At 39.8% G+C, this 57,671-nt stretch carries 55 protein-coding genes, 1 pseudogene, 1 riboswitch and 1 other annotated feature (1 of these 58 cut by a window edge); of the genes and pseudogenes, 24 read left to right on the top strand and 32 right to left on the bottom strand.

Annotated elements, in window-relative coordinates; translation table 11 throughout:
• On the top strand, window positions 1-1,173 hold the 3' portion of the coding sequence (gene ilvA, locus CBM15_RS03235; RefSeq protein WP_193433743.1) for a threonine ammonia-lyase IlvA. It extends 96 nt beyond the left edge of the window; the window shows 1,173 of its 1,269 coding nt (coding positions 97-1,269); the start codon falls outside the window, past its left edge; its stop codon occupies window positions 1,171-1,173.
• A 293-nt stretch (window positions 1,174-1,466) separates the two neighbouring features.
• Here ilvA and CBM15_RS03240 read toward each other — a convergent pair whose 3' ends face one another.
• From CBM15_RS03240 to CBM15_RS03250, 3 genes are all read right to left on the bottom strand, one after another.
• Window positions 1,467-2,261 (bottom strand): ABC transporter ATP-binding protein, encoded by a 795-nt coding sequence (locus CBM15_RS03240; protein WP_087615707.1) that lies wholly within the window; start codon window positions 2,259-2,261, stop codon window positions 1,467-1,469.
• Window positions 2,254-3,294 carry an ABC transporter permease gene (locus CBM15_RS03245; RefSeq protein ID WP_008404577.1) on the bottom strand — a complete coding sequence of 347 codons (1,041 nt, stop codon included), beginning with the start codon at window positions 3,292-3,294 and terminating at the stop codon, window positions 2,254-2,256. The genes CBM15_RS03240 and CBM15_RS03245 overlap by 8 nt, the downstream gene beginning before the upstream one ends.
• Before the next feature lie 95 nt (window positions 3,295-3,389).
• On the bottom strand, window positions 3,390-4,406 hold the full coding sequence (locus CBM15_RS03250) for an ABC transporter substrate-binding protein (RefSeq protein ID WP_014824764.1): 1,017 nt from the start codon (window positions 4,404-4,406) through the stop codon (window positions 3,390-3,392).
• Window positions 4,407-4,695: 289 nt separating this feature from the next.
• A riboswitch (PreQ1 riboswitch) is annotated at window positions 4,696-4,740 on the top strand.
• A 6-nt stretch (window positions 4,741-4,746) separates the two neighbouring features.
• Between CBM15_RS03250 and CBM15_RS03255 the strand changes: the two genes are divergently transcribed.
• The 8 genes from CBM15_RS03255 (at window position 4,747) to CBM15_RS03290 (ending at window position 11,513) form a co-directional block, all read left to right on the top strand.
• Window positions 4,747-5,232 carry a QueT transporter family protein gene (locus CBM15_RS03255; protein ID WP_008404583.1) on the top strand — a complete coding sequence of 162 codons (486 nt, stop codon included), beginning with the start codon at window positions 4,747-4,749 and terminating at the stop codon, window positions 5,230-5,232.
• Window positions 5,233-5,410: 178 nt separating this feature from the next.
• Window positions 5,411-5,625 (top strand) — a binding site (T-box leader).
• 117 nt (window positions 5,626-5,742) lie between these two features.
• The gene (locus CBM15_RS03260) at window positions 5,743-6,726 is read left to right on the top strand and encodes a metal ABC transporter ATP-binding protein (protein WP_087615708.1); all 984 of its coding nucleotides are present in this window, start codon (window positions 5,743-5,745) and stop codon (window positions 6,724-6,726) included.
• Between the two features lie 5 nt (window positions 6,727-6,731).
• Window positions 6,732-7,769, top strand: coding sequence for an anthranilate phosphoribosyltransferase (gene trpD / locus CBM15_RS03265; RefSeq protein ID WP_087615709.1), 1,038 nt, complete (start codon window positions 6,732-6,734; stop codon window positions 7,767-7,769).
• Window positions 7,766-8,560 carry an indole-3-glycerol phosphate synthase TrpC gene (trpC, locus tag CBM15_RS03270; protein ID WP_087615710.1) on the top strand — a complete coding sequence of 265 codons (795 nt, stop codon included), beginning with the start codon at window positions 7,766-7,768 and terminating at the stop codon, window positions 8,558-8,560. The genes trpD and trpC overlap by 4 nt, the downstream gene beginning before the upstream one ends.
• The gene (locus CBM15_RS03275) at window positions 8,557-9,174 is read left to right on the top strand and encodes a phosphoribosylanthranilate isomerase (RefSeq protein WP_087615711.1); all 618 of its coding nucleotides are present in this window, start codon (window positions 8,557-8,559) and stop codon (window positions 9,172-9,174) included. Before trpC ends, CBM15_RS03275 begins: the two co-directional genes overlap by 4 nt.
• Entirely contained in the window at window positions 9,171-10,358 is a 1,188-nt protein-coding gene (trpB, locus tag CBM15_RS03280; RefSeq protein ID WP_087615712.1) for a tryptophan synthase subunit beta, read from the top strand. Before CBM15_RS03275 ends, trpB begins: the two co-directional genes overlap by 4 nt.
• Window positions 10,355-11,134, top strand: a complete 780-nt coding sequence (gene trpA / locus CBM15_RS03285) for a tryptophan synthase subunit alpha (protein ID WP_087615713.1) — start codon at window positions 10,355-10,357, stop codon at window positions 11,132-11,134. The genes trpB and trpA overlap by 4 nt, the downstream gene beginning before the upstream one ends.
• Before the next feature lie 148 nt (window positions 11,135-11,282).
• The gene (locus CBM15_RS03290) at window positions 11,283-11,513 is read left to right on the top strand and encodes a sulfate permease (RefSeq protein ID WP_087615714.1); all 231 of its coding nucleotides are present in this window, start codon (window positions 11,283-11,285) and stop codon (window positions 11,511-11,513) included.
• Between the two features lie 26 nt (window positions 11,514-11,539).
• Here the strand turns inward: CBM15_RS03290 and CBM15_RS03295 are convergent, their stop codons facing one another.
• The 11 genes from CBM15_RS03295 to CBM15_RS03345 all read right to left on the bottom strand — a co-directional run bounded on the left by CBM15_RS03295 (window position 11,540) and on the right by CBM15_RS03345 (window position 23,547).
• Window positions 11,540-12,403 carry a peptidylprolyl isomerase gene (locus tag CBM15_RS03295; protein WP_087615715.1) on the bottom strand — a complete coding sequence of 288 codons (864 nt, stop codon included), beginning with the start codon at window positions 12,401-12,403 and terminating at the stop codon, window positions 11,540-11,542.
• A 17-nt stretch (window positions 12,404-12,420) separates the two neighbouring features.
• Window positions 12,421-13,125, bottom strand: a complete 705-nt coding sequence (locus tag CBM15_RS03300; protein WP_087615716.1) for a DUF4956 domain-containing protein — start codon at window positions 13,123-13,125, stop codon at window positions 12,421-12,423.
• An 18-nt stretch (window positions 13,126-13,143) separates the two neighbouring features.
• A complete protein-coding gene (locus CBM15_RS03305) occupies window positions 13,144-13,848 on the bottom strand; it encodes a polyphosphate polymerase domain-containing protein (protein ID WP_193433744.1) in 705 nt (234 codons plus the stop codon).
• Between the two features lie 2 nt (window positions 13,849-13,850).
• The gene (locus CBM15_RS03310) at window positions 13,851-15,644 is read right to left on the bottom strand and encodes a CotH kinase family protein (RefSeq protein WP_239835808.1); all 1,794 of its coding nucleotides are present in this window, start codon (window positions 15,642-15,644) and stop codon (window positions 13,851-13,853) included.
• A 173-nt stretch (window positions 15,645-15,817) separates the two neighbouring features.
• Window positions 15,818-17,062: a sensor histidine kinase gene (locus tag CBM15_RS03315; RefSeq protein WP_087615718.1), complete on the bottom strand. Its 1,245-nt coding sequence runs from the start codon at window positions 17,060-17,062 to the stop codon at window positions 15,818-15,820.
• On the bottom strand, window positions 17,055-17,732 hold the full coding sequence (locus CBM15_RS03320; protein WP_087615719.1) for a response regulator transcription factor: 678 nt from the start codon (window positions 17,730-17,732) through the stop codon (window positions 17,055-17,057). The genes CBM15_RS03315 and CBM15_RS03320 overlap by 8 nt, the downstream gene beginning before the upstream one ends.
• A 121-nt stretch (window positions 17,733-17,853) precedes the next feature.
• Window positions 17,854-19,467: a long-chain fatty acid--CoA ligase gene (locus CBM15_RS03325; protein ID WP_193433752.1), complete on the bottom strand. Its 1,614-nt coding sequence runs from the start codon at window positions 19,465-19,467 to the stop codon at window positions 17,854-17,856.
• A gap of 271 nt (window positions 19,468-19,738) precedes the next feature.
• Window positions 19,739-20,689 (bottom strand): L-threonine 3-dehydrogenase, encoded by a 951-nt coding sequence (locus tag CBM15_RS03330; RefSeq protein ID WP_087615721.1) that lies wholly within the window; start codon window positions 20,687-20,689, stop codon window positions 19,739-19,741.
• Between the two features lie 304 nt (window positions 20,690-20,993).
• Window positions 20,994-21,314 carry a YolD-like family protein gene (locus tag CBM15_RS03335; RefSeq protein WP_087615722.1) on the bottom strand — a complete coding sequence of 107 codons (321 nt, stop codon included), beginning with the start codon at window positions 21,312-21,314 and terminating at the stop codon, window positions 20,994-20,996.
• A 12-nt stretch (window positions 21,315-21,326) separates the two neighbouring features.
• Window positions 21,327-22,580, bottom strand: coding sequence for a Y-family DNA polymerase (locus tag CBM15_RS03340; protein ID WP_087615723.1), 1,254 nt, complete (start codon window positions 22,578-22,580; stop codon window positions 21,327-21,329).
• 175 nt (window positions 22,581-22,755) lie between these two features.
• Window positions 22,756-23,547, bottom strand: coding sequence for a carbon-nitrogen family hydrolase (locus tag CBM15_RS03345; RefSeq protein WP_087615724.1), 792 nt, complete (start codon window positions 23,545-23,547; stop codon window positions 22,756-22,758).
• Between the two features lie 151 nt (window positions 23,548-23,698).
• Here CBM15_RS03345 and CBM15_RS03350 point away from each other — a divergent pair, with 151 nt between their 5' ends.
• Complete coding sequence (locus CBM15_RS03350) at window positions 23,699-24,883, top strand: pyridoxal phosphate-dependent aminotransferase (RefSeq protein WP_087615725.1); 1,185 nt, start codon at window positions 23,699-23,701, stop codon at window positions 24,881-24,883.
• 242 nt (window positions 24,884-25,125) lie between these two features.
• Here CBM15_RS03350 and CBM15_RS03355 read toward each other — a convergent pair whose 3' ends face one another.
• The 4 genes from CBM15_RS03355 to CBM15_RS03370 all read right to left on the bottom strand — a co-directional run bounded on the left by CBM15_RS03355 (window position 25,126) and on the right by CBM15_RS03370 (window position 28,236).
• On the bottom strand, window positions 25,126-26,316 hold the full coding sequence (locus CBM15_RS03355; RefSeq protein WP_087615726.1) for a glycine C-acetyltransferase: 1,191 nt from the start codon (window positions 26,314-26,316) through the stop codon (window positions 25,126-25,128).
• Between the two features lie 58 nt (window positions 26,317-26,374).
• A complete protein-coding gene (locus CBM15_RS03360) occupies window positions 26,375-26,992 on the bottom strand; it encodes a YczE/YyaS/YitT family protein (RefSeq protein ID WP_087615727.1) in 618 nt (205 codons plus the stop codon).
• Between the two features lie 17 nt (window positions 26,993-27,009).
• A complete protein-coding gene (gene ybaK, locus CBM15_RS03365; RefSeq protein WP_087615728.1) occupies window positions 27,010-27,495 on the bottom strand; it encodes a Cys-tRNA(Pro) deacylase in 486 nt (161 codons plus the stop codon).
• Window positions 27,496-27,621: 126 nt separating this feature from the next.
• Entirely contained in the window at window positions 27,622-28,236 is a 615-nt protein-coding gene (locus CBM15_RS03370; RefSeq protein ID WP_087615729.1) for a hypothetical protein, read from the bottom strand.
• A 275-nt stretch (window positions 28,237-28,511) separates the two neighbouring features.
• On the opposite strand from CBM15_RS03370, the gene CBM15_RS03375 reads away from it, so the two are divergent.
• Window positions 28,512-29,372: an EAL domain-containing protein gene (locus CBM15_RS03375; protein WP_087615730.1), complete on the top strand. Its 861-nt coding sequence runs from the start codon at window positions 28,512-28,514 to the stop codon at window positions 29,370-29,372.
• A gap of 66 nt (window positions 29,373-29,438) precedes the next feature.
• Here the strand turns inward: CBM15_RS03375 and CBM15_RS03380 are convergent, their stop codons facing one another.
• Window positions 29,439-30,071: a nitroreductase family protein gene (locus CBM15_RS03380; RefSeq protein WP_014824789.1), complete on the bottom strand. Its 633-nt coding sequence runs from the start codon at window positions 30,069-30,071 to the stop codon at window positions 29,439-29,441.
• Between the two features lie 183 nt (window positions 30,072-30,254).
• Between CBM15_RS03380 and CBM15_RS03385 the strand changes: the two genes are divergently transcribed.
• The gene (locus CBM15_RS03385) at window positions 30,255-31,025 is read left to right on the top strand and encodes an SDR family NAD(P)-dependent oxidoreductase (protein WP_087615731.1); all 771 of its coding nucleotides are present in this window, start codon (window positions 30,255-30,257) and stop codon (window positions 31,023-31,025) included.
• 433 nt (window positions 31,026-31,458) lie between these two features.
• The gene (locus tag CBM15_RS03390) at window positions 31,459-32,388 is read left to right on the top strand and encodes an EamA family transporter (protein ID WP_087615732.1); all 930 of its coding nucleotides are present in this window, start codon (window positions 31,459-31,461) and stop codon (window positions 32,386-32,388) included.
• Between the two features lie 123 nt (window positions 32,389-32,511).
• Here the strand turns inward: CBM15_RS03390 and CBM15_RS03395 are convergent, their stop codons facing one another.
• Entirely contained in the window at window positions 32,512-32,883 is a 372-nt protein-coding gene (locus CBM15_RS03395) for a hypothetical protein (protein WP_087615733.1), read from the bottom strand.
• A gap of 170 nt (window positions 32,884-33,053) precedes the next feature.
• Between CBM15_RS03395 and CBM15_RS03400 the strand changes: the two genes are divergently transcribed.
• The 3 genes from CBM15_RS03400 to CBM15_RS03410 all read left to right on the top strand — a co-directional run bounded on the left by CBM15_RS03400 (window position 33,054) and on the right by CBM15_RS03410 (window position 34,892).
• Window positions 33,054-33,515 (top strand): staygreen family protein, encoded by a 462-nt coding sequence (locus CBM15_RS03400; RefSeq protein WP_087615734.1) that lies wholly within the window; start codon window positions 33,054-33,056, stop codon window positions 33,513-33,515.
• A 109-nt stretch (window positions 33,516-33,624) separates the two neighbouring features.
• Entirely contained in the window at window positions 33,625-34,068 is a 444-nt protein-coding gene (locus CBM15_RS03405) for a GNAT family N-acetyltransferase (RefSeq protein WP_008404637.1), read from the top strand.
• Window positions 34,069-34,079: 11 nt separating this feature from the next.
• Entirely contained in the window at window positions 34,080-34,892 is an 813-nt protein-coding gene (locus CBM15_RS03410; protein ID WP_087615735.1) for a murein transglycosylase, read from the top strand.
• Window positions 34,893-34,946: 54 nt separating this feature from the next.
• Here CBM15_RS03410 and CBM15_RS03415 read toward each other — a convergent pair whose 3' ends face one another.
• Window positions 34,947-35,909 carry a helix-turn-helix transcriptional regulator gene (locus tag CBM15_RS03415; protein WP_087615736.1) on the bottom strand — a complete coding sequence of 321 codons (963 nt, stop codon included), beginning with the start codon at window positions 35,907-35,909 and terminating at the stop codon, window positions 34,947-34,949.
• Between the two features lie 109 nt (window positions 35,910-36,018).
• On the opposite strand from CBM15_RS03415, the gene CBM15_RS03420 reads away from it, so the two are divergent.
• Window positions 36,019-36,498 (top strand): GyrI-like domain-containing protein, encoded by a 480-nt coding sequence (locus CBM15_RS03420; RefSeq protein ID WP_087615737.1) that lies wholly within the window; start codon window positions 36,019-36,021, stop codon window positions 36,496-36,498.
• A gap of 100 nt (window positions 36,499-36,598) precedes the next feature.
• Here the strand turns inward: CBM15_RS03420 and helD are convergent, their stop codons facing one another.
• The 4 genes from helD to CBM15_RS03440 form a co-directional block, all read right to left on the bottom strand.
• Window positions 36,599-38,947, bottom strand: coding sequence for an RNA polymerase recycling motor HelD (gene helD, locus CBM15_RS03425; protein WP_087615738.1), 2,349 nt, complete (start codon window positions 38,945-38,947; stop codon window positions 36,599-36,601).
• Window positions 38,948-39,347: 400 nt separating this feature from the next.
• Window positions 39,348-39,893, bottom strand: a complete 546-nt coding sequence (locus tag CBM15_RS03430; RefSeq protein ID WP_087615739.1) for a histidine phosphatase family protein — start codon at window positions 39,891-39,893, stop codon at window positions 39,348-39,350.
• A gap of 332 nt (window positions 39,894-40,225) precedes the next feature.
• Window positions 40,226-41,089 carry a glycine betaine ABC transporter substrate-binding protein gene (locus CBM15_RS03435; RefSeq protein WP_087615740.1) on the bottom strand — a complete coding sequence of 288 codons (864 nt, stop codon included), beginning with the start codon at window positions 41,087-41,089 and terminating at the stop codon, window positions 40,226-40,228.
• Between the two features lie 321 nt (window positions 41,090-41,410).
• A complete protein-coding gene (locus CBM15_RS03440) occupies window positions 41,411-42,259 on the bottom strand; it encodes an MBL fold metallo-hydrolase (protein ID WP_087615741.1) in 849 nt (282 codons plus the stop codon).
• Window positions 42,260-42,570: 311 nt separating this feature from the next.
• Here CBM15_RS03440 and CBM15_RS03445 point away from each other — a divergent pair, with 311 nt between their 5' ends.
• Entirely contained in the window at window positions 42,571-43,551 is a 981-nt protein-coding gene (locus CBM15_RS03445) for an SMP-30/gluconolactonase/LRE family protein (RefSeq protein WP_087615742.1), read from the top strand.
• Window positions 43,552-43,658: 107 nt separating this feature from the next.
• Here CBM15_RS03445 and CBM15_RS03450 read toward each other — a convergent pair whose 3' ends face one another.
• Together CBM15_RS03450 and CBM15_RS03455 are read right to left on the bottom strand one after the other, a co-directional pair.
• Window positions 43,659-45,089 carry an alanine/glycine:cation symporter family protein gene (locus CBM15_RS03450; protein ID WP_087615743.1) on the bottom strand — a complete coding sequence of 477 codons (1,431 nt, stop codon included), beginning with the start codon at window positions 45,087-45,089 and terminating at the stop codon, window positions 43,659-43,661.
• A 222-nt stretch (window positions 45,090-45,311) separates the two neighbouring features.
• Window positions 45,312-47,129: a helix-turn-helix domain-containing protein gene (locus CBM15_RS03455; RefSeq protein ID WP_087615744.1), complete on the bottom strand. Its 1,818-nt coding sequence runs from the start codon at window positions 47,127-47,129 to the stop codon at window positions 45,312-45,314.
• 143 nt (window positions 47,130-47,272) lie between these two features.
• Between CBM15_RS03455 and CBM15_RS03460 the strand changes: the two genes are divergently transcribed.
• The 4 genes from CBM15_RS03460 (at window position 47,273) to CBM15_RS03475 (ending at window position 50,790) form a co-directional block, all read left to right on the top strand.
• On the top strand, window positions 47,273-47,983 hold the full coding sequence (locus CBM15_RS03460) for a DUF5058 family protein (RefSeq protein ID WP_014824803.1): 711 nt from the start codon (window positions 47,273-47,275) through the stop codon (window positions 47,981-47,983).
• A gap of 19 nt (window positions 47,984-48,002) precedes the next feature.
• Complete coding sequence (locus tag CBM15_RS03465; protein WP_008404649.1) at window positions 48,003-48,710, top strand: hypothetical protein; 708 nt, start codon at window positions 48,003-48,005, stop codon at window positions 48,708-48,710.
• Window positions 48,707-49,897: an amidohydrolase gene (locus CBM15_RS03470; RefSeq protein ID WP_087615745.1), complete on the top strand. Its 1,191-nt coding sequence runs from the start codon at window positions 48,707-48,709 to the stop codon at window positions 49,895-49,897. Before CBM15_RS03465 ends, CBM15_RS03470 begins: the two co-directional genes overlap by 4 nt.
• A 314-nt stretch (window positions 49,898-50,211) precedes the next feature.
• Window positions 50,212-50,790: an SET domain-containing protein gene (locus CBM15_RS03475; RefSeq protein ID WP_087615746.1), complete on the top strand. Its 579-nt coding sequence runs from the start codon at window positions 50,212-50,214 to the stop codon at window positions 50,788-50,790.
• 94 nt (window positions 50,791-50,884) lie between these two features.
• Here the strand turns inward: CBM15_RS03475 and CBM15_RS03480 are convergent, their stop codons facing one another.
• The gene (locus CBM15_RS03480) at window positions 50,885-53,074 is read right to left on the bottom strand and encodes a DNA topoisomerase III (protein WP_087615747.1); all 2,190 of its coding nucleotides are present in this window, start codon (window positions 53,072-53,074) and stop codon (window positions 50,885-50,887) included.
• Window positions 53,075-53,638: 564 nt separating this feature from the next.
• Here CBM15_RS03480 and CBM15_RS03485 point away from each other — a divergent pair.
• Both CBM15_RS03485 and CBM15_RS19115 read left to right on the top strand, forming a co-directional pair.
• Window positions 53,639-53,839: a cold-shock protein gene (locus tag CBM15_RS03485; RefSeq protein WP_008404655.1), complete on the top strand. Its 201-nt coding sequence runs from the start codon at window positions 53,639-53,641 to the stop codon at window positions 53,837-53,839.
• Between the two features lie 286 nt (window positions 53,840-54,125).
• Window positions 54,126-54,341, top strand: coding sequence for a hypothetical protein (locus CBM15_RS19115; RefSeq protein WP_140405548.1), 216 nt, complete (start codon window positions 54,126-54,128; stop codon window positions 54,339-54,341).
• Here CBM15_RS19115 and CBM15_RS03490 read toward each other — a convergent pair.
• From CBM15_RS03490 to CBM15_RS03505, 4 genes and pseudogenes are all read right to left on the bottom strand, one after another.
• Window positions 54,266-54,439: pseudogene (locus CBM15_RS03490) on the bottom strand (LytTR family DNA-binding domain-containing protein); the annotation flags it as partial. The gene CBM15_RS19115 and the pseudogene CBM15_RS03490 sit on opposite strands and share 76 nt — an antisense overlap.
• 106 nt (window positions 54,440-54,545) lie before the next feature.
• A complete protein-coding gene (locus CBM15_RS03495; protein WP_087615748.1) occupies window positions 54,546-55,712 on the bottom strand; it encodes an aminotransferase-like domain-containing protein in 1,167 nt (388 codons plus the stop codon).
• 162 nt (window positions 55,713-55,874) lie between these two features.
• Window positions 55,875-57,062 (bottom strand): MFS transporter, encoded by a 1,188-nt coding sequence (locus tag CBM15_RS03500; RefSeq protein ID WP_087615749.1) that lies wholly within the window; start codon window positions 57,060-57,062, stop codon window positions 55,875-55,877.
• The gene (locus CBM15_RS03505) at window positions 57,059-57,475 is read right to left on the bottom strand and encodes a MarR family winged helix-turn-helix transcriptional regulator (RefSeq protein WP_087615750.1); all 417 of its coding nucleotides are present in this window, start codon (window positions 57,473-57,475) and stop codon (window positions 57,059-57,061) included. The genes CBM15_RS03500 and CBM15_RS03505 overlap by 4 nt, the downstream gene beginning before the upstream one ends.
• Between the last annotated feature and the right edge of the window lie 196 nt (window positions 57,476-57,671).

Raw genomic sequence — 57,671 nt, forward strand, 5'->3', positions numbered from 1 at the left:
CAATTAAACGAATATTTATCAGAAAAATATGGGGCAAAAATTTACTTCAAGCGTGAAGATTTGCAGCATGTTCGCTCATTTAAATTACGTGGTGCCTACTATAAAATTAAAAAAATTGAAACTGAGGCTCGTGCTTCAGGTGTAGTCTGTGCAAGCGCAGGCAATCATGCACAAGGCGTTGCCTACGCATGTGCAAAGCTGGAAATCAAAGCGACAATCTTCATGCCGAAAACAACACCGAAACAAAAGATCGATCAAGTGCGGATGTTTGGAAGAAGCTTTGTGGAAATTGTGCTGGCTGGCGATACATTTGACGACTCTGCAGAAAGTGCGCTTGCCTATTGTGAACAGGAAAACCGCATTTTCATCCATCCGTTCGATGATGCAGATGTAATGGCTGGCCAAGGAACAGTGGCGGTCGAAATTATGAATGATATCGAAGAACCGATCGATTATGTATTTGGCAGTATCGGCGGTGGCGGCTTAATGTCAGGCGTCTCTTCGTACATTAAAAACTTATCCCCTTCGAGTAAAGTTATTGGTGTAGAGCCTGCAGGGGCGGCAAGTATGAAATCTGCTTTCCAAAACGGAGCAGTGGTTTCATTGGATACGATCGATAAATTCGTTGATGGCGCTGCTGTAAAATGTGTTGGGCATGATACATATGAAGTATGCCGTCATTATTTGGATGATATTATCACGGTTCCGGAAGGCAAAGTATGCACGACTATTTTAGATTTATATAATAAACATGCTATTATTGCCGAGCCTGCTGGAGCATTGTCGGTTGCAGCACTTGACTTTTACGCAGAGCAAATTCGCGGAAAATCGGTTGTCATCATTATCTCTGGAGGAAATAACGATATTGGGCGTATGCAGGAAATTAAAGAACGCTCACTCATCTATGAAGGGCTGCTGCACTATTTCATCGTAAGTTTCCCGCAGCGTTCAGGAGCATTACGCCAATTTTTAACGGAAGTTCTTGGTCCGAATGATGATATTACAACATTTGAGTATACGAAGAAGAACAACAAAGAAAGCGGTCCGGCATTGGTCGGCATAGAGCTTGCACATCGCGAAGACCACGCAGGATTAATTGAACGTATGCGTGCAAACGGCTTCGAGTATAAAGAAGTAAATAACGACAGTACGCTGTTTGCGTTGCTTGTGTAGATAATATTGTTAAAAAATTTAAAGACTCAATTTTCTCCAAGAGAAAATTGAGTCTTTTGCTTCTAAAAATTGATTTCCGTTACGGGGACGCTTTCCGGGGGCGTGAGGCCAACACGATGCTGGTCACAAAAGCGTTGCCACAGGACGTGGCGTTCTTAGCTTTTGTTCCTAGTCTCAGGCGTCACGTTTATCCGCCAGGAGTCGCCCCTTCGCTCCAATCAATTAATTAAGTTTTAATTCAAACTGATGCTTACTCATTAAAAAAAGCTCGATATCTGTACGGAACTTCTCAATTACCCTAGCAGCGCGCGGTCTGAGTTCATTTTTTCGCCGCGGATTTGTTCGAATTCGTGCATTAAATCCGGAATCGTCAAGTCCTGTTTGCGGTCTTCGCCGACTTCCAGAATGACCTGACCTTTATCCATCATGATGAGGCGATTCCCCAAATCGAGCGCCTGCTGCATATTATGCGTGACCATCAGTGTTGTCAGCTGGCTTTCCTCGACAAGCTCTTTTGTCAGCTTTGTAATAAGCTCTGCACGGGACGGATCAAGAGCTGCTGTATGTTCATCAAGCAGTAAAATTGAAGGCTTCGTAAATGTCGCCATTAATAAACTTAATGCCTGGCGTTCCCCACCCGATAATAGCCCGACTTTAGCCGATAAACGGTTTTCCAAATTCAAATGCAGCTTTTCCAATGACGTTTTGAAAAACTCTCGACGCTTTTTATCAACGCCAAAACGCAATGAACGCTTCGTGTTGCGCGAGTAGGCGATCGCCAAGTTTTCTTCAATTGTCATCGTTGGTGCTGTCCCTGCCATTGGATCTTGGAAAACACGGCCGATATGGACAGCACGCTTATACTCCGGCAAACGGGTTAAATTATTGCCGTTAATTTCGACAGAGCCAAAGTCGGGTGTTAACGCTCCGGAAATCATATTCATCATTGTCGATTTACCGGCACCGTTACTTCCGATAATTGTAACGAAGTCACCAGGTGCCAAATGCAAGTTAATATTGTCCAGCGCAATTTTCTCATCGGGTGTTCCTTCGTTAAACACTTTATTAATGCCATCTAATTTAAGCAAGGCTCTTCCCCCCCTGCTCAATATCTACTTCTGCCTGCTGTAATGCGAGACGTTCTTCCAAACGTTTTGCTTTTCTCTTTTTCTCTTTATATTTCCCTACGATTTGCGGGATTACTAGCGCTAGAATAACGATAACCGCCGTAATTAATTTCATATCACCTGAGTCAAGCCATTTCACACGTAAAGCCAATGCGTAAATCATTCGGTAAATTATTGCCCCGGCAATAACTGCAAATGTGACACGAACAATCGACTTTGTTCCGAAAATCGCTTCACCGATAATTACAGACGCCAATCCGACAACGATCATACCAATTCCCAGTCCGACATCGGCAAACTTTGTATATTGGGCAATCAAGGCACCCGATAATGCCACCATACCATTTGAAATTCCCAGCCCTAAAATGACCAGTGAATCGGTATTTGCCGAAAAGCTGCGAATCATTCGTTTATTGTCACCTGTTGCACGGATTGCCAGACCGATTTCCGTTTTTAAGAACCAGTCTACTACTAGTTTAATAACCGCCGTGACAACAACCATTAAAATTAAAATTCCCCAAGTTGTTGGAACAGAAGCTAAGCCCATTGATTTCAATAGGTTTGTAATCGCGGAATCAATACCTAAATTCGACCAGAAAGCTCCGAACGTCGAAAAAACTGTTTCCGAATTTAATAATGGAATATTTGGTCGTGTTACACCGGTATCTGAGCTTAACCCCATAATTCGAAGATTGATCGAATAGAGGGCAATCATCATTAAAATCCCTGCAAGCAGTGGATTAATTTTCCCTTTAGTGTGTAAAATTCCTGTCATGCATCCAGCAATAAATCCAGCAACTGTTGCAACCAATGTGGCAAGCAACGGATTATAGCCAAGTACGATCATCATCGCTGCCGTACCTGCACCCGTTACAAAGCTTCCATCAACCGTTAAATCCGGAAAATCCAGCACGCGGAATGTTAAATAAACCCCAAGCGCCATAATTGCATAGATGATCCCTTGCTCCACTGACCCAAACATAGCTGTAAACATCTCGAATCATCTCCTGACTTTTTTAAAAGTTTTAAGCAAATCAGCCCAAACATTTATACCTGTTTAGGCTGACTTGCTTTTTTTGATAAAGTGAATTATTGTACTTCGGCTTCCCATTCAGGCTTAATTTCCAAGCCTAGGTTTTCTGCTGTTGCTTTATTGATTACTAATTTTAAGTTTGCCGGGTAAGCAGCTGGAACTTCTGAAGGTGATTTGCCTTCTAATAAAATTTGTGCCGCCATTTGCCCTGCTTCATAGCCGATATCGTAGTATTCGAAACCGTATGCTGCTAAACCGCCTCGCTCTACTGAATCAAGCTCACCAACAACTAGCGGTAATTTGTTTGCATCTGCTACTTCGATTACAGATTCAAGTGCCGATACAACAGTATTATCTGTAATAATATAAAATGCATCTACTTTTCCTACTAATGATTCTGCTGCCTGGCGTACTTCAGATGAAGCAGATACCGCTGCTTCCACAATCGTTACGCCTTCTTTTGCTGCAATTTCTTTTACTGCCGCAATTTGTGCAACTGAGTTTTGCTCACCAGCGTTAAATACCATCCCTACATTTTTTGCCCCTAATTCTTTTAGGAAAGCAACTGTTTTCGGCATTGTTTCCGGATGTAAATCAATCGTACCTGTTACGTTAGCACCAGGTGTTGCCATTGACTCGATCAATTCTGCACCTACTGCATCCGTTACCGATGTGAAGATAACCGGAATATCGGAAGTTGCGCTTTTTGCCGCCTGTGCTGAAGGTGTTGAGTTCGCGAAAATCAGATCTACATTATCCCCGACTAACTGCTGGGCGATTGTCATGTTCGCACTGTTATCGTTGTTTGCTGATTTATCTACGTATTCTGCTTTAATACCTGCATCTTCAATTGCTTTTTTAAACCCTTCTTTTGCTGCATCTAATGATGGATGCTCAACAATTTGTGTTGTCCCGATTTTAAATGTTTTTTCACTATCTGCATTAGCTGTATCTACAGCCTCGCCATTTGTTGTCTCATTCGAAGATGTCTCGCTCTCTTCCGCGCCACAAGCAGCTAATAATAAAAGAAGCCCGAATAATAAAAAGGACAGCTTCATTAAGTTTTTTCTCATCTTATTTCCCCCTAGTTTACTTTATCGGTTTAAAGCGCCGAACTTCATTTGGATGAAGTGTGTTGGAATAATATTACCGCGTCATATTTAGATAGTCAATAACATTTAGAATATTCTGAATTTATTCTAGGTAATGCGCCTTATTTTAAAATTTACTTGCTACACTTCAAACCGCTATGCGGCGGGGTTTGTTGAACTTTTTACTCTTTGTAAATTTTTTGAACAATTATTGAAAAAAAAGACCTATAAATCTTTACTTTTATTTTCAATATTGCTATGATTGCAGTTGCTTTGCGTGGTTCGTAACCATCCCACGTTAAAAAACTAGGAGGAATTTCATATGAAAGTAAAGTTTATTGCAGCGAGTGCCATTATTGCAGCATTGTATATTGCTGTCACAATGCTTGTTGCACCAATTAGCTTTGGGCAAGTACAGTTCCGTATTGCCGAAATTTTTAACCATTTAGTCGCTTTTAACCCGCGCTATATGTTAGGTGTTGTTTTAGGTGTATTTATTTCCAATTTCCTGCTGTCTTCAATCGGTCCAATTGACTTAATATTCGGTGTGGGACATACGATTATTACACTGGGAATTTTCATATTCATTTGTAAGTTTGTGAAAAATATTTGGGCTCGTCTGATCATTAATACAACGCTATTTACGTTTACAATGTTTATCATTGCAGCACAGCTGAATATTGTACTCGGCTTCCCGTTCTGGGAAACTTGGCTGTTTGTAGCATTTGGCGAATTTGTTGTATTGGCGGTTGGAGCACCGATTATGTACACTTTAAATAAACGATTGAATTTCAAAAAATTAATTTAATATCGATTGTTTCACCAGCTGTCTTTTAAACGCCAGCTGGTTTTTTTATTTAGCGAAAACATTTTAGAATTGTTTGACATTTCGTTTTTCAGTGTTAGAATAAAGCATATTAAATTATTATTTACGGTAGCAGGTTGCGGGAGCGCGACCACCGTTTTCGTTTAGTTGAGCTTAGTTGAGTAAATTGTTGAATAAGAAAAGTAGCATTTATTGTTTTGTCCAGAGAGCGTATGGATGGTGAAAATACGTCAAAAGGTAAATGTGAATGGGCCTTATGAAAGCTGCTGGCGCTAGTCGGTGGACGGTACCCTGCCGTTATCAGGTTTAAGTGGAGGCATGGCTTTTTTGGCATGCTTCAAACGAGGTGGCAACGCGGTGCAGATCGTCCTCAGCAAAAGTTAATTCTTTTGCTGAGGGCGATTTTTTTTTATTCAGCAAACTATAATTACAAGATTGCTAAATAATCCGAATCGTAAAGGCGTAGTTTATTTCAAAAAAGGAGTGTTTCAAATGGTAGTTCAGCAACATTTTCGTACATCAATGAAAAAAGTAAATGGGGATTTACTGACACCGATTTCTATTTTCCAGCGATTGCAAGGTGAACGGAAGTTTTTATTGGAAAGTTCCTCTAAATATGATGGTAATGGACGCTATTCGTTCATCGGGGTCAATCCCCGCAAAACATATATCGGGACAGATGATAAGCTCTTAGATCATACGCATCATTCAAAAAAAGCCTACACATATGAAGGCGAACTGATCCAACTCTTAAAACAAGCGATGCCGCGTATCTCGTCACATACGGAATATCCGTTTACAGGTGGCGGGATTGGCTATATTCATGCATTGCAAAAGCCATTGCCTGAACTGCAGTTTCACGTTTACGATACACTCGTTATTTTTGATCATTTAACAGATGAAATCGCTGTTTTCCATACAAATATTGAAGCAGAGCAAGTAGAGCCAAACATTAATCAATTGATTGAACAGCTGTTTACAACACCAACACCTGAACAGTCAGCCTACACATTGCAACATGTCGAAAAAGATGAAAATGAACGTTATCGCGCACAATTTACAGGTGACGCCCTTTCTCTTTATCGAAAAATGCGCATTGAGCACGCTGCACCATATATGTACTATGTCGAATTTGATGATTGCACAGTAATCGGTACGTCACAATCAAACTACATGCAAGTAAAAGACGGAAATATTTCCGTTACGAATGATGCACCGTCAATTGAACGCTATAGTACGGAAAATTCAGTGCAACAACTTGCCAATGTTACAACAGGTACGTTAAGCCCTACCCTTCATGCAATCGATGTCGTGAAAGGGCTATTACCAGCACAAGGCTTGATCGGCTATATCGGCTTTAATGGGCAAGTCGATTTCACAACACCTGAACAGACGATAATAATTCAAGGAAATGTCGCTCAGCTTCATTCGAAAGCAGATGAAGAAGTGCCATTCCACTCTTTACTGAAAGGATGATGAACATGTCTTTACTTCCATACATTGAACAGATTGAGCGAAAAGAGCACTTAGTTTTTGAGGAAATGCAGCAGGCGGCACAGCTTATTTTTAATGAGCAAACACCGAAAGAACAGATCGCCTCTTTTTTAACAGCCATGAGTGCAAAAGGTGAAACAGCACACGAAGTTGCAGGTTTAGCTTCTGTAATGAAATCACATGCCGTGGCCGTCGACGTACCAGAAGGCATTTATATCGATAATTGTGGCACAGGTGGCGACGGACTTCAAAGCTTCAATATTAGTACGACTTCCGCTTTTGTATTGGCAGGTGGAGGCATTTCGGTAGCGAAGCACGGCAATAGAAAAGTATCAAGTGCTTCAGGAAGTTCGGATGTGTTAGAGGCACTTGGCATTACGCTATTGCCGAATATCGAGCAAACATCCGAATTACTCAAACAACATGGTATCGCCTTTTTACATGCACCGAATATGCATCCAAAATTAAAACGGATCGGTGAAGTGCGACAGGCAATCGGAAAGCCAACGATTTTCAATTTAGTCGGCCCCCTGACAAACCCTGTTCCATTAAAAACACAGTTTGTCGGCATTAACCGACCGAACTTCACGATGGATTATGCGGAAGTGCTCCATATGCTTGGACGTGAGCGTGCAATCGTCGTATCTGGTGCACAAGGAATGGATGAAGCTTCACTGGATGGTGAAAATACTTTTGTGCTGTTAGACCGCGGGGATATGATTCCATTTAAACTGCGCGCTGAAGATGTGGGCTTAGCCGCACAGCCACTTTCTGCCATACGCGGCGGCACTCCTGCAGAAAATGCGGACATTATGCGTGATTTATTAAAAGGAAAACAAAGCGTGTATTTCGATACGGTTCTCTTAAATGCCGGCATTGGCTTCTTTGCATATGGGCTTGCCGCGACGATGAAGGAAGGAATCGATATGGCGAAGGACAGCATTTTGTCCGGACGCGCTTATGAAAAGTTAGAAAATATCGTTGCTTACAGCGAAAAACAGTTGCAGGAGGAACCCGTAAAATGACGATTTTAGACCGTATTATTGACCAAAAAAAGACTGAGCTGCCACAATTGCTTTCGACAAAGCCTGTGTTTTTATCAATTGATAAGGCCCGACCTTCTTTATATGAAACATTGATGTCAGCCAATTCATTGCAAGTAATTTCGGAAATGAAGCGTGCCTCCCCTTCCAAAGGTGATATTGCGACAGAAGTCGACCCTGTTGAGCAAGCTTTACAATATGAAGAAGCAGGTGCTGCCTGTATTTCCGTATTGACAGAGCGCGCATTTTTTAAAGGAAGCTATGGGGATTTAAATGCAGTTGCGAATGCTGTGAACATCCCGGTTTTATGTAAAGACTTCATCATTCATGAAGTGCAGATCGACTATGCAAAAGCTGCCGGCGCATCGGTTGTACTGTTGATTGTCGCAGCATTAACAGACGTTCAGCTGAAATCCCTACACGCCTATGCAACAGAAAAACAGCTTGAAGTGCTCGTTGAAGTACATGATGCCGAGGAATTAAAGCGTGCCCTTGCCATTGGGGCAAACATCATCGGGGTAAATAACCGGAATCTGAAAACATTCGATGTTTCACTTTCAGCAACACTTGAAATTGCGCAGCTTCTTCCCCCATCACCGATTGCCTTTATTAGTGAAAGCGGCATTTCAGGTCCGGAAGATGCACAGTTTGTGGCGAATGCTGGCGCAAAAGGAATATTAGTCGGAGAGGCATTAATGCGCAGCGGAAACGTCAAAAAATCACTTAAAGCCCTACAAATCGACATAACAGCAAAGGTTGGCGAAAATCGATGACAAAAGTAAAAATTTGCGGATTAAAAGAAATCGAACATGTGGAAACAGCGGTCAAAGCAGGTGCTGATTTTATCGGATTTATGTTTGCGCCCAGTAAACGACGCATTACAGTAGAGGAAGCAGTGGAACTGGCAAAGGCAATTCCGAGTACGGTCAAGAAAGTCGGGGTTTTTGTCAATGAAGAGTCAGCCACTATTCGTCAAATTGCAAAAGAAGTCGGACTCGATTATATCCAGTATCACGGGGACGAGACACCCGAACAAATTCAGGGGATCGGACTGCCGGCAATTAAAGCGTTCTCGATTCGTGGTGAAGAGGATGTGATGCGTGCGGCGACATATGATGTGGACTACTATTTGTTTGATGCGCCTGGAAGTGACTTCCGTGGAGGGAGCGGAAAATCCTTTGACTGGATGCTCCTCGATAAAATGAAAATCCCGCTTGAAAAGGTTATTTTGGCAGGTGGATTAAATAATGAAAATGTTGGACTGGCGATTATGCTTGTCGAGCCATTTGCGGTAGATGTTTCAAGTGGTGTAGAAGTAGATGGTCGAAAAAGTTCAGCAGCGATTACGAATTTTATTGAAACAGCAAAAGGAGAGTTGATTTTATGACGACAGTAAAAGGACGCTTCGGGCGATTCGGTGGTCAATTTGTGCCCGAGACATTGATGACTTCACTTGAGGAATTGGAGCTTGCATATGAGGAAGCAAAAAAGGACCCCTCTTTCCAGGAAGAACTTGACTATTATTTAAAGCAATATGTCGGACGGGAAACTCCCCTTTATTTTGCGGAGCGTTTAACAAAAAAAGTCGGCGGTGCAAAAATCTATTTAAAGCGCGAAGATTTAAATCATACTGGCGCACATAAAATAAATAATGCGATTGGCCAAGCACTTTTAGCAAAGCGTATGGGGAAGAAAAAAATTGTCGCTGAAACAGGGGCAGGTCAGCATGGTGTCGCAACGGCAACTGCTTGTGCATTGCTTGATATGGAATGTATCGTTTATATGGGGGCAGAAGATGTACGCCGCCAGCAACTGAACGTTTTCCGTATGGAGCTGCTCGGGACAAAAGTTGTTGCAGTAGAAAAAGGCTCCGCAACATTAAAAGATGCGGTTAATGAAGCATTGCGTCACTGGGTTACTCATATAGAAGATACGCATTACATTTTAGGATCAGCACTTGGGCCACACCCCTTCCCTACAATTGTCCGTGATTTCCAGCGTGTTATTGGGGATGAAACACGTGCCCAAATTTTACAGCAGGAAGGAAGTCTTCCGGATACAGTTATTGCTTGTATTGGCGGCGGCAGTAATGCGATCGGAATGTTCTATCCGTTCGTGGAAGATCAGGATGTTGCATTATATGGCGTGGAAGCTGCAGGTTCCGGTGTTAATACCGACAAGCATGCGGCAGCAATTCATGTTGGAAAAACAGGCGTCCTTCACGGTGCGTTCATGTACTTATTGCAGGATGATAACGGTTTTGTTCAAGAAGCCCATTCAATTTCAGCGGGACTTGATTATCCGGGAGTTGGACCTGAGCACTGTCATTTACATGAAACAGGTCGTGCTGCCTACCCATCCGTTACAGATGAACAGGCACTTGAAGGTGTGAAGCTTTTATGTGAAACGGAAGGAATCTTACCGGCATTGGAAAGCGCGCATGCCGTATACTATGCAAGTCAATTTGCCAAAAACCGTCCTGCTGATGAAATTGTTGTTGTTTGCTTATCAGGACGTGGAGACAAAGATGTTCATACATTAATGGATAAACTTGGAGGTGGCTTGAAATGACATTGCAAAAACAGCTTGAAGACGTATTAGCAACAGGTGATAAAGCATTTGTTCCCTATATTATGGCAGGCGATGGCGGGCTTGAAACTTTAAAACCTACTATCTTAAAGCTGCAGCAAATCGGGGTTTCCGCAATTGAGGTCGGTATTCCATTTACAGATCCTGTAGCAGATGGACCAACGATTGAACAAGCCGGTGAACGTGCACTTGCACACGGTGTGTCATTGAAAAAAGTACTGGCTGAACTGCAAAGCTTTGCACAGGAAATTCATATTCCGCTCGTTGTCATGACGTACTTAAACCCGATTTTAGCTTATGGAATTGAAGCATTTGCAGAGGATGCAAAACGCGGTGGTGTTCAAGGACTGATTGTACCGGATATGCCTTATGAAGAAAGTGCTTTATTGCATGATGCTTTAAAGGTAAACGGCATTGCGCTTGTCCAGCTCGTATCATTGATGAGCCCACCTGAACGTATTAAGAAATTAGCCGCAGCAAGTGAAGGCTTCGTTTATGCCGTTACGGTAAATGGTATTACCGGTGAACGTGCAAGCTTCGCCGCGGAACTTGCCGGGCACTTTGCAAACTTGAAAGCAGCGAGCAATATTCCGGTGTTAGCAGGATTCGGTATTTCTACGACGGAACATGTAAAAAGCTTCGGCGACATTGCGGATGGCGTAATTGTCGGCAGTAAAATTGTTACGGCACTCGCTGAGCAAGACTGGGCAACAATCGAAGCACTTGTACAGGCGACGAAGAAATCGGCCGTGATTTAATCACTACTTGTTAAGAGGATGCAACGACTTGGTGAATAGGAGATTTTCTCCTATTCAATTCAGCTCTTTTGCATCCTGCTTTCTTCTATATATTACATTTCCTTTATATGGTATCCTTTAATTAAATCCTAATTAGTGGAGGTTCAAAATGAATGTAAAGGACTTTTTTGCCGGTTTGTTTTTTATTGGACTGGCGGGTTATTTTATTTACGCATTAGTCGATAATATGCCGAACCTTTTTATTGAAAGTACAACTGCTTGGCAATATTTCGTTGCTTTCTTTCGAGTTGCACTGATCATTTTCCTCTTTAATCTTGGCCTAGCGTTGATTAAACGCTTTTTTAAAGGAAATACAGTTAAAAACGGGAACGCTCGTTAATATGCGTTCCCGTTTTTATTTTTCATTTACTCTTCTTCATTTAATGTTGCGCTAAATGCATCTTTAAAATCAGCATCTTTAATTTTAACGTGGGCTTCTTTCAACAAACGGGCTTCTACTGTTTCCCACTCTGTATTTGCAACTATTCGCTCTATCAATGTCTTTTTGATTTCTTCTTTTTGCTCTTCCAGTGAACCATAGTCTTTCCCTTCACGTTTATCTACTAGCTGAATAATTTCAAAGCCTAAAGTACTTTCCACCGGCTCTGATACTTCTCCAGTTTCTAACGCATATGCCGCATCTGCAAAAGTTGTCTCCATATCAGAAATTGACAGCCAGTCTAGATCGCCGCCGTTTTCAGCTGTTTCGCTATCCTGCGAGCTTTCTTTAGCAACCGATTCAAAATCGCTCCCTTCCGAAATCTGCTCATACAATTGCTGCGCCTCTTCTTCCGTCTCGACTAAAATGTGGCGTGTATGTAGCTCATATTTTCCTTGCTCATAATAGGTCTCGATTTCTTCTTCTGTTACTTCAACATCTTCCATCGCTTTTTGCTGGAGCAATTGGAAGCGTATTGTGTCCTTGAATGTTTCTTCTGTATAGCCATTCGTCGCCAAAGCCGATTCAAAGCTTTCTCCGTACATTTCTTTATACGTTTCGAGCTGTTCCTCTATTTCTTTGTCCGATACTTCATACTGATCCGTTAAAATTTTATCAATTACGACTTGTTCTAAAAGAGTTGTTCCGGCTATTTCTTTCATTTGCTCATAAAATCCGGATTTTGTAATATCCCCGTAAGCCGTTGTTGCGACAATCTCGTTATCTGTATTACCACATGCCGCCAACAAAAATGAAGCCGTCATTGTGATACCGATTAAAGTTTTTTTCATTAGTACACTCCTTGTTTTTAGGCTGTGAAGTTGCCGTCATAGCTTAACATTACCGCTGATGACACACCTTCTACTTTTGATAAAGTTGATACGAAAGCAGCATCGTTCCCTTTTAAGCGTACTTCATATGTGACTTCCATTTTTTCATCATTCATCACCGATTTTGATTTTAGTAAATAACGTTTTGAAGCTTCTCTCAACAATCTTTCAATTACTGCATTCGTTTCTTCATGCTCAAAACGTACTACAACTAAGTACGGATTTTCGATTACAATTTTATTTTGGAAAACAATGATGACTACTCCAATAATGACTGAACCGATTACCGCTAAAGGAATAAATCCTGCACCACATAAAATTCCGACTACTACTGACCAAAACAGGAATATTAAATCCATCGGATCTTTAATCGGTGTACGGAAACGAACGATTGATAATGCACCGACCATACCAAGTGATAATAAAACGTTTTGACTGATCCCCATAATGACAAGCGCTGTTGCCATAGCCATAATCATCAACGAAATATTGAACGAATGAGAGTACACAACGCCGTTAAATGTTTTCTTATATATGAAGTAAATAAACACACCTAATAAAAAGGCACTTGCCAGTCCGATCAATGCATCGATTAAAGAAAAACTGGACGTCTTTTCTAAGAAACTCGATTTAAAAATATCATCAAAATTGGTGATATTCGTTGCTGCTAATAATGTAAACACTTAAAATTCCTCCTATATTTAGCCGAACATGCGGCTTAACTGATATTTTGAGTACGCTTCATGGCGCGTATGAATGCCTTGCAGCAACATTTTAATAATTGCCGGCAAGTACTCGTCATACTTCACTTCCAAAATGACTTCATTTTGATCAAGTACATCGACCATTGGTAAGTTTTTGTCGAACATATCGGTATTGCGCAAGCTTGTCTGTACTTTGCAATCGAATGTTATACGCACATTGCCATGCTCATACAAGTAGGCTTCACGTTCATAGTCGACAACGGTCGTTGGTTTCAGGTGATAGAGTCTGATGTCTTTGTACAAATCTCGGATTAATGAACGCTCATCATCTTTCATCCATTCGAAATCATTTACACGCAATTGCTCAAATTCTTTTTTTGTCAGTGGACATTTAGATTTGTATGTCTGGTTATTGCGCTTCGATTTGCGCTCAAGATGAATAACCGCATCGCTTTTGTTGTATATTCGCACCCGGTATTTATCCCGGTTTAAAAAGCCTTCCTTCTTTTCGTTCATTACCTTATTGTCGAAGTTGTCGAAATAACAGGAACGGATGAGATAACGCCCGTTTGCATTTGCATGCGGATCGAGCTTCATCATATGACGCAGCTTCATTTTTAAAATTTGATAGTCTATATACGTAATCCCAAATTTCATTTCACTGCGGCCATTTGGATTATAGGATGTTTGTTTTCGCACCATGCTCACCCCTTTTTATATTTTCTTCTGCTTAGGATTACAACAGCACCGATTGCGATAATGACTGCTGCAAAGGAAGCTGCCAATATGATGATCGTTTGTTTTGAACTGCCTGTTGCCGCGTCGTTTGTATGTTGCTGCCCTGGCATACCATTCATTTGGGGCATGTTCTCGAAGTTTGGCATCTCACCGTTCATTTCCGGTGGGCCGCCTTGTGCTCCATTTTCTCCATTCGCGGGTAGCTGTCCATTTATTTGTGGACGATTACCGCTCCCTTGATTGGCATTCCCTTGCCCATTGTTCCCGAAATCCGGTAGGGCTTGGCCGTTCATTTCAGACATTTCGCCATTCATTTCACCGCCCGGGGCCCCGCCAAATCCTGATCCTGCACCTGATACACCTTCAATTTCACCGGCAAGTTGCTTTAGAATCGATTCGCTGCGCTGTTTTGCAAATTCTGGCAAGCTTTGTTCATCGCTCACTCCTGCCAGGAATTGCTCTGTCGTTGCAAATTTGGATGGATCCTCTTCTACTGCTTCCTGCAGCAAATCTTGTAATTTAGTTGTAATCGCAAGTACATTTTGTTCTGTTAAAATTTCAGCCGCTATTTTTTCTAAATAACCGTCATATAAAGCCCGCGCTTCTTCGTTCTCTAAAATAATTTTCAATAATGGACGTGCATCAACGGTTGTTCCCGATACAGGCTCCGTAATACTGAAATTAATATTGGAGTCGGTTATGATCGTTTCGTTAAGCATCATACCGCCACCTCCCATACCACCGTTTATCTGTGGCGGATTGTTTGTGGGTTCTTCTGTTTGTGCTTCGTTATTTTGCCCGGTATCGGCATTGACTTGCCCGTCCGGACGACCGCCCCCACCGCCAAATCCACCGAATGACATGTTATAATCCCATGGAATAACCGAGAATTGTCCATTTTCATCTTCATATAAATAGTAGTTATGCTTGAATGAGCCTTGATAACTGTCCATGCTGACAAGCGCCGTATTTAATGCGAAATAGCGTGCTGCCTCGTCAATATTTACCGAAGAGGTGTCACCCTCGCTAATTTCTTTCATCATGTTGATAATATTCGAATTTTTTTCAGCCGTTTTTTTGTTCATTTTTACTTCATCAAAAATTCCGGCGTAATCATCTGTATCATCCGATTTATAGGCTAAATCACTGCCATCGCCTTCTGGTTTAAAAATAAACCCTTCTGTCGATCCGAAATTTGTTTTCGCAAAGGCTTCTCCAATTTCTTCAACGGCAAGCATCAGTCCGTAATATTCACCATTCACAAGCACTTTTACATAAGAGTGTGCTGGTGTCACGATCCACAGTTGTTCCATCAGTTCGTATGAGACAAATTCCTTCATTTGTGTTGTATCTGAAAAGTTATTGTTTAAATTGATTTTCTCCAAACCGTAAAACGTCTGGTTCGTATCATATTGAGCAAAATCCACTTTTAGACTGTAACGCTCTGAATCGCTGTTCGCCACACTTGATAATGAGGAGTTCCCTTTTGCACGAACACCTACATTGTCATATGCTTCACCGTTAATCGTTACTTTTGCTTCCACATATTCCTCGGCAGTTGGATTGTCCAAAATTTTATTCCAGTTGCTGTCACTCACCGTTATTTCTACAACTGCGAGTTCATCTTCCTTAAATAACTGCTCTTTATAGTCATAGCCTGCTGTTGATTTTTCTACGTTAAAATACTTCAGCCCATAAACTGCAGCTATCACGACGGCAACCGTTAAAATAATTGGCACAACTAGCCATCTTGTACGCACTTTCAAAGTCATTCCTCCTTACAAACGTTACAATACAGAGGAAAAATGAAATGAAAATGAAAAAATAGTCCGGATAAATAAAAAAACTCAATTTTCCTCCAGAGAGAAAAGTTGAGTTTTTTGATTCATGTATTTTGTTTTGTTGCGGAAGACTTTTTAATAAGACTCCTCGCCTATTTTTGAACAATCGGCAATTCAACAGTAAATGCTGTCCCTTCGCCTAGCTCGCTTTTTACTGTAATTTGCCCGCCATGCAAATCAGTAATGACTTTTGCGATGGCAAGTCCGAGCCCCGTTCCTGATTTATTGCGTATTTTATCTGCCCGGTAAAACCTTTCGAAAATATGAGGCAAATCTTCCGCCGCAATGCCGATACCGGTATCTGCCACTTCGATTTTCACGAAGCTTGTTTCCTTATATGCGCGAACATGAACCGTACCTTCCGTTGTATAGGTCACTGCATTTTTCAATAAAATATAAAGCAGTTCCTCTACCAATATTTTATCCGCTTCAATCGTCAAATCCTCTTCAATATCGAGCTGAAATGATAGATGCTGCACCGTTTTGGCAAAGCGGCGTGTTCGCTGAATGAGTACTTTCGATAAATCCACTTCACTGATTGTCAACTGAATTTGATTTTGATCCGAACGTGTTAACGTAAGCAAACTTGAAAGCATGTCATTCATATAATTCGCTTCATTTTTCATATCATCCATCGTATCTGTTGGATAATCGGTTTCCTTTTGCTTCATCTGCGCTTCGAATAATTCCAGCGAGCTGTACAGTACGGCAAGCGGTGTCCGGAGCTCGTGAGAAGCATTTGCTACGAATTGGCGCTGTTGCTCATACGATGTCTGAATTGGTGCCATCGATTTTTTCACTAGGAAATAACTTAATATCCCGATGCCGATACTTGAAACAGTCAGCAGCATGATAAGTAAAATAAGCACGTTTTGTAACAGTTCTTCATATGTCGTGACATCTTGGCCAACTGCGATATAGCCTAATGTCTCCCCTTTCATGCGCACAGCCTGTGTCATGACGAGCAATGTTTCGCCTTCGTAGTCATATCGTTTAAACTGTTTCGTTTCTACCGGCGTTAAATTTCCCTGCAATACTTCATTGAATCCGGCATGCAGCTCTTCTCCGTACAAAATCTCCAGATCACGGTTAACGACATAAAAGAAGCTCACTTGATCGACTTCAAGTTCAAAACGCTGAGGAGGCTTCGGTGGTCCGTTATAAATATTGAAAAACTTATCGATATTGTTAGCCGCATAGCTTTCAACCATATTTTCCTGTACTTTGTTCAAAATTTGCGCAAAGGATATATAGAAAACAGTTAAAAACAGCACGAGAAAAACAAAATAGCTGATGGCATTCATCCATGTGAGGCGCATTTTTATTTTTCTAAACATCGCTGTCCCTCAATTTATAGCCAAGTCCGCGAATGCTTTGAATATAGGATGGCTCATCTTCCATATCTATTTTCTTGCGTACTAGACGGATGAGCGCTGCCAGCGTATTTGTATTGGCATTATCGTCAATGTCCCAAATATAGTCGATCATCTGTTCATGTGTCAGTACTTGTCCTCTGTTTTCAATTAAATATTCGAGCAGCAGAAATTCATTTTTCGTCAGGCTTGCTTCGAAATTCTCAATAAAAACGGTCCGCTTGTTTTTATTAAGCTTCAGCGAACCTACGCTGACTTCCTCTTCCACCATTTTGTTTTTCCGACGCAACAGTGCCCGGACTCTTGCGCGAAGCTCCTCCATTTTAAATGGCTTCACCATATAGTCATCCGCGCCATTATCCAATCCTTCGATAATGTCTTCCGTTGCATCTTTTGCCGTCAGCATTAAAATTCCGCCATCAAACCCTTTGCTCCGTGCATACCGGCACACTTCAATTCCTAAAGCTTCCGGCATCATCCAGTCGAGCACGAGCAGATCGTATTGATAGTAATCGATTAAATCCTTCGCTTCTGCCCCATCAAACACGGAATCAACCGCATAAAAATCGAGCTTCAATATTTTCGCGATGTTATCACACAATGTATGATCATCGTCTGCTACTAAAATTCGCAATTTGCGCACCTTCTTTAATTGAAATCAACTTGCCATTATTTTTGCACACCTTCCCTTTTTATTCTAGTAAAAATATAAAAAAGGAACGCCCGGCAATTCAGAGCGTTCCCATCATTTCAAATTACAGTTGAAGCTGTGGATAAATTTCATTCACATTTTCACGTAACTTCGCCTTTAAGAACTTCCCGACAGAAGTTTTCGGAATTTCCGTTAGGAAGACGATATCATCCGGCAGCCACCATTTTGCAAATTGGCCTCCTAAAAATGCTATAAGTTCCTCTTTTGTTGCATTGGTCCCCTCTTTCAAGACAACACATGCCAACGGACGCTCTTGCCATTTCGCGTGTGGAATAGCAATGACCGCCGCTTCAAATACCGCTTCATGCGACATAAGCGCATTTTCCAAATCAACGGATGAGATCCACTCACCACCGGATTTGATTAAATCTTTCGTTCGGTCTGTTATTTTAATGAATCCCTCTTTTGAACGAACCGCGATATCCCCTGTATACAGCCATCCATCAGAAAAGGCTTCCGCTGTACGTTCATCTTTATAATATTCCGCCGCAATCCATGGACCACGCAGACGCAGCTCGCCCATTGTTTCTCCGTCCCAAGGCACTTCACCGTTTTCATTGACGATGCTTGATTCAATTCCTGGAACCGTTAAGCCTTGCATTGCGCCTGTTTCAATTTTTTCATCCAATGACCATTCATTCATATGTGACATATCACGTGACATCGAAACAATCGGTGAAGTTTCCGTCATGCCGTATACCACAATATAGTTGATGCCCATTTCTTCGTACTTTTTAATAAGGCCTTTTGGTGAAGCCGATCCTCCACAGAAAATTTCCTGTAATGTGGATAAATCACGGGCTCTTTTTTCCTGTTCCTGCAATGCGCCAAGCCAGATTGTCGGTACACCCGCCGTTTTCGTTACATTGTACTGCTCAATGAAATCCAATATTAGGGCCGGGGTAAATTGAGGGCCGATCAATACTTGCGTAGCCCCTACATTCACTGCTGCAAACGGCATTCCCCAAGCGTTGACATGGAACATTGGAACAATCGGTAAAATCGTGTCACGTTCTGAAATTGCCATCGTATCCACCATTGAAATCGACATGGAGTGCAGCACGAGCGAACGATGTGTATACACAACCCCTTTTGGATTCCCTGTTGTCGCACTTGTATAGCACATGCTTGCCGGCGCATTTTCATCCAAATCTTCCGGGAATGCAAAGTTTTCATCTGCTTCTTCCAGCAATGCTTCATATGACAGTACATTCGGCAAAGTCGTTTCCGGCAATTCCCCATCCGCCATAATGATGTAATGCTCGATTGTTTTCAATTCCGATTGTACTTCCTCAATGAGCGGCACTAAATCTTCATCTATTAAAATTATTTTATCTCCCGCATGATTAATAATGTACGCAATATGTTCCGGTGACAGGCGAATATTGACCATATGCAAAATTGCACCTGCGCATGGAACCGCAAAATACGCTTCTAAATGGCGATGCTGATTCCAGGCAAATGACGCGATTTTATCACCGCGCTCCATGCCCAGCTTTGTTAATGAGTGCGCTAGCTTTCTTGTACGCTTTACCCATTGCCCGTATGTAAGGCGATGAACCTTCTTTTCACTTGTACGTGAAATAATTTCTTTGTGTGCATAATACGTTTCTGCACGCTTGACCATATCTGTTAGAACGAGTGGTGTTTGCATCATCATTATATATTTCCCCCTTTTATGAGGCACTATCTTTACCGGCAATCCCCATTACCAATAAAACGCCTCCTAATTTCTCCCACAATATCATTTTAATATAATATACTGAAAAATGAAAATATTTCGTCAATAATGCAGCGATTTCATTTTACTAGAGAAACGAATATTACAGAATTTTGCTTTTAGGGTCTCCCACATCGAGGCTTTCCACAGGCACCTATATAAAAAAGCGAGTGAACTGCTTTTCAACAGTTTCACTCGCTTCTATAAGTTAAATCGCGTTTTGTGCTAATCGTACTTTTAGTTTTTCCAGCATATCGAGCGTCATTTTTTCCAGATCGTAGTTAGCTTTGAAGCCCCATTCTTCAATCGCTGCCGATGAGTCGATTGCATTTGGCCAGCTGTCCGCAATTGCCTGACGGATCGGATCGACATCATAACCCATTGTGAAGCTTGGAATATGCTTTTTAATTTCGGCTGCAATTTGTGACGGCTCAAAGCTCATCGCCGAAATATTAAATGCATTGCGGTGCACAAGCTTTGCAGGGTCTGCTTCCATTAAATCAACAATAGCCTGCAGTGCATCCGGCATATACATCATATCCATATACGTACCTTCCGCAATATACGATGTGTAGCGTCCTTCCAAGATTGCTTTATAATAAATATCTACCGCATAGTCCGTCGTTCCTCCACCAGGTGGCGTCACATACGAAATCAGCCCCGGGAAACGGACACCCCGTGTATCCAGCCCAAAGCGTGTGTAGTAGTAGTCGCATAACAATTCGCCTGCTACTTTATTGACACCGTACATCGTTGTTGGACGTTGCAGTGTATCTTGTGGTGTATTGTCCTTTGGCGTAGAAGGACCAAATGCGCCGATTGAGCTTGGCGTAAAAAACTGCATATCAAGTTCACGCGCCACTTCAAGTGCATTCATTAAACCGCCCATATTTAAATTCCAGGCGAAAACTGGATTTTTTTCTGCTGTTGCCGAGAGTAATGCAGCCATGTGTATCATCGTGTCTGCACCAAAATCATGGGCAAGTGTGTGCATGCGTTTCCCATCTGTTACATCCAATACTTCAAATGGACCTTCATGCTGATCAATCTTTCGAATATCTGTTGCCAATACATTATCTGTGCCATACGTATGACGTAATTTCTCTACTAATTCCGAACCAATTTGACCCAAAGCACCGGTCACCATAATTTTCTTCACGCTGAAGCCTCCCTATCCTTTAAAAGACAATTTTCAGCCTGTTACCGCTGAATATACCGTCTATTATTTCTCATCTATTAAAACAAATGTCCTTGTGGAAAATACATAGAACCATCCGTAAAACTTGATGTTCAAACATTTTCATGAAATTCATTATATGGTGTTCTTTTCTAAAAAACAATATTTAAAAAAATATTCTTTTTCAGCAATACATTTGTACGTGTGAAATATTCGAATAGTGAAATTGCTTTTATATGGGTGGTTCTCGTTGTAAAATTGAGAGAAATTAAATTCTCCTGAAAGTCTACTCATCTAAGAGCGCTTCATAAATATGGTGGAACTGAATTCTTTCGCTGTTTGCCAGCTTGACGTATTGTTCGTGGATGTTGATTTTTTGAATTGCTCCGGAAACTGTATAAAGGCCTGTTTGCTCCCATACTTTTAGTTGGATCGGGCAATGCTCTGTGTAGGCTCGCTGCAGATTGATGTTAATTTGTTCTAACTGGGCTTCGTCGAGTTGGGGTTGGGTAACAATTGTGTCCTCTTCCTGCCATTCACGCAATAGTTGGACATGCTCCGGCAGCATCATTGCGTTCCATTTAATTGCTCCTCTATCTTTGTTCATCGCCTTCACTCCTTATTGTTTATGCCCGCCTACTAATTTAGCCCGTGTCAGTGCAGTACCTGCTTCCGTATAGGAAACAGCACGCAAAATCGCTGTTGTTCCGTATTTTGTACGTAAACGGTCCATCGTTTCTCCGAGCTTGCGGTTGCGCCACCTCATCTCATCAAACAGACTGAGCTGCATCGAATATTCACTTTCAATATTGCTTAATGTAATCGTAACTTTGCGCGCCGGTCGTTCTGCATAAAATTCGTCGAGCAGCTGCTTGCACACTTCGAAAATTTTCATTGTATCGTTTGTCGGCTCATCGATTGTGCGGGAACGATGAAATCCGCCTCCGAAGGCATCTTTACTGTAGCTAAGCCCTAATGAAATCGTCCGCCCGATTTTTTTCGCTTCCCGCGCCCGCCTTGCCACGTCTTCACACATTTCCAGCAATACGACTAAAATTTCATTTCGGCTGCGATAATCGCGCATAAGCATTTGGCCTTTCCCGAAGCTGATCTGCCCTTGCATAATCGGTGCTCCGACTGTCGAATGATCGATTCCCCATGCGTGGTAATAAAGCTGGTTGCCCAGAACACCGAAGCGCTTTTCAAGTAACGCTAAATCGGCATGCGCCAAATCATAGACAGAGTAAATCCCCATATGGTTCAGCGTTCTTTCCGTTCGGCTACCGATGCCCCACATTGTAGATAGCGGCATGATCGGCCACAGTTTTTCCGGTACATCATTATATGTCCATTTCGCAAATCCCGTCTTTTTTGCTTCGATGTCGAGCGCCAGTTTTGCCATCAGCATATTTGGGCCAAAACCGACTGCACAGGGAATTTCAAATTGATTGTAAACGAGCTGCTGAATGTATTTTGCCGTTTCTTCGGGCGGTCCCCATAACTTTTCTGTTCCGGTTAAATCGATAAAACTCTCGTCGACGCTATATACATGAATGGCCTCTTTTGGAACGAACTCATTGAACAGACGTGTAATTTCCATTGATATGCGAATAAATAACGACATCCGCGGCTCAAAAAGGCGAATATCCGGATGTGGCGGGATTTCGTATAATCGCGAACCTGTGCGAATATTAAAGCGCTTTTTCATCGGAGGGGACGCTGCAAGCACAACACTTCCCTTTTGCTGAAAATTTCCGACAATCGCAATCGGGACTTCCATTACATTTAAATTTTCAACCGATGCAATACAGCTTGCATAAAAACTGCGCATATCAATACAAATAATCGAACGTTCCGGCGCATTTTCATACATAAAGCTCATCTCCTTATATCGAACGTTTGTTCTTATATTAAAATGAGACGTGTGAGATGGCAAGTGGAAAGTAGTGGTTGTTTTGGTTGTTAGGGATTTTTTTCCGGTATGAAAGAGTTATTTTGCTGCTTAATGCAAAAAAGCGCACTGGCATTATCCAGTACGCTTCTAAAATTTATTCTTTTATTACTTTTTCATAAAGACCTGGACGGCGATCTTCGTATACAGGGATGCGGCCGCGCACTTCATCGACCGTTGAAAAATCAACGTCAATAATCGCCAGCTCCTCATCGTCTGCACCTGTCCAAAGTACCTCACCCCATGGCCCGATAATCATTGACTGACCATTAAAGTTTTCCACTTTACGGGCAATACGATTTACCGCAACGACGAAGCACTGGTTTTCAATTGCTCGCGCCTGCAGTAAAATTTTCCAGTGATCAATACGTGGTGTCGGCCATTGCGCTGGTACGAACAGCACCTTGGCACCATCCAATGCATGAGAACGCAGCCATTCCGGGAAGCGAATATCATAGCAAATTGCTCCGCCTGCTTCGAGCTCGCCTAATGCGAAACGGTTCATATCACTGCCTGATTCCAAATACAGATGCTCATCCATTAAGCGGAACAAATGCACTTTACTGTACTCGCCGACTAGTTCGCCATCGCGATTATACGTGTACATTGTATTGTAAAACTTATCATCACGCTTCACCGATACCGATCCGCCTACAATATGTACCGCCAATTCTTTTGAAAGACTGCTTAAAAATGCTTTTGTACGTTCACCATTTTCGTCTGCCAGCTCTTCCAGTTTTTCGAGCGCATAGCCCGTATTCCACATTTCCGGCAATACGACAATTTCAGCACCGCCTGCTACCGCTTCGCGAATAAATTTCTCCGCGCGTTCATAGTTTTCATCTACCTTGCCAAAACCAACATTCAACTGAATACAACCAATTTTCATAACTGCCACCGCCTTAAAAATTCCGTGAGAATCAATTTTCGCTTATTCGTACTCATTGTAACATCTCACTTCAAGTTGTCAAAATCTTCGCTTTACTTCAGTGAAGTTTTAGACTAACATTAACCTTACTATTTTTCAGAGGTGATAAAAAATGATTGAATTCTCGAAAAAGCTGCAACAGTTACCACAACAGTTTTTCGCAGCACTTGTAAACAAAGTAAATGAAGCGCTTGCTGAAGGGCGCGATGTCATTAATTTAGGTCAGGGAAATCCGGACCAGCCGACACCGGCACATATTGTTGAAGCACTGCAAATTGCGGCAAACGACCCGCAAACACATAAATATTCCCCATTCCGCGGTATTGAAGAGCTCAAGCAAGCGGCTGCAGATTTTTACAAACGTGAATATAATGTCGATATTGATCCTGCTACAGAAGTGGCTGTCCTTGGCGGAACAAAAATCGGTTTAGTCGAACTTCCGCTTGGACTCCTGAATCCTGGCGATTATATGCTCCTCCCAGATCCAGGTTATCCGGATTACTTATCCGGTGTCGCACTTGCAGATGTAAAGTTTGATACGATGCCGCTTCAAGAGGAAAATCACTTTTTGCCAGACTATGAAGCATTGTCAGCAGATATTAAACAACGGGCAAAATTGATGTATTTAAACTATCCGAACAACCCGACTGGCGGTGTCGCAACGCATGAATTTTTTGAACAGACCGTACAGTTAGCTAAAGAAAATAACATTGCGGTTGCCCATGACTTCGCTTACGGGGCACTAGGCTTTGATGGTGAGCGCCCGCCAAGCTTCCTGCAGGCACCCGGTGCAAAAGAAGTCGGCATTGAGCTTTATACATTGTCAAAATCGTACAATATGGCAGGCTGGCGCATCGGCTTTGCTGTCGGTAATGCAAAAATGATTGAAGCGATCAATATTATTCAGGACCATCTGTTTTGCAGCCAGTTCCCTGCTATTCAGCATGCAGCGGCCGTTGCACTGAACGAGGAGCAAACTTGTGTACAGGAGCTCCGTGCATTATATGAGCGTCGTCGTAATGTACTCGTTGAAGAGGCTCATAAAATCGGCTGGGAAATTACAGCTCCGAAAGGCTCGTTTTTCGCATGGCTCCCTGTACCTGCACCATATACAAGCGAGCTATTTGCCGACTTTTTGCTGGAAAGAGCGGATATTGCCGTTGCAGCCGGTAATGGGTTTGGTGAATACGGTGAAGGTTATATTCGGATCGGGCTGCTCGTCGATGAAGATCGTTTGCGCGAAGCAATACAGCGTGTCGCAAAGCTTGGTCTGTTTGTGGAGACAGTTTTGAAATAACTTTTCATTGTATGATTCAACTATTGGAAATGCGGTGTTTTATTCGCCGCATTTTTGTTTTAATCCTCAGTTTTGACTCAGTAATCCTCAACCATTACTTAATAATCCTCACTTGCTCTCATTTAATCCTCAGTCTCTATTTTATAATCCTCAGCATGCACTAAATAATCCTCAATTCCATTTTTAATCCTCAAATCACAAAAAACTCAGCACCATAAAAACAGTGCTGAGCTTTACATCGTTTATTTAATTACTTCTAACTCGCGGCCTACTTTTTCGTAAATCGCTAATGCTTCATCGAGCATTTCTTTCGTATGTGCCGCTGTTGGCATATTGCGCACGCGGCCTGTTCCTTTTGGTACTGTCGGGAACACGATTGCTTTTGCGTACACACCTTCTTCGAGTAAACGTTTCGAGAATTGTTGTGTCAGCTTTTCTTCGCCGATAATACATGGTGTAATCGGTGTTTCCGATTCACCGATATTAAAGCCAAGTTTTGCAAGGCCGTCTTTTAAATACTGACCGTTTTCCCAAAGCTTGTCATGCAGCTCTGTTGATTCCATAATCATCTCTACAGCACGCGTAATAGCCGCAACATCCCCTGGTGGTAATGCTGTTGAGAATAAAAACGGACGAGATCGAACTTTTAGCCAGTCGATCAGATTTTTCTTCCCTGCCACATAGCCGCCAACAACACCGATTGCTTTTGACAATGTACCGATTTGGAAGTCGATATCGTGTTGCAGACCGAAATGCTTCACTGTTCCGGCACCTTTACCTGTAACGCCTGAACCGTGTGCATCGTCTACATACGTAATCAAATCAAATTCTTTTGCGATTTCCACGATTTCCGGAAGCTTGGCAATATCGCCGTCCATCGAGAAAACGCCATCTGTAATGACCATTACTTTATTGTATAGGCCTGATTCTGTTGCATCTTTTGCTTTTGCACGTAAATCATCCATATCCGCATGGGCAAACGGAATAATTTTTGCTTTTGATAAACGGCAGCCGTCGATAATTGAAGCATGGTTTAAAGCATCCGATAATATTGCATCATTTTTGTCCATAACAGCAGAAATTGCCGCCATATTACAGTTGAAGCCTGATTGATAGCTAATTGCTGCTTCTGTACCTTTAAACTTTGCTAATGTTTCTTCCAGTTTTACATGTAGATCAAGTGTGCCGTTAATTGTACGAACAGCACCAGCACCGACACCGTATGAAGCGATCGTGTCTTGAGCGATCTTTTTCAGCTCATCGTTTGTCGCCAAACCTAAATAGTTGTTTGATGACAGGTTTACAAGCTGTTTGCCTCCAACTTTGATAATCGGGCCGTTTGCTCCTTCTACCGGATCGATTTCGTTGTATAAACCTTGTGCTTGTAGTGCCAGTAAGTTTTCATCTAAAAAGGTATTTAATACGTTTGACATGCGCGTTCATCCTTTCGATATCTATTTCCACTATATTTTAGCACAGAGGGGGAATTTTTTATGTAAGCGGCTCTCCGATTATTTCCTCAAGCTTTCTTTTAAAGAAAAACAGTGAAGGCTGAATGACATAACCTGTGCCGAGCGCTAAAATAACTGTCCCAAAACCAACAGGACCACCAAGCAGCCAGCCGGCACCAGTCGCAAATACTTCCATAACAAGCCGCCCTGTTTTCACAGAATAGCCTTTACTCGCAATAATCATCATAATCGTGTCACGCGGGCCTTCGCCAAGACTTGCCGCAATATACAGCGCGCAGCCAATGCTCATCACAAAAAAGCCGGCTGTAAAATACGTAAGTTCCAGTATAAAAATACTTGTCTCTGGCAGGAGCCAGTTGAACAAATCGATAAATGAACCGATAAACAGCATATTTAAAAACGTCGCAAGCTTCGGGATGCGTTTTAAATAAATCGATGTCCCGATAATAATCGTCAGACCCGTTAAAATGGACCAGGAACCGATCGTCAACCCAATTTGCTTGTAAAGACCAATATGGAAAACATCCCATGGTGCGGTACCGACAACATTGCCTTTAATCGTCATCGTGATACCAAGCGCCATGATCATCATTCCTACAAAAAAACTTCCCCATTGCCACTTAAATTTTTTCGACACAACAATCCTTCTTTCTATCAAGAGACAATCGATGCAAATTGCCCGTTCGTTGCCTGTTGTAAATCTTCCGGTGCAAGCTTAATCTGCATCCCGATTTTTCCGGCACTGACAATTATATAGTCAAGTGCAGTCGCCGCTTCCTCAATAATTGTTGGAAACAGCTTTTTCATCCCGATTGGCGAGCAGCCTCCCCGAATATAACCGGTCAATCCAAGCAGCTCTTTTACGGGCAGCATCTCAATTTTCTTTTGCCCTACCACTTTTGCGGCAGCCTTTAAATTCAGTTCCGCATCGACCGGGATAACGAAAACAAAATAATTGCCCTTTCCTGCAGTGGCAACCAATGTTTTATAAACATGTTCGACAGGCTGGCCAATTTTCCCGGCAACAGTCAATCCATCCACCGCTTCCCCGTCATTGATTGTATATTCAAAAATTTCATATGCGATTTTTTTTTGCTCAATTAAACGAACTGCATTCGTCTTTGCCTGCTTCTTCGCCAAAAAGACCACTCCATATTCTAAACTTTGGAAATATTATACCACTGAATGATTTGCTAAGTGCTGCTTAATGCAATTTTATAATTTACTTAAATGAAAAAAACCCACTCCATATGAGCGGGCTTATTGTCATGCAATTTGGGAAAAAACCGATTCCTCTGTCAAACGGTAACCGTTATTCACCATTGCAATATGAGCGCTGTATTTTTGTGAAGCTATGTTGAAGGAACGCTGAAATAATCGCTTTTCCAACTCTTGACCAAATACGGTTTGCTCATCTGGATTACGTGCAAAATCTTGTTGGAACTTTTCCGGTATTGTAAAAGAAAGATTTTCGTTCGACAACGGAATTGCTTCGTCGTCTTGTTCTTGCTTTGTAAGTTCTTTTTGAGTGTTTGCCGGCTTTTGCGGAATGGAGGTTGAAACATTTGCTGCTGTAAGTAAATCTTGAGATGAAGGGACAGCTGATGCTAGATGCACATTATCCGGTGTTGGTGTTTGTGAATACGTGATGTCAGTTGGCACTGCAAGGTTTTCTGCCTGATTGGCATTGTCGTTTTTCAACAAATCTTTTTCTGTTTTACCGGAAAGAAGGTTTTCAAGCACCTTCAGTAGCGGGTTTTTACTTGGATCCGTATATTGTGCATGCTTTTTATATACTTCGCCTGCCTCTTTGCGAAGCTGGGAACGTCTTCTTTCATCTAACTCTGAACTAAAGCCTGATGCAAAGCTAGAAATCTTCATATCTTCTTCACCCCTTTTGTAAAAGTTGCATTAATTTTTAATTAATATATCAACATATACCGCTTTTATATAGAAGATATTCAACAATTGTTCATATTCAGAACTTTCCTACCAACCTGTTCTGCATTATTCACCTATAAAATGGACTATCTGTTCATTAATTTTAAGTACCCATTACCTATAATGAAAAACCAATCTTTACACCGCCTTTATAATGCCAAAACAATTGCTGTTTACAATTAAGAATCATAAATAACTTCAGGTAGGAGCATTCCATGAAAACTTTAGTAAATTCAAAACCGAACTATCCGGTCGACTTCAAGGAAATGATGCAGCGGTTTCTGTTAAAGAGCAAATTGATCCGCCATCTATCCCAGTCAATAGCATTGAAAAATATCATTGCACAAGAAGCGATGAATACATATTTCCAGCCTATTTATGATGTGAAAAGCAACACGACATTTGGTTTTGAAGCATTGAATCGTCCGATGGCACTGAAGCTTTTCCAATCGGCCGATATTTTCTATGAATTTGTTGGACAAACGGATAAAGTATTTCTGTTTGAGTGTTTTTGCCGTAATCTTTCGCTCGTGCGCTATCATAAAAAATGGCTCAATTACAATAGGAAAAAGGATTTCACGTTGTTTATCAACATACATCCGAATGTTTTGCTCGATAAAAATTATCATAGCGGTGAAACGAGAGCTTTGCTGGAAAAATTGAATATTTCCCCTGAGCAGGTCGTTTTCGAATTGACGGAGCGCAGTGCTGTCGGGGACTTCGAAGAGTTTGCACGGGTCCTTTCCCACTACCGGTCACAAGGCTATCGCATTGCGGTGGATGATGTCGGTTCCGGCTACAATAGTTTAAAAACATTAATTTACTTAAAGCCAGAATTTATAAAACTGGATCGCTCACTAATTCAAAATATCGATCAGCATAAAGCACAGCAGCAGCTTTTAACGGTCATTTTAAATTATGCGATTGAATCGGGGACAAAGGTAATTGCTGAAGGCATTGAAACAAAATCGGAATATGAATTTATCCAATCAGTTGGCGTGCATTATGCTCAGGGCTATGCAATCGGACGCCCTCATGTAGATTTAATAGAAGGAAAAAATCCTTGCTATGAATGAAGTTCGGCAATATAAAATAGGCGACTGAATTATCCAAAATGGAGTTCAGCCGCCAAACTTTATTAATCAATACCCATTGAAATTCACAAATTCCCCGACCGGTTTACGGTAACCACGGGCACGTACTTTATCAACACTTTTCCCAATCGTAATCATCATAATCGGCTCTAAATGATCCGGAATATTGAACTCTTTTCTTAGTTCATCGACATTATGGACATGCATTGGACATGTATCGAATCCGTAATGCTTGGCGCTCAGCATAAAGAGCATGGCGTGAATACCGGCATTGCGCACTAATTCTAAATTCAATTCATGCGGATTGTTTTTTAAGCCGTCACTATACCCTTTAATCAATTCCATCGTCATATCGTACTCCACTTCATCCATCATCTTCAGCATTTTTAATGGACTGTAGATTCTTTCGACTTCCGGCATTTCAATGCTGTTCTTATTGCCCATAACAATCACAACACCGCTTGCTGTATGGATTTTATATTGGTTGTAGCTTAATTCTTTTACTCTTTCCTTCTTCTCTTGATCTGTAATGACCAGGTAATTCGTAAACTGCAGGTTGTATGCGCTTGGAGCCATTTTTGTCAGCTCAAATATATTTTTAAAATCTTCTTCTGTCATTTGTTCAGTTTCTATAAAGTTCATTGCGGAATGGCGAGATTTTACTAAGTCTTCAAAGTTCATATTGTGCTACCTCTTCCTTGTATATTTACTTCAAATTAAAATATCTTTATTTCGAGATAAATTTACCATATTATGATTTTAGTTGTCAATAATTTCATTTCTTTTAATCGGTTGAGAAATAATAGAAAGTCCATACTTTCTATAGGCAATTCAATAAGTTTAAAGAAACAGGAGATGCAGAATATGAAATTTGAAAACAAAATTATTATTGTCACAGGTGCTGCAGGAGGTATCGGTAAAGAGGTTGTAAGAAAACTGGTTAATGAAAAAGCAAAAGTTGTCTTGGTCGATCTAAACGAAGATGCGATTAAAGCCGTTCAAACAGAACTTTCACTTACAGATGAAAACAGCTTAATTGTAAAAGCCGATGTGTCAAAAGAAGACAATGTAAAAAACTATGTGGATCAAACGATCTCGAAATTCGGCCGGATCGACGGCTTTGTGAATAACGCTGGTGTAGAAGGCCCCGCAAAACCCCTTGAAGAAATTACAGAAAAAGAATTCGACTTTGTATATGGCATTAATGTAAAAGGTGTTCTTTTCGGCCTTAAATATGTACTGCCGGTAATGAAAGAACAAAAAACCGGTTCTATTGTTAATACTTCATCAGTAGCTGGCTTAATCGGTTCTCCAAGTATGGCACTATATAATTCATCTAAACATGCAGTAATGGGTCTTAATAAGGTAGCCGCTTTAGAAGCAGCAGCGTATAATGTTCGTGTAAATACGGTAAATCCAGGTGTGATCAATACACAAATGATGCGTAAAATTGAAGCAAATGTTGCGCCGGGCGCTGCAGAGGCAGCTCAAGCAGCATACAATGATGCTGTACCGATGAAACGCTATGGTGAACCGGAAGAAGTAGCAAATGTTATTGCTTTCTTACTTTCTGATGAAGCTTCATATGTAAGTTCATCTTCTTTCACGATAGATGGCGCATTATATAATGTTTAAATTTAAAGAAAAGGAAAGAGGTTGGGACAGAAGTAGAAATTTCATTAAATAAGGAGAAAATCCTTATTAAGAAACAGATATTTTATAAAATTGATTGGAATGGAGGGCGACTCCTGCGGGAATAGCGTGACGCTTGAGACTAGGAACAAAAGCTAAGAACGCCACGTCCTGTGGCAACGCTTTTGTGACCAACATCCTGTTGGCCTCACGCACGAGGAAAGCGTCCCAAAATGGAAATCAATTTTTACGCTCAGCAAAAATGCCATTTTTCTCTCAGAGAAAAATGGCATTTTGGATTATATCCCCTCCTCTTTTTCCCATTTAAATTACAAAAACTTTTTTATCTCCATCAAAACCCGTCACTCCTGCCACCGCAAGTTATATATGTTAATATAAAATCGTTATTCTCAAGCATTATCGGAGGTTTATAGATATGAAGATAAATAAAGGAGTATTCTTTGTACTGCTAGGTGCAGGATGCTTTGGTTTTACACCTGTGTTCGCTAAGTTAGGGTTTGGGCACGGTTACTCACTTGGACAAATTAATCTTGTCCAAATGGTCATCTCCTTTTTGCTTTTGTGGTCAATCGCTTTCTTAAAAGGCGACGGGATTAAAGGACTGACTAAAAAGAATATCATTCCAATTATGATTACCGGATGTTTTATCGGTTTAACAAGTATTTTTTATTATGGTGCGATGCAGTATTTACCTGCTTCACTGGCCATCATTTTAATGTTCCAGTTCGTTTGGATCGGCATTCTGTTCGAATGGGTCTTCAATAAAATTAAGCCCGCCCCGATTACTATTTTTTCGATTGTGCTCATTCTTGTCGGTGTATTTTTCGCATCGAATATTTTAAACGGTGATATGCAGGGCCTTCCGATTAAAGGATTTGTTATGGGCATATTATCTGCTTTTACTTATGCTGCCTTTATCTTTTTCAGCGGAAAAGTCGCCGTTGATGTCAATCCATTAACCCGTACTTCTTTAATGGTGACAGGCTCAACGATTTTAGTATTTATCCTATTTATGAAGGACATCCCTACTGTATTTCCCCTTGAAGGAAACTTGGTGACGAGCGCTGCAGGGGTTTCATTATTTGGAGCTGTATTGCCGCCATTGTTTTACGCGGTCGGTGCACCGTTGATTTCAGGAGGTTTGGCAAATATATTAACTTCTGTTGAACTGCCTGTCGCAATTTTATCAGCGAGCATCATTTTGGCTGAAACGGTTACAGCTGTGCAATGGGTCGGTATTGTGCTGATCCTCGTAGCGATTGTATTAAATGAAATCGGTCCAAACATCATTCGCATGAGGAAACGATCAAAAAGAACAATTCTTCATCAGCATAATAAAAATTAATTAGGATGCTAATCAACTGTGCAAATAGCCGTTGGTTAGCGTCTTTTTATTTACAGAAACAAAAAAGCTTATCAATAATTTTCTATTGATAGGCTAAATTGATATTTCGAGGTTTATATTTAATTATCTGAAGAGATTCAGCATTGCGCCTACTTGTCTCATCGTATTAATTCCATTAGTTAATGTCCCCACATGGCCCATCATTGTATTTAAATTATCCGAAAGACCGCTAAAGCGAGACCCCTGCTGTTGTTGCTGTTGTGGAAAAGGGTTGAATTGTTGTTGCTGCTGTTGTGGATATGGATTGAACTGCTGTTGCCCCTGCCCTTGTCTAGGATTCACTGGATATGGCGGATAAAAGGCTTCCCTCGGTCTTGCAAATTCATTGGATCGAGGCATTCCCATCTGCTGTCTGCCCATTTGCGGTGGAGGACCAAATTGTTGTCCATTTGGCGGAAACATCCACGCTCTAGAATTTTGCCCAAAAAATGGCATGTCATTCACCTCCCTACTAAGTTTGACATCTAACCTAGTATATGTTCATGATTTTACACAATATAGACATTTGAAATACTCGGATGAAACGTTAATTACTCATAGTAACGACCTCTTCACCTCCAATAAAAAAGTCGCATATGAATATAGAAAATGATTGGAGCAATGACATGAACAAATTTAATCCTGAAAGGCTGTCCGTTGAATACAGGGATGGTGTTACCGCAACAGATCCCGTTATTTCAAGACACCATACACTCACCCATTCTGATGACACCGGAGAATTATTTTTAACAATCGGAACACAGTTTGCGTGGGACAAAGTGAATATTGATATGAGAGATGAAGTAATCGGCGAATGGAAAACGAATGGGCACTGTATATATTACAATGCCTATGTAATGGTTAACAAAGAAGGTCAGGATTTCAATACAGCAATGCGGCGTTATGAAGTATTCCGGCGCGAATTGCCTCTCGCATTGACGGCAATCCGGTATGGTGACCGTTTTTTATTCGATGTCTATCCAGCTTTGGACAATGGATTAATCATCGTAAACTTCATATCCGCATACCCCCAGTTATATAAACAAGAGATTTTTGGGACTTTCAGCAGTTTTTCCAACTCCTTTTAATTTTATGAAATGCGGTAAAATGTAATATTTAATCCCACTCCCTTTTATGGTATTAATTGTTAGTGCGTAATGCACGACACTTCACTTTACATGAGAGAGGGTAAAAGAAATGCTGCATTTAAAAACGATTACAAAAGACAATTGGATAAAAGCGATTTCATTAAAAGTGCGGGAGGATCAAGTAAAGTTTGTAGCATCAAATACGGTGTCACTGGCGCAGCTGAACTTTTTGGAAAATTTCCATGCAAAAGGAATTTACTACGGTGAAGAAATGGTCGGATTCACACTTTATGGTATTGATGAAGATGACAATGAATACTGGATTTACCGTATGATGATTGACCAGAAACATCAGGGAAAAGGATATGGGAAAGAAGCAGTTCAGCTCGTCATAGAGGATATTCGAGCAATGAAAGAGCCTCACAACCAAACGATTAGCCTTTCTTATGAACCTGACAATGAGCATGCAAAGCGCATCTATGAAAAAATGGGCTTCCGGGAAATAGACGGCTTTGTTATTGAAGGTGAGCAAGTAGCACGCTATACGTATTAGGAGAAACTCCGATGCGAATTATAACGATTGCGTTACTAGCGATTCCAGGCTTCTTTATTTTAATTCTCACGATTGCTTCATTTGATTATTTTTACTACCCAGTTATAAGCTTCAAAGCAGAGAACGCCGCCGAAGCTTCTCTTGAAGAAAAATATAACATAGACTTTGTGATAGATGAATCAACTTACTCCAAACCATTGGGCGAAGATTTCGGGTACTATCATATCATCGCTCACCCAAAGAAGAATCCCGATCTGGAAGTAGCGGTTTCGGTTGATGAGGATATGGAACCCTTTAACGATACGTATTTGGAAATGCATTGGCGCGAGGAACTGAAAACAAGATTCGGGTTACTGTATGAAGAGCTGTATGGAACTGTTGAAAAATACTCCTATATGGTGAATGTATCGTTTTCGGAGGAAATCAAAGCTGCATATAACCATAACGACACGTACGAGGAGATTTTGCAAAAGGAAGCTAACGGTATCGGAAATATTATCTTTGCCAATGTCCTACTGGAATCTCCTGATCAGATGGACGATCAATTGGAAAAAGCCTATAAAATGATCCAACACTTTAAAAAGCAAAATTTAAATTATTTCAATATTGAAATTGTGTACTTTAATGAAAATTTGAAAAAACAGCGAAAGAAAAAGGACAGCAAACTTACTTATAATGAATTTCTCTTCAAACATCTGGATGAGAGAGCTGTCCGATTTTATTTTTCATATGATTCAGAGGATGAAGAGTCTATAAAGGAGCTGAATCAGCTAAAATCTCCAGCTGATTTGGAGCAGTATTTAAAAGAAATTAGGGGAAACTAGTCATCAAAGATGAAACCCACTTATGCATGAATAAATACGTTTTAAGTGGGTTTTTCATATGCAATATACTGATACTCTCTCTTGTATCCCTTTTAACACTTCTTCTGGTATTTCTCTAATTGTTATGTCCCCTCCCAGAAACAAAAGCCAGTTCGTTATCTCTACCAAGTCTTCTTGGTTCTCAGTATTAATAAAAGTCTCTAGAACTGCTGTAGTTTGGTAGGGATTTGTATAGGAAATAGAAAGTTTTAAAGGATGATATTTTTTGAACTGTGCGATTGCCTTTGGACCAAACTCCAGGATAAGGTTACTCTCTTTATCCCGTTCACTAAGCCTTTCTAAAATCTCCTTCTTACTGATTCTGTTTTTCCCCGAGTCCGGTTTCACATCGATAAGATGCGAGACAGGAAAAATTCGATTCTTTTTCTCACCCACATCAAATCCTTCTATCAGCCAATTACCTTTTTCATGATGAAGGTAAAAAAGATAAATTGAATATGTTTTAGTTAACTTTCCTTCTTTGACTGAAATGATTAAATAACGGTCAATCAGAAGTGTTTGTATAAGCTTTTCTATCACCGGATCAGGTAAATCGGATAAATCCAGCAAATCCGGATTATGAGGGTTCGTCCCTTCAAAAAGCAAGATCTGATTTAACAGAACAAGGTCGTCTTGCTGGTTTTCTGAAATCAAACCGAGTAATTTCTCAGCTAACGACTGACGACTTTTTAAATATGGAAGTTGTTGATTTCTTGTCGCCATAAAGGCAATAAAAAGAGCTTTAATTTCATTATCGGTAAAACGAACAGCGGGAAGGACAGAGTTATGTAAAACATTATACCCCCCTTCTCTTCCAACTTCAGCGACAAGCGGCATTCCTATAGCTTCAATTTCTCTAATATCTCGTATAGCCGTTGATCGGGAGATATTAAATTCTTGCATGATTTCAGAAATGGTAAAGTGAGCACGATTGTTGATATATCGCATGATTGTATTAATCCGTTCAACTTTTTTCATTGGCACCTCCGAAACAGTATCATATTTTGACATGATTTATGGCTATTATAAACTTATCAAGTAAAAAAACAAATCTTGATTAAAACAAATTTGAAAGAAGGTTTATGATTTGCCAAATTATACGATTGAAGAAAAGGAAAGCTTTATTGTTTTAGGTTTTGGAACAGAACTAAAGAGCAATTACACAGACTATATGGGGATAAATAAAGAAAAGGCAGATTTTTGGCATGCAGTCAATCAGGATGGAAGACTTGATACATTAAGGACTTTAGCTACAAACGATTATATTTTTATCGTAAACGAAGCAGTTAATAATAAGATGATGCATTATGCCGGGGTCCAGACTGAAGAAACATTACCAGAGGCAACTAGAGTCATTCAATTTCCTAAAGGGGATTACGTAGTTGTTAAAGGGGAAGCTCCTACTGCAGAAGAGTTGGTTAATACTGTTACAGGTATTGCCTTTGGACAAGTTTTACAAGAAGCAACTGATTATGCCTATGTAGGAGGTCCAAACACAGCAGTTGTAATGGGGCAACAAAACGGCCAAGTATATGGGGAAATGTGGATTCCGGTTATTAAGAAATAACAGGTAAAATGGACTTCAGACGGATTAAAATTAAAACTGAGTCCGGTACGGACTCAGTTTTAATAAGCTTTTATTGAAATAATAATGTCTAACTAATGCTTTATGAAGTCAATTCATGTTGTAGGAAATTTCCATCTAAAGCCTTTTGCATAAAAGGACTTGGTCTCCCTACGCTATACAGTTGCAGTACGTGCATTGCCCTTGTACAGGCTGTATAAAAAATCCTGCGTAGACTTTCATCACCATATACATTTTCGGATGCGTCATAAATAATGACCGCTTCAAATTCAATCCCCTTCGCTAAATACGAAGGAATGACTATTACCCCTTTCTCAAATTCTGCTGTACCGCTTTTTATTAGCTTAATCCCATCAATTTTATTCAATGTCTCAAATGCTGCCTTACTTTCCTCCGCTGATTTACAAATAACTGCAATACTTCCATAGCCTTCACTTTGTAATTCCGAAATTTTAGACAGTATGCATTGGTGCAAGTCTGTATGATTCTCCATTTCGGTCAACACCGGCAACTCCCCAGCACGGTCAAACGGGATAATTTTTTCTCCATTTGCTATAAGATTCCGTGTAAATTCGATAATCGGTTTCGTTGAACGGTAACTTCTTGTCATATTGATTACTTCTGTTTGTTCTTCTCCATAGAGATGGTTGAGCGTTTGAAAATCTCCCACTCCACTCGCATGCGCAAAAATAGCCTGATTAAAATCACCTAGCACTGTCATTTTGGCTGAAGGGAATAGCCGCTTCAGAAATTCAAATTGAAACGGCGAATAGTCCTGCGCCTCATCAATGAGGATATGCTTGATCGAACGGTTTGTTTGAAAGCCTTGAATCAATTCCTGCAAAAATAGGAATGGTTTCGCGTCTTCATAATACAGAGTACCCGATTCAAGTATTTGAAGTGTATCTTCACATATAGCTTGCCACTCATCTGGCACTTCTACTTTTAATTGCTGTTGCATCAGTAATGGATCTGTAAATAGCTGCTTATAGATCCCTTCTAAATCAATAAAGTTCAGTGTTTGAATTTGTTTTCTTACGGGCTTCAATTTCAGGCGGACAATTACTTGAATAAGCGCATCCTGATTCATTTCATAATCCGCTTGCGCTTCTTTTTCAAAGCCATTTTTCTTTGCTAAATATTTATGAATTTTATGATATGTCTCATCGCTTAGTAGTTCAATTTCCTCTTCTACCCATGGCTGAGAACGTTCTACTTTTTCTATTTCTTTAATTTTATTCATTAGCCAGTCTTTCAGCTTTTCAAGTCTGCTTTGGAAACTCAGAGAAATATGGTCTCTATAAAACGTCTCCGACAATTGTTGTGAGGAAAAGATCGTTCTCCCTCTGAATTTGACATCTTTAAATAGCAGGCCTGATTTTTCCAATGTTTCTCGGTATAGTTTAATCGCCTCGAAAAATTTTACGGATGCTTTAAATTGAATGCCTTTAATTCTTGCGCTATATGAAGGGCTATTTGCTGCCGTCAGCACATATTCCAATTGATGATACGGGTTTTCCAAATGGAAATCTTTACTTAAGCGATGATCCAAATAGTCCTGAAATGTAACTTGCTGCATATTCTCTTCACCGAGCTCTGGAAGTACGTTGGAAACATAGCTATTAAACATAGCATTCGGTGAAAATAATATAATTTGGTCTGCTTTTATACGGTCCCGGTATTTATACAATAAAAATGCGATTCTTTGTAATGCAGCTGAAGTTTTTCCGCTGCCGGCTGTGCCGTGCACAATAAGCATACGCCCTTGATCATGGCGAATAATACGGTTCTGATCCTTTTGAATCGTTGCTACGATGCTTTGCATATACTTATCCGCGCCTTTTCCGAGCACTTTCTGCAAAATCTCGTCACCAATCGTGAGACTTGTGTCAAACATAGACTGCAGTTTCCCGTCACGAATAACGTATTGCCACTTTTTCTCGAGTTCACCGTAAACTTTGCCCCCAGGAGTTTTATAGTGTGCTGGTCCAGGCTCGTAATCATAATAGACGCTTGAAATCGGTGCTCTCCAGTCATAAATTAGGAAGTCCTCTCCATTTGCATCCATTAGGGACGAAATACCAATATAAATTTTCTCCTGCTCTGAAAATCCTTCTTCAAGAAAATCTATTCGCCCGAAATAAGGTACTGACTTCATACGATGAAGGACAGCTAATCTTTTGGATGCATGGTGGTGTGTACTTTCACCAACAGCTAATGCCTGCGCTTCTTGTCTTAAATTAATAACGGTTTCGAGAAAGTCATCAAACGAATCTGTATTCACTTTAATTTCATCCCAAAAATGCTTACGAGTATTTACTACCTCGTTTCGGAGCTTTAACGTTTCTGATTCCAGTTGAAATGTTTGATCATTAATTACATTCAGAACACTATTTAACCGTTGTTGTTCGTCCAGGAAATCTGCTTTCATAACATTCACTCCTTGAAAATAGTTAAGAGTTGACTAATAAAGAATTTTTATATATAATTAGAATAAGGAATAATATATACACAAATATAATTAATTGTGCATATCTATATAAACTTACCACGTGTCCGCATTTTTTACAATGCATTTGGCAGGTGTATTTTTTTTGCCCTTAAATAAGGTAGCAGAAATAAAATAAACAACGATTGCTTACTCATTGAAGATTTACTGTACATTACTAAAATCTACATAAATTATCGGTTTTAAGATTTATATTGGAGAAATTTCATTTTCTTGAAAGTATTAAAGAAAACCGCACTTACTTATGATACGGTATATTTCCGTAACAAATTTAAGTGCGGTTTTAAGATATAGATTTAGATGTAGTTCACACAATGTTCTTCTAACTATCTAATGTAGACCAATATTCTAAAGATAGTTGACCAACAATATCATAGCCGTTACCTCGCCCTTTTGGCTTAATAATAACTGTCCCCATAGAAGGGGTTGGACCTAATCCAACCTTTGCAGGGAAAATGTGATCAACAATTATTTTATTTTTTCCCTTATCCGGAATATATTCTAAAATTGATTGAAGATTACTCAAAATTATTTGTCTATCATTACTTGGTAAATTTTCGCTTAACCTATTTATCTCAACCCAAAAAGGATTAATTTGAACATTACCACTACCAAATGCTAACTGTGCTGTTTCGATTGTCCTGCAATAGGGACTTGAAGAAACAGGAATTTCGAATGGTATTCGTAAATACCGAAGTATTTCTCCATAGTAAATTGCCTGCCTACGTCCCAATTCAGAAAGATTTCTTTGAGTTAAACAGTTTTGAAAGTTTAAGTTGGCTAAATCGCTTCCGACAGTCGCTTCTCCATGCCTTGCATAAAATATAAATCCCCCATTCCTAAGTGCATTAAGTAAGGTTTTATTCAAGTTTTTTCTCCTTTCCATAAATATCCCAGTATACTCCTAATGTATGACATGGGTTAGTAGAAATAAAAAACAAACAGAAATAGTTTATGTATTTTTGCACTGACCTAAAATAATGACACAAACAAAAAACACCTTTTGTTGAAAAAAGGGTATTGAATACCAAGAATCAACATGGAGGTGTTTTTTTATGGGGACAAGAGTATGTTATTCTGCTGAGTTAAAATAAAAGCGATAGAAATGAGACTAGCAGGCATTCCCGTTAACCAGCGCCTCTTAGCATGATGACTTATATGCTGAGACCGATCAAATTGAGTGCATCCGGTACTTGGTACTTATTTAACTTCCTTTGTCCAATCGGCAACTTTAGCCTCATTTTCTTCAATCCATTTTTTTGCTGCATCTTTCGGATCCATGCCTTCCATAATATCATACATAACACTTTCTATATCTTCAGGCGTCCAGTGGAAATTATCGAGAACACTGTATGCCTCAGGATTATCCTCTTTGAATCCATTACGTGCAAATGTACCGATATATTCTTCAGTTCCGTACATCCCTTTAGGATCATCTAAATACTTCAAATCGAATAAGTTAAATTTCCAGTGAGGAGACCAACCTGTCACTATGATTTCTTCTTTGTTCTCAATCGCTTGTTTAAGAGCCCCTGTCATTGCTACTGAAGATGAGCTTAGTACTGTCCACCCTTCAAGATTTGGGTATATCTCATACGCCTTTTCTGTAGTTCCTGTTATATTTGCACCTGGTTCAATGCCCGTTATCGTTTTACCCGCTTCATCTGTTAAATCTTCGATGGAGTCCACATCCATATAACTAGGGACTACTAACCCAATTTTTCCGCCTAACAGATTTTCACCTAAATTATCTATACGGCCTTTGTACTTCTCAACTTGCGGGGCGTGTGTCTGTGGTAGCCAAGCTGAAACCATGCCATCAACCTCTCCATTGGCAAGGGCTTCCCACATAATTCCATTATCTAAAGGCGTCAGCGTTACATCATATCCTAAATCTTCTAGAACTTGCCCTACTACATGAGTGGAGGCAACCTCAGTCTCCCATTCAACATAGGCTAAGTTGACAGCTTGTTTTTCTGTACCTTCAGCCTCCGAAGAACATGCAGCTAATAATAAACTTAATCCTAAAATTAATCCTAGCTTCGATAAACTAATGAGTTTCATAAAATCTCCCTTTCTGATTGTTTTGCTGAGAGCGGGTTATATGTAAAAATTAACATCTAACAACTTATAATTATAAATGGGTTGTTACTTTTGTCAAATTGGCAATTAATACAGGTGGTTTAGATTTTTAAGAATCAAAGGGATTTTTGGGTTGCACAGTACAGGAAACAGCTGACTTATATAGGGGAAATAAAAAGAGAATACCTTATAAACGGTCTCTCTATTAATTTTTCTTTGGTCAAAAAACCACCTAATTCGTTGTATATCAACAATTAGGTGGTTCTTCAAATTGTAATTTTTCTCGTAAAGGAGCGCAATCAGTTAGTATCCATCGGCAAAATGGGAGATGGTTTCTAATTCATCTTCGGTAAGTTCCCTTTTTACATAGTTTTCGTATTCCTTCACTATTGTCGGTAAATCTCCCTTACAGACCTCTGTATATTTGGCAATCGTTCTTAGCATGGCAACTTCTTTATCGAAAGCTTCTTTTGAAATTGGTTGTTGATGTGAAGGGATATAGGTTTCCGCATCAAAAGTTTCTAATACATCTAATAACCGTAAAGTTTCACTAATTGTATAGTGTACTTTTTCGGCATACATTCTTGGATAAATGCAGTCCCCTAAGAAAAGAATCTTCTCTTCTTTTATATACACAATGACAGAATCTGCAGCATGGTCCCCTCCAACATGTTGTACGATACAAGTCACATCACCAAGATTTATCTCTGCCCTTTTCTCTATTGTAATATCCGGCAAAGTAATTTTAATGTTTCGATGATTCGTGTATTCTTCCTTAATCGCTTTTGCACAAAATTCAATTTCCACGCCTTTATTTACTCGCGCATCAATGGCTTCATCTGACCATGAAAATGGAATAAGCTTCTCCATTTCCCTTTCAGTCTCTTTGGAGGCAATTGAAACAGTATCGGGTAATGCGGAAAGTCCAAATATATGATCCCAATGCCAATGTGTTAGGACAACTAGAGCCGGATTAGGAACTCCCCTTTTTTGAAGTTCATTCAGAAAATAGTGCATATGTTCTTCCGAGTTCCCTGCATCAATCATTAATGTCTTTTTACTGCCAACCACCATTCCTAAAATCGGGCGGTCAGTCAACGAGACTGGGGTGATATACCAAAAACTTTTACCTATTTTGTGTATAGAGTGCAAAAAGGTTGTCCTCCTTTCTTTTTAGTCAAATGTTTATAGACTACATTCTTTGTTAAAAAGTCCAATTATATAGCAAGTATTTTTTATAATAGTCTAAATTTCCAGTATAACAAATAAAGAATTTTCTAAATAGCTAAAAATACTACTTTTTATTAGTTTCATTCGAGTTCTTTTTCTGCTATTTAGATCATTGAACGAATGATATGATACCAAGAATATAAGCGCTTATATTTAAAAAGGTTAATAAATTAATTACTTCTTTCTTCTTGAATACTGTTTCAAAAAAATTCACTGTCATTTAGGAGGTATTTATGAGGTCTAAAAAAGGTGCACTTGTATGGATATTGGTTCTTGTTCTCTCCCTTATAACGGTTACATTCACTGGTGCTAAGGCATTGTATGAAACAAAACCAGTGCCGGCAGAGGAAAGACATGACATTTCTGAAATTATTCATCAAAGCAGTAAATGGGAAAAGGTTGCTACAGGTAGTGGATTCATGGAAGGTATTAACTTTGATCGTAAAGGAAACATCTGGTTAGTTAGCCCGACAACTGGCGAAATCTTAACTATTAAAGGCGACAAAGTTGAAAAAGTTTTAGGAGATAAAGATAAATTAATGCCAATTGGAGCTAAGTTCCATAAAGATGGTCGCCTATTTATTACGGATGGCAAAGGTGAATTATATTCCTACAATCCTGCTACTGGCGAACGCAAAACCATTGTCAATTCTTACGACGGGAAACCTTTAAACGGTTTAAATGACCTTGTTTTTGACGAAACAGGTGGTCTTTACTTTACTGAGCCAATGGGTTCTAGTGCTACTCATCCAACAGGTCGCGTCTTCTACTTACCTCCTGGTAAAACTGAAGCAATCCTCTTCTCAGAGAATATTGCTTATCCTAATGGGATCACTATTTCGGCTAATGGCCAACGCGTCTATATATCAGAGTTTGATAAAAATCAAATTCTATCAGTACCTTCTGTAAATGCTGCAAATTCTCCTGAATCACCGTTTATTTTTGCTCGTTTTGAAGGTGGAATCGGTCCGGATGGGTTAGCTGTAGATGCTGAAGGTAATCTGTACGTAGCCCATTTCCAAGCTGGAGAAGTAGTAGTGGTTGACGCCAATGGTTTTAAATACGGAACCATTCGCCTTCCTGAAGATGCAGGAACATTCGCAACAAACTTAGCTTTTTATGATGGATACCTCTACGTAACCGAATCATCAAAAAACGAGGTGTGGCGTATTCAAGTGAAAAAGAAGGGTCTACAGCCATACGGTTTAAACTAGACTCGCTTCTAATATAATGGAATGGGGCAATCACCAATTTAGTGATTGCCCCATTTTAAATTTTAATAGCTATTTACGAAGTAGTATTCCTGAATGAAAGCTCAAATTTAACGTTTTCCTTCTATTTCTTCATCTTCGCCCCAGCATTCCACCTCGCCTAAATTAGGTACGTTTTTCTTATAGAATACTGGATCTTTGCCTTGCTTCCGTTGAGTTAAATAATCATTAATAACCGGTTTGGCCACTTTCCAAAGTTGGAGAATAGCAATTAAGTTAATGATCGCCATAAAGGCCATAAACAGATCCGCTAAATCCCATACAACTTGTACCTTTGCAATGGAACCAAACATAACAAAAAGTACGACAAATATACGGAATACTAATAAACCGGTCTTTGAATCTTTTATAAAACTAATATTCGATTCACCGTAATAGTAATTGCCAATAACCGTACTAAAAGCAAACATAAATACAATGATCGCTAAGAAGCTGCCTGCCCAATCACCTAAACTTCCGACTAAAGAGGCTTGCGTTAAATTGACTGAAGTTGCATCAGATTGAAGGTATGCATCGCCTAATAATACGATCGCCGCTGTTGCAGTACAAACTACTAATGTATCAATAAATACACCAAGAGATTGAATCAACCCTTGTTTTACTGGGTGGGAAACATCTGCTGTTGCTGCTGCATTGGGTGCAGACCCTATCCCTGCTTCATTGGAGAATAATCCGCGTTTAATACCATTCATAATTGCTGCCCCAATCATTCCCGCAAAGGCTTCTTCCAATCCAAAGGCAGACTTTATGATAAGAAGAAATACATTCGGAATTTCGGAAATATTGAGGAATACAACAATAAGAGCAATTATAATATACAAAATTGCCATAACAGGAACAACTATTTGAGTAAAGCTAACAATTCTCTTTAATCCACCAAAAACAATAATCCCTGTTAAAGCAGCCAATACTAAACCTACTACAAATCGATTGGCACCAAAACTTTCTTCAAATGCAATGGAAATCGTATTTGCCTGGACAGAATTAAAAATAAAGCCATACGTAATTGTAATGACAACAGCAAAAAGAATACCCATCCATCTTTTATTTAAGCCTTTTTCCATATAATAAGCAGGACCACCACGAAACAATCCAGTACTCTTATCTTTCACTTTATATACTTGTGCTAATGTACTTTCAATTAGTGCAGATGCCGCTCCGATCAGCGCAATCATCCACATCCAAAATATCGCACCGGGACCGCCAAGAGCAATTGCCGTCGCGACACCCGCTATATTACCTGTTCCAATTCGAGAAGCAGCAGAAATTGTAAAAGCCTGAAAAGAAGATATACCTTTTTTTCCTGACTTATCTGTTGGCGCCGCTTCTGTTATAAGTTTAAACATATCTTTGATTAATCGAAATTGAATAAACTTTGTTTTAACCGTTAAAAATATGCCTGTTCCTACTAATAAAATTATTAATACATATGAATATAATATTGTATTCACTTCACCCAATATATTACCGAACCAATCCATTGTTTCACTTCCTCTATTTTTTCAACTTTTTCTGTTGGTATGTAGGTCGTGCTACTTCGTCAGCTATTAAAATTCTGCACCAACATCTCCTAAATACAAAGTTACTTTCCTACACCCATGCTAACTTGTCCTATTTTATACTCACTTGAAATTTTAGTATACATTTTTATTAAGATGTATTAATTTTCTAGCATGACAATTATCCCCCTCACTCCCCTATATTTACTCTCGTTTTTTTACAGGCGTTAAGTAATTTTCTTTTAAATAACAAGCTAGTTGTATTTTCAGTGCATCTTCCTGTATTTGAAACGAGATATTTAATATTTGCTCAATTCGGCTTAATCGCTGATACAAAGTGTTGGTATGAATATGTAAATGCTGTGCTGTTTGCTGAACGGAGCGATTAAACCTGAAATAGGCCAACAATGTTTCATACAGGTGACTTTTATTGCCTTTAGTCAATAACTCACCGATTTGGTCATGAATGAAGTTTGCCAAGTCTTTTGGCGGGACTTGTAAAATCAGCTGGTTGAGTCCGATTTTATCGTAACTCGTAATTGTCCATTCATCACGTACATGTAAAAAGCGCAATGTTTGCAGCGCTTCTTCGTAAAGAGAAGAAACTGTCTGTAGGGTTTTATATTGCTTACTGATTGCGCACCGAAAAAGCGGTTTATGCTGTGATTGCCACTTTTTTTGTAGGCGCGAGAGTGTTTCGTTTAATGTTGTAAGTATTGCTGGTGACGGCACACCGATTAAAAGAGTGATTTTGTTTTTTTCATAAAAAAGTAATTTCCGTTCACCTGGAAATTGTTCCTTTAGCATGGAGATGAACTGATGTAAATATTGTTCAATCGATAACATGTCGGCCGTTTGTTTGAACTCGAAAATACATAAACGATAGTAGTCCTGCACATCTAGATCAAGTTGATATGCCATAGAAGCAACTGTTTTTTGATTAGGTGCATCGATGATCTGCTGGAATGTTTCCTGCATTCGTTTGTTATGGTGCTCCAGAACATTTTTATTGCGTAAAATTTGCAGTGTTAAAATATTGGCCCCCTGCTCCAGTGTTTGCTGATCTTTGTAGGAAATGATGCCTTTCTGTTCAATAATCATGCTTCCTAAACAAATATCCAAATTATAGAGAGGATAAACAATAAAGCTGCGGTCATTTTTAAGCCGATACTCAAATGGCTTCATTTTCAAGAATAATTGTTTTTTTATTTTAGCTTTTGTGTGAGGGGGAATTGACTGAACATCTTCAAAAAACACATCATCATATGCATCATAAAAACCAATTGGTAATTGTGTTAAGTTTTTCAGTTCATTTAAAATGACGGAGATCGGTTCGTTTTGTAAGAGCAATTGATTTAATGTCGCATGCACATCATAGCGCTGTTTAAGAAGGGTATGTTTTGTCTCTAATGCCAGAGATAATTCGTGCGCTTCTTTTACTTTCTCAGTCATCTGTTCATAATACTGGGCTTTTTGAATTGCCACCCCTACCTGATCGGCAAAGGCTTGAAAAAATAATAGATCTTCTTGTGTGAGGTCTCTTTTCTTTTGAAGTTGGTGAAGGATCATGATGCCGATTGGCTTAGCATCAACAGTTATCGGTACACAAAGAGCTGCTTGCGGAACATGTGCGCTCTTTAATATTGTCTGTAAATTACGCGGGCTTACATTTTGATGGTACATAGCAGCCATAATTTCATCGTAACTGTTAAAGAACTCACCGATTCCTGTCGCAAATACACGACCAGTAATGGCCTCATTCGGCTTTGTTTGAAATTGTTCAATAAGTGGCGGGAAATGAATATAGGTTTTCGGAATTAGACACTGTTTCTGTTCATCAAAAAGCATTAAATACCCTGCATCTGCTTCAGGAATAACGTTCAGTGCATGCCGCATGATTGTATGTAATACTTCATCAATATGAAGTTTGGAAGTGATTGTCCGGATACTTTCCACGAGGATAGATAACTGTTTATTTGAAAGTGTTAAGTGACGTAGAATTGCTTCTTGTCCATCTGACATAGACATTCCCCTCTTTCTGAAATATATAGAATATTCCATAATTTTATTTATAAATATAGAGGATTACACATTGTTTCGCAACAAGAAAACAAAGTATAGTATTAAAAAACTGAATTGTTCGTCAATTTAAAGGAGGGGTTTTATTGAACTTAGCATCAGAGATTATGGATCATCCGATTTTATGGGTTATAGCATTTGTCGTTGTACTCATTGTAATTTTCCAAGCCATTGTCTTTATACGTATTTCAAAGAAAGTAGCACCAGAAGTAGGCTTAACGAACAAGGAAGTCACTTCAATTATTCGAACAGGTGCAATTAGTTCATTAGGTCCATCATTTGCCATTATTATTGTGGCCATTTCTTTAATTACTTTAATTGGTGAACCAACGACAATGATGCGAATTGGTATTGTCGGATCAGCACCGATTGAAACAGTAGGAGCAAGTCTAGGGGCTGAAGCAGCAGGTGAAGAGTTAAGTGACAAAAGCTTCTCAGCACAAGCATTTACAGCAGCAGTTTGGACAATGTGTTTAGGCGGCATGGGATGGTTGATTGTTACAGCATTGTTTACGAAATCTCTTGGTCGCCTTCAAAGTAAGTTAACGAGCGGTGGCGGCAACCGGGCAAAATGGTTAAGTGTCATTTCGACTGCAGCAATGATTGGTGCTTTCGGATATTTTGGTGGTGGCCAGATCGCAAAAGGTATGAATGAAACGATTATTTTTATAGTCGCTTTACTTGTAATGCCGGTTATCATGTGGGCAGCTCAACGCTTTAACCAGAATTGGCTCCGTGAGTGGTCACTAGGATTAGTTATTTTAATCGGTATGAGCGTCGGGTATTTCTTAATTTAATTGAAGGAGGATGATTAAAATGGTCGTTTTAGAGCGTCACACAACAGATGCTTCACCTACAAAAAGCGAGGAAAACTTTGCAACGTTTCATAGTCAGGCACATTTCTGGGGTCGTCTTACTATTTGGAGTGTCATCATTTGTACGATAGCCCTTCCCCTCTATTTATCATTTGGTCTAGGGTACCATCCAGGTTGGTCTGTTATCTTAACAGGTTTTTTAAGTTACGGGGCCGTTGTATCGATCATCTGGTTTGTCGAGCCAATTAGCTACTACCCTATTTTAGGTGTGTCGGGCACGTATTTGGCCTTTCTAACAGGTAATATCGGAAATATGTGCTTACCTAGCGCATCTATTGCCCAATCTATTGTGAAAGCAGAGCCAGGGACACGCAAAGGTGAAGTTACCGCAACATTAGCGATTTCTGCTGCTTCCATTGTGAATACAACAATGCTTATAGCTGTGATTTTAGGGGGTTCTTACTTAATTAATGCGTTGCCTGAGTCAATCCGCGCCAGCTTCAGCTTTGTATTGCCGGCTATCTTTGGTGGAGTGCTTGCGCAGTTCGCATTAAAGAAACCCGTTTGGGGAATCGGCGCTATTGGATTAGGGATTTTTGCAGCGCTTGGTCCCATTCCGCCGTCGTTCCAAACATTTATTTGTATTGCAGGAACAGTCCTCTTTGCCGTAATTCTTGAAAAAATGAAAGCGAGTGAACAAACATCATGACAATTAAACAACAGTTAATGGATAAGTTAGCAGCACGGAACGATGAGATGATTGCCATTCGCCGTCATCTACACGAACATCCGGAACTCTCCTTTGAAGAACAGCAAACAGCACAGTATATCGCGGATTTCTATGCAAATAAAGACGTAAAGGTCCATCGCAATGTCGGCAATGGGTACGGAATTATTGTAGAAATTCAAGGGCAACATCCAGGTCCTGTCATCGGGATACGTGCAGATTTTGATGCTTTACCGATTGAAGAAGAAACAGATGTCCCATTTAAATCGAAAAACCCGGGTGTCATGCATGCTTGCGGTCATGACGGTCATACCGCGTATTTGCTCATTTTAGCGGACTGTCTCATCCAGTTAAGAGATGAATTGCATGGAACAGTGAAAATTATTCATCAGCATGCAGAGGAAAAACCGCCTGGTGGTGCCAAAAGTATGATGGCTTCCGGTTTACTCGATGACTGTGAAATTATTGTTGGGGCACATTTATTCCCAACATTTAAAGTCGGACATATCGGATATCGTGCTGGCGCTGCAATGGCTGGCCGCTCATTTTTCAAATTGGTCGTACATGGTACAGGAGGGCATGGTTCTTCCCCTCACCTGGCGAATGATGCAATAGTTGCAGCCTCGAACTTTGTAACGACTGTACAAACGGTTATTAGCAGACGGTTAAACCCGTATGATATGGGTGTCGTTACAATCGGTTCATTTGATGGAAAAGGAACGTTTAATGTTATTAAAGATGCCGTAACGCTTGAAGGTGATGTGCGTTATATGAACGACACTGTTCACGCTACGATTGAAAAGGAAATCAAACGGTTGGTAGACGGTTTAGAAGTCCAGTTTGGTGTTACTTGCACGCTCACTTACGAAAAGGATTATCCACCGTTAGTAAACGATAAGGACCTGACAAACTTTGTCGTTGAAACATTGGAAGCTTCGGAACAGGAAGAAATCATTGCGATTGAAGAAGCACCGTTGTTTTCAGGGTCAGAGGATTTTGCGTATTATGCACTCGCAAAGCCATCCACTTTTTATTATATTGGCTGCCAACCAACGTACTTAGATGTACCTTATATGAACCATCATCCAAAGTTTGATATTGATGAACGGGCATTATTAGTTGCAGCAAAAGCTGGTGCAGAAGTCGTTGCTAAATATTGCTTAAAATAAAGTTGCCTAAATGCCATTATTCTCTAAAGGAGAAAATGGTATTTTTGCTGTTTTTAAAATAAATTCCCCTTCAACTTGTTGGTCATACATACCCCCATCAAAAACATCCCTATCCTCATGATTTTGTAATGAAATGAAATTCTCCCTCTACAATAAAATCCAATGCATCAAAGCATTATAAATACTGACTATAGCCTATTCCAAATAGAAAGCAATGACATAAACATATTAAAACAATCTGATTTCAAGGAAATAACTCATCTCTTATTCAATATAACATTTGAATGGGCTTTACTTTTAAGGAGGAATAACAAATGATGCATCCACATACAGAAATTCAATTTGTCAGTGAGCAGGTCGGCGTAGGTGTCTTTGCAACTAAACTAATCCCTAAAGGGACGATTGTTTGGATTAAAGATGACCTAGACTTGATGCTGACAGAGGAGTTTATCGAAAGCCTTGGTGATTTGCAAAAAGCGGATGTCTATAAATATGCGTACTTAGAAACTGATGGTATCTATGTCCTTCATTGGGATCACGCAAAATATATGAATCACAGTTTCAAACCAAATTGTGTCGATACAGCATATTATTTTCAAATGGCCGCAAAAGACATTCAACCTGGCGAGCAATTAACATGTGATTATGGAACTTTAAGAGGTGTTGAGGATTTTGAGTGCATCTCTGAAGAAGGCACATCGAGAACAAAAGTAACGGCAAATGACTATTTAACCTATTATGAAGAATGGGATGAAATGGCACGGGATACATTCAAATATTTCAATGCCGTAGAGCAGCCGTTAAAGTATTTAATCAAGAAGCAATACGTTAACAAAGTGAATGCCGTTGCGAATGGTACTGCGCCAATGGATTCGATTCTTACGCTATATTAGATTAATTTGAAGAAACTACGGTACCCATTTAAAACATAAAAACCGCACTTGTTAAAGTACGGTTTCCATTCCTGCATGTAATCAATAAAGCGAGTTACTCATCAAATTTCATGCCTTTTAATAAATCCGCAAATGCGTTATTAATTGGCTCTACTTCTTTTTCTTGCTGCTTCAAATATTTTTGAACACTGCGTTTATCAACTTTACCGCCGCCTTCTTTTTTACGGCGCGCTTCGAATGCGGATAATTTTTCGCGGTAACCGCATTTACATACGAAAATTTGGCCTTCACCTTGTCCGTGCAGCTCCAGCTTTTTCTTACATTGCGGACAACGGGCATTCGTTACACGTGAGACGTTTTTACGGTGACCGCACTCACGGTCCTGGCATACGAGCATTTTTCCTTTTTTCCCGTTAACTTCAAGCATTGGCTTTCCGCAATCCGGGCAGGACTTCGTTGAAATATTATCGTGCTTGAATTTTTTATCGCTGTTTTTAATGTCGGCCACGATTGCTTTTGTATGCTGTTTCATTTCATTAATGAAGACATCTTTTTTCAGCTTACCCTTAGCAATTTGCTCAAGCTTTTGCTCCCATTGTGCCGTTGTTTCCGGAGATTTTAGTTCATTCGGTACCAAATCCAGCAGCTGGCGGCCTTTTGACGTAATATGAATGTCTTTTCCACGCTTTTCAATAAGGAACGAATTGAACAATTTATCGATAATATCGGCACGCGTCGCAACAGTACCTAACCCACCTGTCGATTTTAATGTATCGGCAAGCGCTTTGTTTTGCGTATTCATATATTTCGCCGGATTTTCCATCGCTGTTAGTATTGTCGCCTCTGTAAAACGCGCTGGCGGTTTTGTTTGTCCAGATGTTTGGGCAAGTAATGTCACGTTTAGCACTTGTCCTTTTTCAAGACGCGGCAACAGCTGTTCCTTCACATCCTCTGAAGTTTCCTCGTCATCAAAACGATTCGAGTATACTTCTTTCCACCCAGCAGAAATAACCGTCTTACCGCGTGCGATAAATTTTTCTTTCCCGATTTCGGCTTGAACTGTTAATTGCTCATACTCATGAACAGGGAAAAGAACTGCAAGGAAACGTTTTACGACTAGATCGTAAATTTTACGCTCTTTATCATTGAAGTTCGCAAAATTCACATATTCTTCAGTCGGAATAATCGCATGGTGATCGGATACTTTACTATCATCAACAAACGATTTATTTGCTTTAATCGGTTTTGTTAGTACTTTGTTTGCTAACGTACGATATTCCCCTACAGAACATGCTTTCAAACGCTCAGGCAATGTGCTGACAATATCGGATGAAAGATAACGTGAATCCGTACGCGGGTATGTGAGCACTTTATGTGATTCATATAGTTTTTGCATAATATTCAACGTTTCTTTTGCCGAATATCCGAATAGCTTATTCGCATCACGTTGTAATTCAGTTAAATCATATAGTCCAGGAGAGAATGACTTTTTCGGTTTACGTTCAATATCGATTACTTTCGCATTTTGCTTGTCTAATGTATGAACGATTTTGTCGATCTTTTCTTTATCAAAACTGCGTGCATTGCCGTTTTGATCCTGCCATGTCAATTTCAGCTCTTTCGTTTGAGCTTCGATTCCGTAATACGTTTGAGGTTTGAAATTCTTTATTTCATCTTCACGAGCGGCAACCATTGCAACAACCGGTGTTTGTACACGACCTGTATTAAGCTGTGCATTAAATTTCGTCGATAATGCGCGACTTGCGTTCAGTCCGATATACCAGTCAGCTTCACTTCGGGCAACCGCTGCATAATATAGATTTTCATATGCTTTCCCTGGCTTTAAATTCGCAAAGCCTTCTTTAATCGCTTTATCGGTAACCGAAGAAATCCATAGACGTTTAACCGGTTTATTTACTTTTGCGCGTTCAATAATCCAGCGTGCAACAAGTTCCCCTTCACGACCGGCATCTGTTGCAATGATAATTTCATTGACATCATTACGTGTTAGCTGCGACTTTACCGCATTGTACTGTTTGCTTGTCTGCTTGATTGTTGTTAGTTTCAGACGTTCCGGCAGCATCGGTAAATCGGCTAAATCCCACTTCTTATATTTCTCATCGTAGCTTTCCGGATCTGCCAGCGTTACTAAATGTCCTAAAGCCCATGTGACGATATATTTGTCTCCTTCTAAAAATCCATTACCTTTTTTATGACACTTCAGCACATTCGCAATATCGCGTGCAACTGAAGGTTTCTCTGCTAGTACTAAGCTTTTAACCATTGTAAACAACCCTTTCGTAACTCTTTGAACCAACTATACCATACATCAATAGCACCTAGATGTATTAGCTTTGCGACCCGTATTCAGAAAAAAATTATTGGATGTCACAAAAATTGTTATAAGAATATAATATGATGTTTAGCATTTTAAAAGTCGGGTATATTAGTTTTAAGCAACAAAATTATTCAAATAAATCTTAAAAATGATTTTGGGTTGTTGATTATGAATATGTTTTCAAATAAAAGGTAAAATAGTTATTAATTACATAAATTTTTACTTATTATTCGGTTTATACAGTAGTAAAGTACTATTAAATAGATGTATTCTACTCATACTTTCCCTTCATTTGTATGAAAAATCAAAATTTTCTCCTTCATTTCGAATATTTTTAGTAGACATTTGGATAATGTTGTTATACAATAAACTTAATTAAATTGCTTAAGCTGTTTACGATCAATTCACATATTAAAAAAGTGAACGTGTACGCTACGCTCCCTTTTTTAATGTGTGAATTTTTTATACATTTAGCAATTCAATTAATTAATTTTTTGGAGGTTTTCTCTCATGCAACAAGGTACAGTAAAATGGTTTAACTCAGAAAAAGGTTTCGGTTTCATCGAAGTTGAAGGCGGTAACGATGTATTCGTACACTTCTCAGCTATCCAAGGCGAAGGTTTCAAAACTTTAGACGAAGGTCAAAAAGTTGAATTCGACGTTGAAGAAGGCAACCGTGGCCCACAAGCTACTAACGTAACAAAACTTTAATTCTAACGAATTAAGTTCACATAGTTAGTTGCAAGAAGCATACTCTATCGGGTATGCTTCTTTTTATAGTTTCATAATGATGAAAAAATAGCTGTGCCGGAGATTAACTTTCGGCACGGCTATTTCTATTTTTCACGCCTATTCATCTTTCGTGCGGTCTTGAATAATATGTGATTGATATGATAACGGGTATCACTGTTCAAATCGCGATGATGATAAATGCACTTATTAACTCCGGAAGGTCCCTCCTGCTTGTGAAGTTCTACTATTTGCAGTAACTGTGAACTTGGCAACCATTCAACCACTTTCACAAGTACATTTAATGGAGAAAGTTGATGAAGGCATTATATCGACGGTGAAATGTCGCAAATTGAAGTTGTATGGTGTAGATCGATGTATCGTACACCCTATTTCCCAGGAAATCCGTTATATTCCGACAGTTTCTTTTAACTCCGAAAGTTTTGTTCGTGATAACGGCCCTTCTGATTTGTTTGTACTTTGAAGGGATAAGCTGTAACTATTGCGTGTCCATGTAATTATTTCCCTTACTTTCTGTAAATTAACGATAGAGGAACGGTGATAGTGGAAAAGCAGAAATGGTGCAACGGTTTCTTAAGTTCACATATCCTTTTATCTTTGTATAACTACACAGAATAAGAAAAGCTATCACTCGAATTTCTCCGAGCAATAGCTCCCCCACATTTTCTTATAATATTTCTGCTAAACGTTTAATACCCTCTTCGATCGTTTCCGGTGTTGCATTTGTATAGTTCAAGCGTAGTGTGTTAACTGATTCTTTATCTGTGTAAAATGGATTTCCCGGCACGAATGCCACTTTTTTCTCCATCGCCTCCGTAAACTTATCAAGCGCATTTACTCCTTCCGGAAGTGTGACCCACACGAACATACCACCTTCAGGTTTTGTATATTTCACATATGGCGGGAAATATTTTTCCATTGCCGCCAGCATTGCATCTGCTTGTGTTTTGTAAAGCGCTATAATTTTTTCAACATGCGCTTCATACTCATTAGTCGTTAGATACTGGTGCAAAATATATTGTGCGAAAATATTAGTATGTAAATCCGTTGCCTGCTTTGCTGTTTCGACATGATTTAGTAGTTCATGGTTTTTCGTCAAAATATAACCTAGGCGCATACCTGGTGTAACCGTTTTTGAAAACGAACCTAATACGACACTGTTCGTCATCTTCCCTGCTGCGATATATTGCAAGTTTTCACCAGTAAAACGAAGCTCGCCATATGGATCATCCTCGATAAAAATGACATCTTGATCTTTTACCGCCTCAAACACTTCTTCACGGCGCTCTTTCGTATACGTTAAACCAGTAGGATTTTGGAAATTTGGTACTGTGTATACCATTTTCACATTTGGCTGTTTTAGCGCATCCTTAAACTGTTCAACATTCAGCCCTTCTGTTTCCAGTGTGACACCGTAGAAACTTGGTTCACGTAATGTAAAAGCCTGGATCGCGCCTAAATAGCCTGGCTCTTCAATAACAACGCCGTCCCCTTTGTTCAGCAAAACTTTGGAAATAAGCTCCAATGCTTGCTGGGATCCTGTCGTAATAAGGACATCATCTGCTGTATAATTTAAATTCGATTGCTTGTTATTAAGCTTGTCTGCAATATACTGACGTAGCGGCAAATAGCCTTGTGTCGTAGAATATTGGAATACCTTTGCACCATTCGCTTCAATCGCATCATTTACCGACTGTTTTAACTCATCAATTGGAAATGAGATTGGATTTGGCAAGCCTCCCGCAAATGAAATGACGTCGTATGCATCCGTTACCTTTAAAATATTGCGGATGAATGATGACGGTGTTTTTAAAATACTATCAGAATATTGCATAGTGAACTCTCTTCCTTTTTGTAATTTTCAAAATTTTATCACTTTTCAACTAAATACACAATAAGCATGTACCATTTTAGAAGATACATGCTTATTGCTAGTAAGATACTGACATGAAGTTGTTATTCCGATTATTTACCTGAACTGATAAACTGTCATAACTTACGCTAGCTTTTGCTTTCTTCCTACTAATAAATAGTAAAGCGGGATACAAATAAGAATTAGCGGAATCATGGAAACGAAGATTGTTCGGTATGTTGTATGGGGTTCGATCATTCCAAGAATAAAAGGCCCTACCCCTAATCCTAAATCGTACAAAATAAAATATGTCGATGTTGCTAAGCCGAATCGATGAGGCTCCGTTACTTTAACCGCAATTGTTTGAGCGATGGAATTGAAGTTCCCGTAGCCAAAACCAATTAGGACAGCTGCTACTAACAGCATCCAGCCTGCAGATGCCTGGCTAAACAGCAGCATACCTACTGCGAATACAGCAAGACATGGGTATACAATCACGTTTGGACCGCGAACATCCATTAATTTCCCTGTAAATGGGCGGGAAATAATGACAATTCCTGCATATGCCAAAAAGAAATAGCTTGCCGCTTCCACTAAGTTGATTTCTCTCGCATAAAACGTAATAAACGTCATGACGCCAGAGTACGCAAAACCGATTAATAAGGCAATAAATGAAATCGGAAGCGCTTTTGGTTCAATAAATTTTTCAATAAACGATAACTTCTCTGTCTGTTGCCCATTTTGCTTGTTCACTGGCGGTAAAGAGATTTTAACAAAGAAATAAGCAATTAGTAACATAAGCGAAAGACCGGTGTTCATATAGAAAATGACATCAAAGCCATTTTCAAGCTTCAGCATGAACATGCCGACGAATGGACCAATGGCTGTTGCCAGAACCGCGCTAAGACTAAAGTATCCGATCCCTTCTCCTTTACGTGACACCGGTAAAATCATAGCAACAATCGTACCTGTCGCTGTTCCGATCGTCCCGACTGCAATCCCTTGCAATAAGCGGATAATCAATAAATAGACAACGCCCCACTCCATTAAATAAAGTGTTGTTGTTACAAAAAATAAGACAAGGCCAATTAAAAGCATCTTCTGTGGCCCGATATTGCCGATAAGACGCCCAGCCCCTAACCGGCCGATCAATGAACCGATAATAAAAATACTCGAAACAAGCCCTGCAATACTTGTAGAAACATGGTATGTATCTACTGCATAACTTGAAATAGTCACCATTAACAAAAAGAACATTAAAATGGATACAAAGTTAATGACCGATACAATAATAAAATCCTTCGTCCATATCGGTTCTTTTATTTCCTTCATTCTAGCCCTTCTTTCAATATTTTCTCCATATCAGACAGCGCTTTTTTGAAAAGCTCCTGTTGTTCGTCTGTCAGGTTATTTAATAGCTGATCTTGTAGAAATTTAATTTCCGGGGAAATATTTTCATACAATCTTTCTCCTTTTTCCGTCAAACTAATATATTTTTCACGTCTGTCATTGCCTTGTTTCAGTTGGATAAGCTCTCGTTTTGTCAATGTCTTAACATTTGCAGAAACAGTTGGCTTCTCGACATCCCAATATTTCGCGATTTGACTCATTGTAGCCAGCTCTTCATTCGCCAAATATTGCATCAAAGACCAGTTGGCATTGGACAGTTCATGCCCTGCCAGCATACTAGTAAGACGCTGCATATAACGTTTATGAAAACGGTGCAATTGTAAAAAGAAAGTCATAATCAGATTACCTCCCTTTATTTTCTATAATGGTTAGTTAACCTAACTAATTAAATAGAACTCTACTTCATTTGTCAATCTTTTTTTGCTGAACGGAAGTGAATTTGAATGGTAAGATGCTTTTAAAAGCTGATAAATCAAGTTATACACGCACTCAAAAAATGGAGAACTATATTCGGCCAAATAGAGAAATTGA

This window comes from Solibacillus kalamii (assembly GCF_002174535.1).
Lineage (GTDB): Bacteria > Bacillota > Bacilli > Bacillales_A > Planococcaceae > Solibacillus > Solibacillus silvestris.

What these genes read in the sequence shown, in the direction of transcription:
- CBM15_RS03245 (WP_008404577.1), bottom strand. Translation starts at nt 3,294, where the DNA reads ATGTTTACAGCTATGTTTGGGTCAGTGGAGCAAGGGATCATCTATGCA.
- CBM15_RS03250 (WP_014824764.1), bottom strand. Translation starts at nt 4,406, where the DNA reads ATGAGAAAAAACTTAATGAAGCTGTCCTTTTTATTATTCGGGCTTCTT.
- CBM15_RS03255 (WP_008404583.1), top strand. Translation starts at nt 4,747, where the DNA reads ATGAAAGTAAAGTTTATTGCAGCGAGTGCCATTATTGCAGCATTGTAT.
- CBM15_RS03260 (WP_087615708.1), top strand. Translation starts at nt 5,743, where the DNA reads ATGGTAGTTCAGCAACATTTTCGTACATCAATGAAAAAAGTAAATGGG.
- trpD (WP_087615709.1), top strand. Translation starts at nt 6,732, where the DNA reads ATGTCTTTACTTCCATACATTGAACAGATTGAGCGAAAAGAGCACTTA.
- trpC (WP_087615710.1), top strand. Translation starts at nt 7,766, where the DNA reads ATGACGATTTTAGACCGTATTATTGACCAAAAAAAGACTGAGCTGCCA.
- CBM15_RS03275 (WP_087615711.1), top strand. Translation starts at nt 8,557, where the DNA reads ATGACAAAAGTAAAAATTTGCGGATTAAAAGAAATCGAACATGTGGAA.
- trpB (WP_087615712.1), top strand. Translation starts at nt 9,171, where the DNA reads ATGACGACAGTAAAAGGACGCTTCGGGCGATTCGGTGGTCAATTTGTG.
- trpA (WP_087615713.1), top strand. Translation starts at nt 10,355, where the DNA reads ATGACATTGCAAAAACAGCTTGAAGACGTATTAGCAACAGGTGATAAA.
- CBM15_RS03290 (WP_087615714.1), top strand. Translation starts at nt 11,283, where the DNA reads ATGAATGTAAAGGACTTTTTTGCCGGTTTGTTTTTTATTGGACTGGCG.
- CBM15_RS03295 (WP_087615715.1), bottom strand. Translation starts at nt 12,403, where the DNA reads ATGAAAAAAACTTTAATCGGTATCACAATGACGGCTTCATTTTTGTTG.
- CBM15_RS03305 (WP_193433744.1), bottom strand. Translation starts at nt 13,848, where the DNA reads ATGGTGCGAAAACAAACATCCTATAATCCAAATGGCCGCAGTGAAATG.
- CBM15_RS03315 (WP_087615718.1), bottom strand. Translation starts at nt 17,062, where the DNA reads ATGTTTAGAAAAATAAAAATGCGCCTCACATGGATGAATGCCATCAGC.
- CBM15_RS03325 (WP_193433752.1), bottom strand. Translation starts at nt 19,467, where the DNA reads ATGATGCAAACACCACTCGTTCTAACAGATATGGTCAAGCGTGCAGAA.
- CBM15_RS03335 (WP_087615722.1), bottom strand. Translation starts at nt 21,314, where the DNA reads ATGAACAAAGATAGAGGAGCAATTAAATGGAACGCAATGATGCTGCCG.
- CBM15_RS03340 (WP_087615723.1), bottom strand. Translation starts at nt 22,580, where the DNA reads ATGTATGAAAATGCGCCGGAACGTTCGATTATTTGTATTGATATGCGC.
- CBM15_RS03345 (WP_087615724.1), bottom strand. Translation starts at nt 23,547, where the DNA reads ATGAAAATTGGTTGTATTCAGTTGAATGTTGGTTTTGGCAAGGTAGAT.
- CBM15_RS03350 (WP_087615725.1), top strand. Translation starts at nt 23,699, where the DNA reads ATGATTGAATTCTCGAAAAAGCTGCAACAGTTACCACAACAGTTTTTC.
- CBM15_RS03355 (WP_087615726.1), bottom strand. Translation starts at nt 26,316, where the DNA reads ATGTCAAACGTATTAAATACCTTTTTAGATGAAAACTTACTGGCACTA.
- CBM15_RS03370 (WP_087615729.1), bottom strand. Translation starts at nt 28,236, where the DNA reads ATGAAGATTTCTAGCTTTGCATCAGGCTTTAGTTCAGAGTTAGATGAA.
- CBM15_RS03375 (WP_087615730.1), top strand. Translation starts at nt 28,512, where the DNA reads ATGAAAACTTTAGTAAATTCAAAACCGAACTATCCGGTCGACTTCAAG.
- CBM15_RS03380 (WP_014824789.1), bottom strand. Translation starts at nt 30,071, where the DNA reads ATGAACTTTGAAGACTTAGTAAAATCTCGCCATTCCGCAATGAACTTT.
- CBM15_RS03385 (WP_087615731.1), top strand. Translation starts at nt 30,255, where the DNA reads ATGAAATTTGAAAACAAAATTATTATTGTCACAGGTGCTGCAGGAGGT.
- CBM15_RS03390 (WP_087615732.1), top strand. Translation starts at nt 31,459, where the DNA reads ATGAAGATAAATAAAGGAGTATTCTTTGTACTGCTAGGTGCAGGATGC.
- CBM15_RS03395 (WP_087615733.1), bottom strand. Translation starts at nt 32,883, where the DNA reads ATGCCATTTTTTGGGCAAAATTCTAGAGCGTGGATGTTTCCGCCAAAT.
- CBM15_RS03400 (WP_087615734.1), top strand. Translation starts at nt 33,054, where the DNA reads ATGAACAAATTTAATCCTGAAAGGCTGTCCGTTGAATACAGGGATGGT.
- CBM15_RS03405 (WP_008404637.1), top strand. Translation starts at nt 33,625, where the DNA reads ATGCTGCATTTAAAAACGATTACAAAAGACAATTGGATAAAAGCGATT.
- CBM15_RS03410 (WP_087615735.1), top strand. Translation starts at nt 34,080, where the DNA reads ATGCGAATTATAACGATTGCGTTACTAGCGATTCCAGGCTTCTTTATT.
- CBM15_RS03415 (WP_087615736.1), bottom strand. Translation starts at nt 35,909, where the DNA reads ATGAAAAAAGTTGAACGGATTAATACAATCATGCGATATATCAACAAT.
- helD (WP_087615738.1), bottom strand. Translation starts at nt 38,947, where the DNA reads ATGAAAGCAGATTTCCTGGACGAACAACAACGGTTAAATAGTGTTCTG.
- CBM15_RS03435 (WP_087615740.1), bottom strand. Translation starts at nt 41,089, where the DNA reads ATGAAACTCATTAGTTTATCGAAGCTAGGATTAATTTTAGGATTAAGT.
- CBM15_RS03445 (WP_087615742.1), top strand. Translation starts at nt 42,571, where the DNA reads ATGAGGTCTAAAAAAGGTGCACTTGTATGGATATTGGTTCTTGTTCTC.
- CBM15_RS03450 (WP_087615743.1), bottom strand. Translation starts at nt 45,089, where the DNA reads ATGGATTGGTTCGGTAATATATTGGGTGAAGTGAATACAATATTATAT.
- CBM15_RS03455 (WP_087615744.1), bottom strand. Translation starts at nt 47,129, where the DNA reads ATGTCAGATGGACAAGAAGCAATTCTACGTCACTTAACACTTTCAAAT.
- CBM15_RS03465 (WP_008404649.1), top strand. Translation starts at nt 48,003, where the DNA reads ATGGTCGTTTTAGAGCGTCACACAACAGATGCTTCACCTACAAAAAGC.
- CBM15_RS03470 (WP_087615745.1), top strand. Translation starts at nt 48,707, where the DNA reads ATGACAATTAAACAACAGTTAATGGATAAGTTAGCAGCACGGAACGAT.
- CBM15_RS03475 (WP_087615746.1), top strand. Translation starts at nt 50,212, where the DNA reads ATGATGCATCCACATACAGAAATTCAATTTGTCAGTGAGCAGGTCGGC.
- CBM15_RS03480 (WP_087615747.1), bottom strand. Translation starts at nt 53,074, where the DNA reads ATGGTTAAAAGCTTAGTACTAGCAGAGAAACCTTCAGTTGCACGCGAT.
- CBM15_RS03485 (WP_008404655.1), top strand. Translation starts at nt 53,639, where the DNA reads ATGCAACAAGGTACAGTAAAATGGTTTAACTCAGAAAAAGGTTTCGGT.
- CBM15_RS03495 (WP_087615748.1), bottom strand. Translation starts at nt 55,712, where the DNA reads ATGCAATATTCTGATAGTATTTTAAAAACACCGTCATCATTCATCCGC.
- CBM15_RS03500 (WP_087615749.1), bottom strand. Translation starts at nt 57,062, where the DNA reads ATGAAGGAAATAAAAGAACCGATATGGACGAAGGATTTTATTATTGTA.
- CBM15_RS03505 (WP_087615750.1), bottom strand. Translation starts at nt 57,475, where the DNA reads ATGACTTTCTTTTTACAATTGCACCGTTTTCATAAACGTTATATGCAG.